Source organism: Cupriavidus sp. IDO, from assembly GCF_000812465.1.
Taxonomy (GTDB): Bacteria; Pseudomonadota; Gammaproteobacteria; order Burkholderiales; family Burkholderiaceae; genus Cupriavidus.
Genome location: NZ_JWMA01000006.1, coordinates 56,615 through 114,285, shown reverse-complemented (window position 1 = coordinate 114,285; position 57,671 = coordinate 56,615). Strand labels below are relative to the sequence as shown.

Annotated in this window: 53 protein-coding genes and 1 pseudogene (2 of these 54 running past the window's edge); 9 read left to right on the top strand and 45 right to left on the bottom strand. The window is 61.7% G+C overall.

The features are described from left to right. From RM96_RS02330 to RM96_RS39795, 3 genes are all read left to right on the top strand, one after another. A protein-coding gene (locus RM96_RS02330; protein WP_039007208.1) for a hypothetical protein crosses the window boundary here: on the top strand, positions 1–264 show its final stretch. 360 nt of this gene lie to the left of the window's left edge; 264 of the gene's 624 nt are visible here — the last part of the coding sequence; the start codon falls outside the window, past its left edge; its stop codon occupies positions 262–264. Then, positions 239–1,858, top strand: a complete 1,620-nt coding sequence (guaA, locus tag RM96_RS02325) for a glutamine-hydrolyzing GMP synthase (protein ID WP_039007206.1) — start codon at positions 239–241, stop codon at positions 1,856–1,858. Before RM96_RS02330 ends, guaA begins: the two co-directional genes overlap by 26 nt. Before the next feature lie 469 nt (positions 1,859–2,327). After that, entirely contained in the window at positions 2,328–2,486 is a 159-nt protein-coding gene (locus RM96_RS39795; protein WP_338011397.1) for a hypothetical protein, read from the top strand. A 157-nt stretch (positions 2,487–2,643) separates the two neighbouring features. On the opposite strand, the pseudogene RM96_RS39790 reads toward RM96_RS39795, so the two are convergent. Further along, a pseudogene (locus RM96_RS39790) lies at positions 2,644–2,763 on the bottom strand (integrase); the annotation flags it as partial. A gap of 443 nt (positions 2,764–3,206) precedes the next feature. On the opposite strand from RM96_RS39790, the gene RM96_RS02320 reads away from it, so the two are divergent. After that, positions 3,207–3,476: a type II toxin-antitoxin system ParD family antitoxin gene (locus RM96_RS02320; RefSeq protein WP_039007204.1), complete on the top strand. Its 270-nt coding sequence runs from the start codon at positions 3,207–3,209 to the stop codon at positions 3,474–3,476. Further along, entirely contained in the window at positions 3,473–3,778 is a 306-nt protein-coding gene (locus RM96_RS02315) for a type II toxin-antitoxin system RelE/ParE family toxin (protein ID WP_082016393.1), read from the top strand. The genes RM96_RS02320 and RM96_RS02315 overlap by 4 nt, the downstream gene beginning before the upstream one ends. A 549-nt stretch (positions 3,779–4,327) precedes the next feature. On the opposite strand, the gene RM96_RS36530 is transcribed toward RM96_RS02315, so the two are convergent. From RM96_RS36530 to RM96_RS02215, 23 genes are all read right to left on the bottom strand, one after another. Further along, a complete protein-coding gene (locus RM96_RS36530; protein WP_063925963.1) occupies positions 4,328–4,663 on the bottom strand; it encodes a S8 family serine peptidase in 336 nt (111 codons plus the stop codon). Between the two features lie 189 nt (positions 4,664–4,852). Beyond that, the gene (locus tag RM96_RS36215; RefSeq protein ID WP_193752376.1) at positions 4,853–6,661 is read right to left on the bottom strand and encodes an ATP-binding cassette domain-containing protein; all 1,809 of its coding nucleotides are present in this window, start codon (positions 6,659–6,661) and stop codon (positions 4,853–4,855) included. A gap of 28 nt (positions 6,662–6,689) precedes the next feature. Further along, positions 6,690–8,621, bottom strand: a complete 1,932-nt coding sequence (locus RM96_RS02300; RefSeq protein ID WP_039007202.1) for an asparagine synthase-related protein — start codon at positions 8,619–8,621, stop codon at positions 6,690–6,692. Beyond that, positions 8,618–9,082: a lasso peptide biosynthesis B2 protein gene (locus RM96_RS02295; RefSeq protein WP_082016391.1), complete on the bottom strand. Its 465-nt coding sequence runs from the start codon at positions 9,080–9,082 to the stop codon at positions 8,618–8,620. Before RM96_RS02295 ends, RM96_RS02300 begins: the two co-directional genes overlap by 4 nt. After that, entirely contained in the window at positions 9,072–9,371 is a 300-nt protein-coding gene (locus tag RM96_RS02290) for a hypothetical protein (RefSeq protein WP_039007199.1), read from the bottom strand. Before RM96_RS02290 ends, RM96_RS02295 begins: the two co-directional genes overlap by 11 nt. A gap of 88 nt (positions 9,372–9,459) precedes the next feature. Beyond that, positions 9,460–9,582 (bottom strand): lariocidin family lasso peptide, encoded by a 123-nt coding sequence (locus RM96_RS40490; RefSeq protein ID WP_274520135.1) that lies wholly within the window; start codon positions 9,580–9,582, stop codon positions 9,460–9,462. 1,997 nt (positions 9,583–11,579) lie between these two features. After that, positions 11,580–11,810, bottom strand: a complete 231-nt coding sequence (locus RM96_RS39785; RefSeq protein WP_039007197.1) for a hypothetical protein — start codon at positions 11,808–11,810, stop codon at positions 11,580–11,582. A 133-nt stretch (positions 11,811–11,943) separates the two neighbouring features. Continuing rightward, complete coding sequence (locus tag RM96_RS02280; RefSeq protein WP_238587044.1) at positions 11,944–13,731, bottom strand: ATP-binding cassette domain-containing protein; 1,788 nt, start codon at positions 13,729–13,731, stop codon at positions 11,944–11,946. Beyond that, positions 13,724–15,259: an asparagine synthase-related protein gene (locus RM96_RS02275; RefSeq protein ID WP_039007196.1), complete on the bottom strand. Its 1,536-nt coding sequence runs from the start codon at positions 15,257–15,259 to the stop codon at positions 13,724–13,726. The genes RM96_RS02280 and RM96_RS02275 overlap by 8 nt, the downstream gene beginning before the upstream one ends. Before the next feature lie 879 nt (positions 15,260–16,138). Next, positions 16,139–17,347, bottom strand: a complete 1,209-nt coding sequence (locus RM96_RS36675) for a JmjC domain-containing protein (protein WP_193752375.1) — start codon at positions 17,345–17,347, stop codon at positions 16,139–16,141. Between the two features lie 10 nt (positions 17,348–17,357). Continuing rightward, a complete protein-coding gene (locus RM96_RS39230; RefSeq protein WP_039007405.1) occupies positions 17,358–18,716 on the bottom strand; it encodes an ATP-binding cassette domain-containing protein in 1,359 nt (452 codons plus the stop codon). 37 nt (positions 18,717–18,753) lie between these two features. Next, complete coding sequence (locus RM96_RS02260; RefSeq protein WP_063925965.1) at positions 18,754–19,647, bottom strand: aKG-HExxH-type peptide beta-hydroxylase; 894 nt, start codon at positions 19,645–19,647, stop codon at positions 18,754–18,756. 65 nt (positions 19,648–19,712) lie between these two features. Next, positions 19,713–19,874 (bottom strand): hypothetical protein, encoded by a 162-nt coding sequence (locus RM96_RS39225; protein ID WP_193752374.1) that lies wholly within the window; start codon positions 19,872–19,874, stop codon positions 19,713–19,715. A 788-nt stretch (positions 19,875–20,662) separates the two neighbouring features. After that, positions 20,663–21,022 carry a hypothetical protein gene (locus RM96_RS39220; protein ID WP_193752373.1) on the bottom strand — a complete coding sequence of 120 codons (360 nt, stop codon included), beginning with the start codon at positions 21,020–21,022 and terminating at the stop codon, positions 20,663–20,665. Between the two features lie 240 nt (positions 21,023–21,262). Further along, positions 21,263–21,565 carry a response regulator gene (locus tag RM96_RS02255; protein ID WP_238587043.1) on the bottom strand — a complete coding sequence of 101 codons (303 nt, stop codon included), beginning with the start codon at positions 21,563–21,565 and terminating at the stop codon, positions 21,263–21,265. Between the two features lie 155 nt (positions 21,566–21,720). Continuing rightward, positions 21,721–22,449 carry a YoaK family protein gene (locus tag RM96_RS02250; RefSeq protein ID WP_052279272.1) on the bottom strand — a complete coding sequence of 243 codons (729 nt, stop codon included), beginning with the start codon at positions 22,447–22,449 and terminating at the stop codon, positions 21,721–21,723. Between the two features lie 32 nt (positions 22,450–22,481). Next, positions 22,482–23,627: a porin gene (locus RM96_RS02245; RefSeq protein ID WP_238587041.1), complete on the bottom strand. Its 1,146-nt coding sequence runs from the start codon at positions 23,625–23,627 to the stop codon at positions 22,482–22,484. Positions 23,628–23,631: 4 nt separating this feature from the next. Continuing rightward, positions 23,632–23,925 (bottom strand): XapX domain-containing protein, encoded by a 294-nt coding sequence (locus tag RM96_RS02240; protein ID WP_013951979.1) that lies wholly within the window; start codon positions 23,923–23,925, stop codon positions 23,632–23,634. 37 nt (positions 23,926–23,962) lie between these two features. After that, positions 23,963–25,576, bottom strand: a complete 1,614-nt coding sequence (locus tag RM96_RS02235) for an MFS transporter (RefSeq protein WP_039007191.1) — start codon at positions 25,574–25,576, stop codon at positions 23,963–23,965. Then, entirely contained in the window at positions 25,573–26,007 is a 435-nt protein-coding gene (locus tag RM96_RS02230) for a DoxX family protein (RefSeq protein ID WP_039007189.1), read from the bottom strand. Before RM96_RS02230 ends, RM96_RS02235 begins: the two co-directional genes overlap by 4 nt. Positions 26,008–26,035: 28 nt before the next feature. After that, positions 26,036–27,982, bottom strand: a complete 1,947-nt coding sequence (locus RM96_RS02225) for an amidohydrolase (protein WP_039007187.1) — start codon at positions 27,980–27,982, stop codon at positions 26,036–26,038. A 6-nt stretch (positions 27,983–27,988) separates the two neighbouring features. Next, positions 27,989–28,978, bottom strand: coding sequence for an alpha/beta fold hydrolase (locus tag RM96_RS02220; protein WP_052279271.1), 990 nt, complete (start codon positions 28,976–28,978; stop codon positions 27,989–27,991). A gap of 117 nt (positions 28,979–29,095) precedes the next feature. Beyond that, on the bottom strand, positions 29,096–29,782 hold the full coding sequence (locus RM96_RS02215; protein WP_013951984.1) for a hydrolase: 687 nt from the start codon (positions 29,780–29,782) through the stop codon (positions 29,096–29,098). A gap of 514 nt (positions 29,783–30,296) precedes the next feature. On the opposite strand from RM96_RS02215, the gene RM96_RS02210 reads away from it, so the two are divergent. Then, entirely contained in the window at positions 30,297–30,905 is a 609-nt protein-coding gene (locus tag RM96_RS02210; RefSeq protein ID WP_052279281.1) for a response regulator transcription factor, read from the top strand. A gap of 34 nt (positions 30,906–30,939) precedes the next feature. On the opposite strand, the gene RM96_RS02205 is transcribed toward RM96_RS02210, so the two are convergent. The 14 genes from RM96_RS02205 to RM96_RS02140 form a co-directional block, all read right to left on the bottom strand. Then, the gene (locus RM96_RS02205) at positions 30,940–36,447 is read right to left on the bottom strand and encodes a trifunctional serine/threonine-protein kinase/ATP-binding protein/sensor histidine kinase (protein ID WP_039007181.1); all 5,508 of its coding nucleotides are present in this window, start codon (positions 36,445–36,447) and stop codon (positions 30,940–30,942) included. Positions 36,448–36,801: 354 nt separating this feature from the next. Beyond that, a complete protein-coding gene (locus tag RM96_RS02200; protein ID WP_063925962.1) occupies positions 36,802–37,680 on the bottom strand; it encodes a hypothetical protein in 879 nt (292 codons plus the stop codon). 82 nt (positions 37,681–37,762) lie between these two features. Then, a complete protein-coding gene (locus RM96_RS02195; protein ID WP_052279269.1) occupies positions 37,763–39,280 on the bottom strand; it encodes an MFS transporter in 1,518 nt (505 codons plus the stop codon). Between the two features lie 126 nt (positions 39,281–39,406). Continuing rightward, positions 39,407–39,772, bottom strand: a complete 366-nt coding sequence (locus tag RM96_RS36670) for a hypothetical protein (RefSeq protein ID WP_082016389.1) — start codon at positions 39,770–39,772, stop codon at positions 39,407–39,409. A gap of 209 nt (positions 39,773–39,981) precedes the next feature. Beyond that, positions 39,982–40,878 carry an isochorismatase family protein gene (locus tag RM96_RS02185; protein ID WP_238587039.1) on the bottom strand — a complete coding sequence of 299 codons (897 nt, stop codon included), beginning with the start codon at positions 40,876–40,878 and terminating at the stop codon, positions 39,982–39,984. A gap of 34 nt (positions 40,879–40,912) precedes the next feature. Next, a complete protein-coding gene (locus RM96_RS02180; protein WP_039007177.1) occupies positions 40,913–41,950 on the bottom strand; it encodes a D-cysteine desulfhydrase in 1,038 nt (345 codons plus the stop codon). Positions 41,951–42,059: 109 nt separating this feature from the next. After that, the gene (locus RM96_RS02175; RefSeq protein ID WP_039007175.1) at positions 42,060–42,785 is read right to left on the bottom strand and encodes an amino acid ABC transporter ATP-binding protein; all 726 of its coding nucleotides are present in this window, start codon (positions 42,783–42,785) and stop codon (positions 42,060–42,062) included. A 52-nt stretch (positions 42,786–42,837) separates the two neighbouring features. After that, on the bottom strand, positions 42,838–43,497 hold the full coding sequence (locus tag RM96_RS02170; RefSeq protein WP_039007390.1) for an amino acid ABC transporter permease: 660 nt from the start codon (positions 43,495–43,497) through the stop codon (positions 42,838–42,840). 81 nt (positions 43,498–43,578) lie between these two features. Beyond that, complete coding sequence (locus tag RM96_RS02165) at positions 43,579–44,379, bottom strand: transporter substrate-binding domain-containing protein (RefSeq protein WP_039007173.1); 801 nt, start codon at positions 44,377–44,379, stop codon at positions 43,579–43,581. A gap of 45 nt (positions 44,380–44,424) precedes the next feature. Next, on the bottom strand, positions 44,425–45,603 hold the full coding sequence (metC, locus tag RM96_RS02160; protein ID WP_039007171.1) for a cystathionine beta-lyase: 1,179 nt from the start codon (positions 45,601–45,603) through the stop codon (positions 44,425–44,427). A gap of 5 nt (positions 45,604–45,608) precedes the next feature. Continuing rightward, positions 45,609–46,880, bottom strand: coding sequence for a pyridoxal phosphate-dependent aminotransferase (locus RM96_RS02155; RefSeq protein ID WP_039007170.1), 1,272 nt, complete (start codon positions 46,878–46,880; stop codon positions 45,609–45,611). A gap of 23 nt (positions 46,881–46,903) precedes the next feature. Next, positions 46,904–47,137 (bottom strand): DUF6356 family protein, encoded by a 234-nt coding sequence (locus tag RM96_RS02150; RefSeq protein ID WP_039007167.1) that lies wholly within the window; start codon positions 47,135–47,137, stop codon positions 46,904–46,906. A 124-nt stretch (positions 47,138–47,261) separates the two neighbouring features. Next, on the bottom strand, positions 47,262–48,269 hold the full coding sequence (gene trxB, locus RM96_RS02145) for a thioredoxin-disulfide reductase (RefSeq protein WP_152624022.1): 1,008 nt from the start codon (positions 48,267–48,269) through the stop codon (positions 47,262–47,264). 199 nt (positions 48,270–48,468) lie between these two features. Then, the gene (locus RM96_RS02140; RefSeq protein ID WP_039007388.1) at positions 48,469–48,816 is read right to left on the bottom strand and encodes a DUF3088 domain-containing protein; all 348 of its coding nucleotides are present in this window, start codon (positions 48,814–48,816) and stop codon (positions 48,469–48,471) included. Between the two features lie 243 nt (positions 48,817–49,059). Between RM96_RS02140 and ftrA the strand changes: the two genes are divergently transcribed. Then, entirely contained in the window at positions 49,060–50,070 is a 1,011-nt protein-coding gene (gene ftrA, locus RM96_RS02135) for a transcriptional regulator FtrA (protein ID WP_052279280.1), read from the top strand. A 330-nt stretch (positions 50,071–50,400) separates the two neighbouring features. Here the strand turns inward: ftrA and RM96_RS36665 are convergent, their stop codons facing one another. The 5 genes from RM96_RS36665 to RM96_RS02115 form a co-directional block, all read right to left on the bottom strand. Further along, entirely contained in the window at positions 50,401–50,547 is a 147-nt protein-coding gene (locus RM96_RS36665) for a DUF3096 domain-containing protein (protein ID WP_082016388.1), read from the bottom strand. A gap of 388 nt (positions 50,548–50,935) precedes the next feature. Continuing rightward, positions 50,936–51,670 carry a flavin reductase family protein gene (locus RM96_RS02130; protein ID WP_039007164.1) on the bottom strand — a complete coding sequence of 245 codons (735 nt, stop codon included), beginning with the start codon at positions 51,668–51,670 and terminating at the stop codon, positions 50,936–50,938. An 86-nt stretch (positions 51,671–51,756) separates the two neighbouring features. Next, complete coding sequence (locus RM96_RS02125; protein WP_039007162.1) at positions 51,757–52,185, bottom strand: nuclear transport factor 2 family protein; 429 nt, start codon at positions 52,183–52,185, stop codon at positions 51,757–51,759. 126 nt (positions 52,186–52,311) lie between these two features. Then, positions 52,312–52,782 (bottom strand): MarR family winged helix-turn-helix transcriptional regulator, encoded by a 471-nt coding sequence (locus RM96_RS02120; RefSeq protein WP_039007161.1) that lies wholly within the window; start codon positions 52,780–52,782, stop codon positions 52,312–52,314. Positions 52,783–52,866: 84 nt separating this feature from the next. After that, the gene (locus RM96_RS02115; protein WP_052279266.1) at positions 52,867–53,637 is read right to left on the bottom strand and encodes an alpha/beta fold hydrolase; all 771 of its coding nucleotides are present in this window, start codon (positions 53,635–53,637) and stop codon (positions 52,867–52,869) included. An 84-nt stretch (positions 53,638–53,721) separates the two neighbouring features. Between RM96_RS02115 and RM96_RS02110 the strand changes: the two genes are divergently transcribed. Continuing rightward, positions 53,722–54,636, top strand: a complete 915-nt coding sequence (locus RM96_RS02110) for an alpha/beta hydrolase (RefSeq protein WP_039007159.1) — start codon at positions 53,722–53,724, stop codon at positions 54,634–54,636. A 29-nt stretch (positions 54,637–54,665) separates the two neighbouring features. Beyond that, complete coding sequence (locus tag RM96_RS02105; protein WP_039007157.1) at positions 54,666–55,067, top strand: tautomerase family protein; 402 nt, start codon at positions 54,666–54,668, stop codon at positions 55,065–55,067. Between the two features lie 145 nt (positions 55,068–55,212). Here the strand turns inward: RM96_RS02105 and RM96_RS02100 are convergent, their stop codons facing one another. After that, the gene (locus tag RM96_RS02100; RefSeq protein WP_039007384.1) at positions 55,213–56,694 is read right to left on the bottom strand and encodes an efflux transporter outer membrane subunit; all 1,482 of its coding nucleotides are present in this window, start codon (positions 56,692–56,694) and stop codon (positions 55,213–55,215) included. Positions 56,695–56,705: 11 nt separating this feature from the next. Beyond that, a protein-coding gene (locus RM96_RS02095; protein WP_039007155.1) for an efflux RND transporter permease subunit crosses the window boundary here: on the bottom strand, positions 56,706–57,671 show its 3' end. The gene runs 2,226 nt beyond the window's last position; the window shows 966 of its 3,192 coding nt (coding positions 2,227–3,192); its start codon lies beyond the right edge, outside the window; the stop codon is at positions 56,706–56,708.

Below are 57,671 nucleotides of genomic sequence, written 5' to 3'. Positions count from 1 at the left end.
CAGATCCCGGCAGCAAAGCGCGTACGCAACCGCGAGCGGCAACTGAGAGCCGAACGCGAGCTGCAGGAACAGGAAAACAAGAAGGAAACCCGCAAGGAACCCGGCGTTGCCCCCGCGGCGCGCCAGACGCCATCCCCAGAATACCGGCGCGAGCCGGTCATCACGCCGCCGCCCGGCTACGGCCCCGGCACCGAAGTCATGACCGAGCCCGAACCGGACGAAACGCCATCCGCCCATCATGCACGACAAAATCCTCATTCTTGATTTCGGCTCGCAGGTCACGCAGCTGATTGCCCGCCGCGTTCGCGAGGCCCACGTCTACTGCGAAATCCACCCGAACGACGTTTCCGACGCGTTCGTGCGCGAGTTCGCGCCCAAGGCCATCATCCTGTCGGGCAGCCACGCCAGCACGTATGAAGACCACCAGCTGCGCGCGCCGCAGGCGGTGTGGGACCTGGGCGTGCCGGTGCTGGGCATCTGCTACGGCATGCAGACCATGGCCGTGCAACTGGGCGGCAAGGTGGAGTGGAGCGACCATCGCGAGTTCGGCTACGCCGAGGTGCGCGCCCACGGCCACACCGCGCTGCTCAAGGACATCGAAGATTTCAGCACGCCCGAAGGCCACGGCATGCTCAAGGTCTGGATGAGCCACGGCGACAAGGTCACCGGCCTGCCGGCGGGCTTCAAGCTGATGGCCTCCACGCCGAGCTGCCCGGTCGCCGGCATGGCCGACGAGGCGCGCCGCTACTACGCCGTGCAGTTCCACCCCGAGGTCACGCACACCTCCAAGGGCCGCCAGATGCTGGAGCGCTTCGTGCTGGAGATCGCCGGCGCCAAGCCCGACTGGGTCATGCACGACCATATCGCCGAAGCGGTTGCGAAGATCCGCGAGCAAGTGGGCGACGAAGAGGTGATCCTGGGCCTGTCCGGCGGCGTCGATTCGTCGGTGGCCGCAGCGCTGATCCATCGCGCCATCGGCGACCAGCTGACCTGCGTCTTCGTCGACCATGGCCTGCTGCGCCTGGACGAAGGCAAGATGGTGATGGACATGTTCGCCGGCCGACTGCACGCCAAGGTCGTGCATATCGACGCCTCCGGGCAGTTCCTTGGCCACCTCGCCGGCGTGACCGATCCCGAGCAGAAGCGCAAGATCATCGGCCGCGAGTTCGTCGAAGTCTTCCAGGCCGAAGCGAAGAAGCTGAGCAACGCCAAGTGGCTGGCGCAGGGCACGATCTACCCGGACGTGGTGGAATCGGGCGGCACCAAGACCAAGAAAGCGACCACCATCAAGAGCCACCACAACGTCGGCGGCCTGCCCGAAACGCTGGGCCTCAAGCTGCTGGAGCCGCTGCGCGACCTGTTCAAGGACGAAGTCCGCGAACTGGGCGTGGCCCTCGGCCTGCCGCCGGAAATGGTCTACCGCCACCCGTTCCCGGGCCCGGGCCTGGGCGTGCGTATCCTGGGCGAGGTGAAGCGCGATTACGCTGACCTGCTGCGCCGTGCCGATGCCATCTTCATCGAAGAACTGCGCAAGACCATTGCCACCGAACAGGACGCCGCCGCGGGCCTGTGCGAGCCGGCGCAAGTGGGCAAGAGCTGGTATGACCTAACCAGCCAGGCGTTCGCCGTGTTCCTGCCGGTCAAGTCCGTCGGCGTGATGGGCGATGGCCGCACCTACGACTACGTCGTGGCCCTGCGCGCCGTGCAGACCACCGACTTCATGACCGCGCACTGGGCACACCTGCCGTACTCGCTGCTGGGCCGCGCGTCCAACCGCATCATCAATGAGGTGCGGGGGCTGAACCGGGTGGTGTACGACGTTTCGGGCAAGCCGCCTGCGACGATTGAGTGGGAGTGAGGGGCAGGGATTTCCTCATATAAATCAACAGCTTGGAAAATCGCTCAAAGATAGTTAATTAGAAGGCGGTTCTTCTAAGTTGTTGATTTGGAAAGTGTTTGTATACGAATCTCGCCCTTCCCATGCCCCCTAGCGCCTAATTTGGCGGTAGAGCTGACGGTACGAACGAGCTCATCTGGCTAGGCCTGTCTCTTGCCGCCATGGCAATACCGGCCGTGACGGTAGTGATTGATCTCAAAAGCTAGGTTTCGTGCGGGTTCGCGCGGATCTGTAGGTCTCGTGATGGGTGACGGTAATCCGCCGCCTCGATCAGGAGACCCATTTCATGCTCACAGACCTCGCCCTTTGGACCCTCAAGCCTCGCGCGATTCTTTCCAAGGTCGCAGATCGCGATGGTATGTATGTGGCCATCTGACCGACCGGCCCAATTTCTTTCCGGTACGACTATCGCATTAATGGCCGGCGCGAGATGCTGACCATGGGCCGCTATGGTTTCGGCGGCATCTCGCTTGCCGTCGCGCGAAAAAGGCTGCGGGCTGCTAAGCAGCTGGTACGCGACGGTGTTTCACCGGTTCTGCAGAAGCCGCGGGAGAAGACTCGTAGGCCCGAGGGCGCAACTCGCTCCTAGTCTATCTGTCGCGCCCGGCGTTGGACATCTTGGTAGCGCTGCACGCTTGCGCAGCCGGCTCCAAGTTCGCCTTGCCGTCGCGCTACGACGCCGACCCTGCATGTCGAAGGCGACTTGAACCGGGTCACGCAGTTGTGGCCGAGCGTGCGAAGGCCGCATCGATCCAGGCATCGACCATGTCGGCCCACTCCTGCAGCGTGTGGCGCCGCCGGTCTGCGTACTCGGCCTTGTTGTAGACCGAGCGCGACGAACGTCCCTCGTCGTGCGCCAGGCACTGCCGCTGCCCGCCTGCGGGCGGTTCATAATCTTTGTAAAAAGAACACTTTGAGTGATCAATTTTTTAGTTTCGTAAACCAAGGGCGCTGGGGAGGTTTATGAAAGGTCTGTTTTGAGCATTATCGGCAAGGTTGGCGCGCCGCCGAGCACAGTGGCTCGCCGCCGCTGCGGCGTTGGCGTACACGGGAATTTGCGGACGGGAAGTCACCAACAAAAGGGTGCTCCTGTCGTCTGGCCGTTTGCGATACCACTTTTATTCCGGGCCTTCCGCGTTACGGAGTGTTCCTTTTTTGCGGGCCGCTCGCTAGCCCGACACGACTTGGGCAAGGCACCAGCCCCCATTTGGTGCCTTTCAGTGCATTTGCCCGCACGTTAGTCGGTCAGTTTGATAACTATTATCAAGGGGGGGTACACTCACGGCACCCGTCTGAAAAGGAGCGAACCATGATCAGTGCCGATCTTGGTCAACAACTCGAGCGCTACGTGACCGAGCTGGTCGCCTCGGGCCGCTATGGCTCCAAGAGCGAAGTGCTGCGCGAAGGCGTGCGCCTGATCCAGGACCGCGAAGCGCAGTTGATGGCGCTGGACGCAGCGCTCGCGCAAAGCCTGGCCGAGGCAGACGCGGGCCGCGGCACCGACGCGGCCACCGTGTTCGACCGCCTCGAAGCCAAGTACCGCGCCGCGGCAGGCGGCACACCCGAGCGCGGCGCATGATCGTCGTTCGCCTGACGCCGCTGGCCGAGGCCGAACTCGAAGCTATCGCCGACTACATTGCCCGCGACAACCCGCGCCGCGCGCTCTCCTTCGTACAGGAGTTGCGCGACCGGTGCCTGTCGCTCGCCGACATGCCGCTCGCCTTCCCGCTGGTGCCCCGCTACGAGGACTGCGGCATCCGGCACCGCGTACATGGAAATTACCAGATCTTCTACCGCGTGGTGGGCGATCCGCCCGCGCGCATCGACGTGCTGCACGTGCTGCACAGCGCCCGCAACTATGCCGCGCTGTTGTTCAATTGAGGCCGCCCGGCCAGCCGACGCCGTCCCCGCCATGCCATGGTCAACCACGCCCAGCGCCGGAACGCTTCCTGCGCACGATGCGCAACGTCTAGGCCCGCGCGGCGCGCCATTACGTACGAAGTGCGGGAACCTTGGTTGAAGCTTTCTTGCGGACGGCCGCGGCCGCGGCCGCGCGCGGCGGCCAGGCCGGTGCCCTCGAGACTTCAAGTGACTTGCGATGCAACTCCTCATTGCTCCCGATGTTGACCAGTCTGGGATCTTCAGCAGGAACGCCTCATTGGCTTCTAGGCGGTCGTTCGCGTCCTGGAGCGTGGTCACGACCGTGCAATGGGCCTCGACGTTCGCACGCAGGGGCGGCAGCAAATGGCCATGGCGTCGCTTGAAACTCAGCAGCTTGTCCGCCGGACCCACTGGGGTAGGCAGCAAATGCCGGAGGATGACTTCTCGCGACTTGTGTTGATGCAACGGTTGGCGTGCTGGCTGCAGGGGACGTGGGCGACGAAACGCCGCCACCACCCGTGCAGAATCCGCCCTGGGATTCCCTCCGTCCTACTCGGCAGGAACCGCGACGACATCGTAGGCAGCCTTCGCGCGGATGATCCCGGCACCCGAGTGCTGATCGAAGCCAACCAGGCCGATGCCCTTTGCGGTGGCTTTCAGGGCCGCTTTGGCCTCATCCTGCGTCAATGATGGCTTGGCCTTCTTCATCAACGCCACCACGCCCGCCGCGATCGGGGTTGCCGCCGAGGTACCGTCATCGCTTGTGGAGAAGCCGGTGAAATGCGTGATCGAGCAGAAGTCCGGCTTGTCCGGGTCGAGCGCGGCCCGGCCCTGGCTACTGTAGCCAACGAACTGCTCGTTCATGTTGGTGGCACCTACGGTCATAACGCGGATGACCGTTCGCGCCCCAACTCTAAATCAGGGCGGCTGGACGAGGATGGCGTCGAAGTCGTCAGGACTTCCTGCACAGCCAACTTCTTGATGCATGTCTCGCAGATTCGGCAGACAGGATCGCATCGAACGGACGGTACGGCCGCCTGAACACGCGTTTCCGAGACGAATTCAGTGGGGGCGTCATCGGTCCGATCTCTTCGACTTCCTCCCCATTAGCACATCAAACCGGCGTATTGCAATGGGTCCCTCCGGCACGCTCTCCTGATAGAACATGGCTTGACTATGAAACATCCGCGCATACTTCCCGTTTCGCGCGATGAGTTCCTCGTGAGACCCCTCCTCAATGAGACGGCCGTTGTCAAGTACGACGATGCGATCAACGAAACGAGTCAACGCGAGGCGGTGGCTGACGATGACGGTCGTCCGTTGCTCAGCGAGCTCGAGAATGAGCCGCATGATGTCCGCCTCGGATTCCGGATCGAGCGCTGAAGTGGGTTCGTCGAAAACGAGCAGGTCGGCCTCGCCGGCATGCGCCATTGCACGTGCGATTGCTAGCCTTTGCCACTGCCCTCCTGATAAGTCGAATCCGCCTGCCATCTCGGTGGTCAAAGGCGTACCCGGGTGGCGAATGAGGAACTCGAGGCCAACTGCCTTCAGGTACTCGTGGGCTTGCCGCATGTCGTGCTCGACGAGGTTCTCGCGCACGTCGAGTGGAAAGCGCGAAAAGTCCTGAAACACGCCGACCACACGCGGAGGATGCTGGGCCGCCGACCACGCCAGCTCGCCCGTCGTCGGCTCGTAGAGCCCGCTCAACAATTTGAGCAGGGTCGTCTTACCGGCACCGTTCTCGCCTACGATCGCAACGACCTCTCGATCGCGAATCTCCAGGTTGATCTGATCAAGCGCCGAGCGCTCGGCATCGCGGTACCGCAGACCCACGTTGCGCAACGTCACGCAGAGCGCGGCCACCGACGTTTCGCGCACTGGCGGCGTCGGGCGAGCAGGGGCGGCGGCCGGCTTCTGCTCCGCAGCGTGAAGGGCGATCAACTTGCGGAATGGGCGAATGGCATAGGAAACGCGTAACAGATCGCCGATGTTGTAAATGATCGCCGCCAACCCGTCCTTCAACTGAACGAGCGCTCCGAGCAGGAACGCGAGCTGAGCGATGCTGAACTTGCCGATCTGGAATCCGTCGATGACGACATAAAGCGGTAGACCGATGCAGACGCTCGCCGTCAGCGACGTCGCGGCGAGCTTGAGCGCGTTGCGCGTGCGGACTCGCTTGATGGTCTCGAGATAGTTGTCGTAGAGACCCTGCCACGTTTCCAGCAGGCGCTCCTGCATTCGATAGATGCGCAAGTCCTTGGCGAATTCGGGCTGCGTCAGAATCCGCTCAAGGATGCGCAGCTCGTTGAACGTCGCCGCATGATGCTCCTGGACATCCCAGCTTTCGCGCTCGGCCCGCGCGCGGAACAAGACGGTCGGCACCATACCGGCCAACATCAGGATGGGAATCCACCACGCCGTCTGCGCCGTTAGAAGCAGGATCGGAACGATCATCACGGTCCCGACGCACACTGCGTACAGATGCAGGACAAGGTCGCCAATCTGGTCGCTCGCGTCAGTCGCGAGGATCGCCGTTTCGCGCAGATCGGCGTCTTCGTGTATGCTGAGATTCGGAAACGTCGCGACGATCGAATTCACCTCCCGCTTCAGCAGAATGCGGGCCGAATCTCGAAGCGTGTCCACGATGAAGCTCGATATCGCATTCAAGCCATCGTGAAAGCCGCCAAGTATGAAGTAGGCGATGACGAGCGCCATGACAGCGGCTACGGCTGCGTTGGACGTCAGGCGCTCGATGAGCTGCGCGTTGATATAGAGCAGCACGCTCGGTATGACGCCGACGATGAGGTTCGACGCAATGGCGAGGCACAGTGTTCGTGGCGCCGCTCGCCACAGTAGTGACAGTGTATCGCCGAGATTGCGCAAGATCTCCCAAGCTTGCATTGTGACTCACTTAGCCCGCAAGGGAGCGGGCTGGACGGAATTTCAAATGCTTGACGACGGAAGGCCGCGCTCCGGAGAATTTGACGAGCCAAGCCTCAAGGTCGGTCACACCGCGAATGTAGTGATACTGAGTGCCAAGCTGGGTGTTGGGGTCTTCCGTCGCGACAATATAAGCCATCAGATGGCGGCGGAAGCGCACCTGATCGACGAGCCCCCAGTCATTCAGAATCATCGACCGATCGGCCAAGCGCAGCAGTGCACTCGCGCTATTGTGGAACATTCGCCGCGCCATCGGCGCATAGCTCGTCTTGCTCGTTTTCTCCGCCGCAAAAGCCGGCAGTGCATCGCGATAGGCGTTTCGCGCCAGCATTTTCGACGTCGCGTAGGGATTCGCGCGATTCAGGCGCCTGTAGTCGTGGTGAAGATGCGGTGGACACGCGAGTGCGAACGAGATCATCCGCGGGTCGAGAAACGGATGGGAGTGGGTGCAGTAGAGATTCAAAGTGTCGAAGTAGGTCGCCCGCGGATAGAGCATCGCCTTGATATAGTCGTGGCCCAAGTATCGCGTTTGCGAATGCCTTACGTGCCCGATTCCGGAGTGCGCATGGCGCTGCACCGCCTCGCGCAGGCGCTCTCCCAGGTAATCCGGCAGTTTCGCGTACCTTTCGGCCGATTCCTTCTCAAGCCACTCGTGCCTCCCAAAGTGGGGCGACAGCGAGGTCAGCACCTTACGAAAGTAAGCTCGCGAGAAGGCTCGAACGCCGAGGTTTTCTGTCACGTACTTGTGGAGCGCTTCGATCCCGTCATGTTCGCGAATCGAATCGAGAATCCAGGGATGCATCGATTCGCCAAGAATGGCATCTCCCCCTTCGCCCGTCATGACGAGCGAGACGTGGTGATCCTGGAACACACGTGCGCAGGCTTCCTTGGCGAGCGGATTGGCGGCTGCGTCGGGCCCATCGACATAGGCGCAGGCATCATCCAGCGTCGGCAGACGCAGGAAATCGTCGGCGTAGATGAACCGGTGAGGAACGCCGCAGTGCCGAACCAGCGCCTCGACGAGCTTGTCGTCCTGGCTCATCGCGAGATCGCCATCCCTGAAGCCCATGGTGGCGCAGAAGGGCGCGGGGCGTCTGCGTGTCGAGAGGCTCGCACCGAGGACAGTATTGGAGTCAACGCCGCCGCTCAACAAGATTCCGCTCGCGCCGGCCTCGATGCGGTCGAGCACACAGGCATCCAGACGAGCACGAAACGCCTGCTCGAAGTCTTCACGGCGGGAGATCGTGCCGTCGAGCCGGAAAGCGGCTTCCTCGCGCGCCGGCGTCAGCCCGAACGCTCGTCCCGTTCTGTCGATGCTCAGTACGCTGTCCACCGGCATCTTCAGCACCCCTGAGAAGAATGTCGCTCCGCCAGCCAATTCGTTTTCCCCCACCATGACGGATTGCGTCAGGTGCTCCATGCACGAGTCGCGCCTGATTTCTAGCGGCACAAGGCGGCACAGCAAGAGCAGCCTCAGATCGTTGCTCGCCACCCATTGCCCACTCTTGCCGCGCCAGTAGTAAATCGGGTGCGTCGCATAGTGGTCGGTCATCAAGATCACGCGATCCGGCCGGACCGACGCATAGCTGAACTCTCCGAGCACGGCGCATTTCGACGGATCAAGTGGAAGCGCGTCTTGGCGGAATGCCGAATAGAGCGCACCGCTGCCCAGGTCGCGCAACCAACCGCTATAGGCAGTGTCGCTGTCCGATGTCTCGACCCATCGGGGGAACCGGCGTTCGGCTTCGCACAGGCGGACATCCATCTCGATCAATGTCGCCCAGCAGTGAGTCATCCTCTTCGCACTATCGACCTGAACATCGGCCAACGCATCGAGTAGATCGTCGATGTAGGCGTCGACGTCCGCAGTCGCGCCGTTCACCACTACCGTCCAGAGTTTCATATCGAGGCAACCCATCCCGTGACGGCCGTTTCAGGATTCATGCGCGTCAGTGCACGATATTCGTTCAAATCCGTGCATCCTGGATTGACGATCTCCGGCCTCGATCCCTCGCGACACAATTCGACCCACGCATGTCCGACGATCTTCTCATCCTGCCTTTTAACGCCGATCACCATGTCGCTCGGAATGCCATGCAAAAATGCCAGGGCTTGAACGACGATGCTGGCCGAATAGCACGACGCGCCGCCAATTTCGAGCAGGTCGGCTCGGTAGATGAAATCGCAGACTTCCTGAAGATAAGACCGGTCGATATGGCCGACTGCGCTCGCGAACTCGCCCCTGACCGCACCGGGGAAAATCGATTTGAAAATGCCAAGATAGGCGTCGCTGATCGGCTGGCTGAGCAGCATGGCTCGCACGAGGCTATGGGCAAGAAAGACGTACGCGCCGTCATTTTTCATAAAGGGCACTCAGATCGATTAATGTGGCGACGCCGTCCAAGATCAATTGCCTATCGTCGTCCCCCAGTGACCGGCCACCCGCAATCTCATCGATGAGGTCGTCCGAGCGTATTCCTGCGCGAAATCTTCGAGAAATCGTCAAGATCTCGGCCGCTATCCCGGACACACCAAAATACCCTTTCTTTGTCTCGCTATAGAAGATCGTCTCGCCATCAAGCGAGACGCATTCGAGGGACTCGTTCGGATGCAACCATTTCGAGTCTTGTTTTGTCGAGTGCTTGTACGACATGCATGCCAACCATGAGAGCGTTTGCGAGGCGCGCGCCCGACGACGCCTAAGCGCGCGCCGCACATCGTTGGTGATTTAAAGCGCTGCTTTACATGCCTTTCACGCCGCGACCAAAGATTCCATCACCGGGAGACGATTTCTTGGATAGAATGACGGCCAGAAACGAGCCATAGGCGACGACTTTGGTGGGTTGAATCGATACAGGGTTCATTTTACTTTCCTAGTAAAAAATATTTGCAAAAACAACTACTTTTGAGGCTGGCACTTCAGATGTGGAAACTGAAATGCATTCACAACATCGTGGAATGTCGTGAAATTTCTTCAATCTTTGCCTGCGTCAAGGACCTTTTCTTGCGTAGGGCAGCGGCTATACGCGGGAGTGCCGTTTAACGCTTTTGAGAGCATCCTAGTAAGACCCCTTGGTATTGACGGGTGCTGGTCGAGCGAGTTCGATATATATTTATTCATATCTACTTGAATGCTTTTAATATCAATCTGGCGTTTTCATGTGATGAAGACTCACGGATCAAGCGTTCTAGGGTCTGTCGAGTTAAGGGGCGTGGAAAAACACAGCGTCGCAGCATAGGGCGCCCGATCACGCAGACCAGACGCATGCGATCATCGATGATCGCTTCGATTTGGAACTCCGAAGGTGGAGTGCAGTACATGTTGGCGCGTCCATGCGCGGTGCCCCCCACCTGTGCCTCCACCGCAACCCAGATATCCTCATGCACCTCGCGTGACGGAATGGAATGGTCCAGCACCTTGCCGGCCCCTTGCCGGCAGTGTGTGCGGCCGCCAGATGGCCGCGTAGCCAACTTCCGCCACCCAATGGGTGACGGCAGAGTAAGTGGAACGACGGTGGGCGTCCGTCACACCAGAGGCCGAAGCTGTCTGGGGCGACACGAAGCAGACTGCCAAAGATGCAGCCGCCACGTTCCTGCTGCGTGACATGCCTGATTTCATACTCTGCTGTCTATTTGGAGGAAGGAAGCGTAAGTCCTGCAAGCCGGGGTCATCGCTCTGTTTGGATACCCTCGGCCTTGAGTCCTACGATTTGGACGGAATGATCCCCGCGAGCGTTCCATGGATATTCATTCCTGTTATGTCTTAATAATTCGAATTTCGATCCGGATCTTTTACGTGATAAAGATTTGCGAATCAAATCGTCTGAGTAACCCAAAAACGGTGGTATGCGCAGCAGGAACTAGCGCAAGGCTGGTACCTCAATACGCTTAGCGCAGATCGACAACCGCTTGATAGACCGGGCGGCGCAGGCACCAAAGAACTGTTGCCCAGTTGCCGTCGCCGCAGTTTCATTTGGCGCGGGCCACGCTCGAGGATCCTGACGTCTTCGATTTTTTGAGCCTGCGTGCCGACGCGCCGAGCGGGACTTAGAGGCAGCGCTGGTCGAACACATAACTCGTTTCCCCAATCGGCGTAGCCCAGTAGCAGGTGCTTACGGTACTCTCGGTCGAGCCGCAGGAGAGCCTGCCGAGCGTCGAAACGCTGACGCAAGAGCTTGGGCTGGTTTTCCGGCTAGAGGAGGTGACTCAGAATGAGGCCGGCCAGCCTTGCGGCGGGAGAGCGTGGCCACCGGAATCGAGACGCTAGTAGGGTCGGCGTGAGTAAACATATTGGCTGGCGGAACGCGGACAGGGCGCTGGACTTTCTGTATTCTTTGAGTTGATTGACAATGGTGTCGCCAGAGTCGTCGCCCCGCAAATCGCTCCATCTCCCGCGCCAACAAATGCTCTGCGCGGTTGACGGTGAAAGTGACGGTAAGGCCCGAAGTCGATCTCAGGCAATCTCTTTAACCACGCGGGTTTTGGCGGCCTGTTGATGATGGAGTGGGAGTGAGGGGAAGGGGTTTCCTCATATAAATCAATAGGTTAGAAAAACGCTCGAAGATAGTTAATTGGAAAGCGATTCTTCTAAGTCGTTGATTCCAAATGGCTTTGTATATGAGGTCTTACTCTTTCGTTGTCCTCGAGTGACGAATTTGACGGTATAGCTGACGCTACGAACGAGTTCTTCCGGCTAGGCCTAGCTCTTGGCGCTATGGCAATACTGGCCGTGACGGTAGCTATCGATCTCAGAAGCTGGGTTTCATGCGGGTTCGCGGGAATATGTAGGTCTCGTGATGGGTGACGGCAATCGGCCGTCTCGATCAGGAGACCAGTACGCGTGCCGGTGCCGGCGGGCTGTTCAGAGGATCGGGATCTGGCCGGTGACCTGCGCACCGACATCGACCTGCCTGGACGCCTGAAGCGTGCCTGTCGCGAGCACGGCGCTTTCGATGTCGCCGCGCTCGACCTTTGCGGTTAGATACTGCGCCTGCTTGTCCGGCGCGAGCCAGTACCACGCGAGTGTGGCGGGCATGACGACGGCGACGAGGCCGGCAGTCGCGTAGCGCCAGGGGCGAGAGGCTTTCTTCATGGGGTGGCGTGCGTCGGGCGTGTGCGAGCGAACGCTTGTCGCCGGACAGCGAAATCAAAGCGGGTGCAGACAAGGGCTATGACTCGCGACCTTATTCGGGCTCGTGCGCCTGCGCTGCAGTGAAATCGGCGAGTCAGGAATCTGCTGGCTCACGAAGGTCAGGCTTCTCGGAGTACTCATGAACGCGGCCGTCCTCGATCCGGTATGCACGATCCGCCCATTGGAGCAATACATGACGGTGTGTAATCACGATCAGCGTTGGCACACGTTCCCGGACACGCGCGAATATCCGCGCCTCGCGCCCAACGTCAAGCGATGAGGTCGGCTCGTCGAGAATGACGACGGACGGACGGCGCGCGAGCGCGCGACCGAGCGCGACACGCTGGCGTTCCCCACCCGACAGTGCGCGTCCCTGGATTCCCACTTCCCGATCGAGCACGTTTCCGTGTCCCTCACTGGCGAGTTCCTCCAGCTCCAGCAACGCAACGAGATCGAGCAGATATGCGTCGGTCGGCGGGCTGTCGCAGCCGTAGACCAGATTCGCTCTGAGCGTTCCAGTTAGGATCATGGGCGCTTGCGGAGCGACGGCGATCTCGCGTGCGATGTGGCTGACGGACATATCGCCGACGTCCGCACCGTAGAGGGACACCGTTCCCGATGTGGGGCGCGCAAGTCCGAGCATCAGGTTTGCAAGGCTCGATTTCCCCGCGCCTGAGGGGCCGGTGAGCACGACAAGCTCATCGCGTTTAATCGTCATGTTCACATCACGCAGGATCTGCCTTCCACCGTGCGTCATCTCCACATGCTCGAGGCGATAGACCTCGGACGCCGAGAGGTCGAAGTGGCTTGTGGATTCGTGCCGTTCAGCCGGCAGGTCCAGGATGCCGAAGCCCTCGCGCAGCGCGAGATGGTTGCGGCGCAAGTCGGACAGCGAGCCCGCCAGGGCGGTGAATGGCATCGCCAGTGCGACGACATAACCGACAATCATGACGAAATCGCCTACCTGCAATTCCGATCGCGTCACGCCCTGAGCCGTTGTTACTGTAAACAGGGTGAGCAACAGGCCGGTGCAGACCGCCTGTGCGGCGAGCAGGAGTGCGAGGCGCGCATTGCCGCGCGACAGCTTGCTGACGTAGACGTCGAGAATCCGGCGCAGCGCGGCATCTTCTCTCAGGTATGCATTGTTGAGCTTGATGTCGAACAGGAAGCCGAGCTTCTCGACAAGATGGCTAGATAGCATGTCGGCACCACCGAAGATTTCCTGGTGGGCGGTCTTGCTCTTGCTCGCAAGAAACCAGGTCGCGGCAAAGAGCGCGAGCATCGAAACGACGAAGCCCAGCGCGAACGCGCCATCGGTCAGTCGCCACAATACGGCGCTCGAGAGAAGGAGCTGGAGCACGGTGGGCACGATGACCCAGAAGATCGTGAACGTTATTGCGCTGAAGGCTGCCCGGCTTCGTGCAACGACCGAAACGAGCTTGCCGGGATCTTCATCCGTTAGGCGCGCATAGTCTACGCGGATGAGACTGGCAAACATGACGTGATGGAATGCCGCGTCGCATCTAGCGAGCACGGCCGCGGAAAGCATACTCTTTACCCATTCGAATGCGCTGGCCGCGGTCCAGGCAAGCCCGTAAGCGCCGGCAAGCAGGACCGCATAACCTTCGGGCCGATGCGCGCCATCCATCGAAAGCGCATTGGTTGCCTCTCTCAAGAGGTACGGAACAAGCGTGGAAAGTCCTGCTGCAAACGCGACGGACAGGGTGGCACCAATGAAATGGACTGGCAGGGCGCGATATCTGCCGACCGTGATCTTGTAGGCGAATATCCAGTCTTTGAACAGTGCGGCAGCGAATCGCATCGTTTTTCCCAGAGCTAATGTCTTCAGGCGGCAGTCATGCGGAGCCATTTCGTCATGCATTGCCGCCAAGGCCGAGCACAAACATCTCCGCGGCATATATTCGGGTGATCTCCATCAAGCCCGTCGGATATCCCAGTGCCGTCCGCTTGATGATCTTGCTCATGCCGTCGACATCGATGAACCCTGCGGACGCACACCAGCCGTCGAGACAGGTTTCCCGCACGTGCGCATGGTTCGCCTTGATGCCCTGCAAGGCAGCATGCATGATGTCGCCCTTGTCCGTTCGCCAGAGATTCCGCAATCCCGATGCACGATAGACGGCTTGCCGCACGTTCAGTCGATTGTAGTCGGCAGAGAACGTCTCTTCGAGTCTCGTTCGCAGCGCATGTTCCACGATGGGCTGGGAAAGGAATGGCATGACGGGCCGGCTGTGCGACGGGTAGGGTTGCACGAGTGCGTCATCGAGGATCGCCGCCAGCGCCGCTATCTGATAGCGCCTGCTCGGCTTCAGCCGCAATGAGATGTCCAGCAGCACGTCGTCGTACAAGCCCGCGGCCGGTCGCTCGCTTTGTTTCCCCTGAACCACTGCCTGTGCCTTTTGGCTGAACGCGCTGCGCAGATGCTCGGTCGCCCCGTTCCCCGCAAGCCTTAGCACGCTCCAGATCGGCAGACGGTACTGGATTGACAGCGCTCTCAGTGCGGACGCGGCGCGCGCCATGCGAAGGCTGGAGACTGCGTCGACGAGTATGGAGAACGGTGGCGGCGCGAGGTACAGCGAATCGCCGCCGTGGCCGTTCAGCATCACACCGTCATTGCCGGGAAAGCCCCGTCGTGCCATGTCGTCTTCACGCGCGAGGAAGCACAGCTTCGTGGTGGGGCGTGCAACGGCCCGCAAGCAGTCGACGGAAGAGAACGGCAACCGCGCGAGCAGCGGATACGTCCTGTGCTCGATATCGCAGGATTCTGCGACACTCCTGGCGATCGATACCTCGTTAGAAGACGCCCGCATCGGATCGAAGTGCGTGATCGCCGTCGTTCGCCGGTGCAGTTCCGCCCGCCGCAATGCAACCGCCAGCGAGGTGGAATCCACGCCGCCGGAAAGCTCGAGAACGATAGCATCCCGGTCACGCAACATCGACCGATGCACCATTGTCAGCAAGTCCACGAACTCCCTGCTATTGGCCTGCGTCCCCCAACGCCAGGGTGACCACGCGCGGAACAGTTCCGGTGCGTCAACGCGCGTCCAGCACAATGCCTGCCCGGGTGGCAGCAGGGAAATGCCGCTCCACCCGGTTCTCGTTGCGTCACCACATCCATGGACGAGAAACTGGTGGAGAAAACGGGCATCCGGCTCGCGCGCCGCGCCACCGATCACTGCAAAATCGGCAATCTGGTTGCCGACGTGCAGGGTGCCATCGGCGGCGAGACGATAGAACACCGGATGCTGGCCGCAAGGGTCGGCGAGGATCAGGAACCGGTTCCGGAGCTTGTCGTAGACGACGACAAAGTAGGGGCCCCAGAACCGCCGGCTCACGTCCTCCGGTGCGCGCAGGACAACTTCCACAACATCGGCAGCGGATGCGGGCATTCCGCTGTCGCCGGAGAATATCCGTCCCACGAGGGCCCACGATGCTTCGGAGCTCTCCCCGAAGATCGGCGGATCGGCATGTGCCGGCGAGCAGAAATCGGCAATGCGCCCATGGGCGGTAGACCAAGCGTGTCGTCCCCGATCCGCCCGCGCGCATCGATGTGTTGCACGTGCTGCACAGCGCCCGCAACTATGCCGCGCTGTTGTTCAACTGAGGCCGCCCGGCCGGCCGACGCCGTCCCCGCCATGCCATGGTCAACCACTCCCAGCGCCGGAACGCTTCTTGCGCGCGATGCGCAATGGTCATCATGCGGGTGACCGTTCGCGCCCCAACTCTAAATCAGGGCGGCTGGACGAGGATGGCGTCGAAGTCGTCAGGACTTCCTGCACAGCCAACTTCTTGATGCAAGTCTCGCAGATTCGGCAGACCGGATCGCATCGAACGGACGTACGGCCGCCTGAACACGCGTTTTCTGGAGCATCTGCAGGCGCACTGAGCCGACTTTTCGAAACGGTCTCTTAGATTAGGTCCGCACTGGTCTAAACAACGGGCCCTGTTACTTCAGCTGAGAGGCCCGATACTCGCGGATGACCGGCGAAGCGGTCCGCTGGATTAGTTGCTCGTAGCCGATCCCTAGCAACGCAAGGCGGACATCATCTGGTGGTCACGCGAGAATACCTCTTGCCAATTCGTACCTGGCTCGCAGGGAAATTTCCGGCGCCGGGGGCCTTATGGGTCCTGGGATGCGAAAGCCTGACGACCGCGCAGCTCGAAGCATTCATGCACGGCATTTGCGACCACTGCGAGATCATTCTTCGCTTCAAACGTCGCCTCGTCATTTTACTCGCACGGCTCACTGGGCGGGGGCTGCAATCCAGTCAGTCGACTAAAGCTGCAACTCGTCGCTGCCCCTTTGTGACTAGCGCTTTGTCCAGTAATTTCTCCAGTGCACCTTGGATAGATTCGAATGAGAAATCATAGCTTTCGCTGTGCGTGGCGGCGATCTCCGCTACCGAAAGCGGGGACTTGTGCGACAAGGTGGTCAGTATCCAATACTCTCTCTCAGTCAAAATGTGCTCTCGGCCCAGGGCGCGGATGATAATGTGGCCCAAGGCAGCTTCGTTTATTCCAATTTGCAAAAAGCTAAAAGGCACTCGAAAGAAGGTATCGTCAGGCTCGATCCGATTCAATGATGGGAGAGATGGGCCAATCCTCCTGGCGGCATGTCGCGCGTAGTAGGTCTTGAGGAATGCCACCATCGATTCCTCATTGACTATCTGGCTGAAAAAGGCCGTGCAATCCGAGGCGACTAAGGCGAGGTCGTCCTCCGCCATTCGAATATCACGGTACGGTAATCGATACCGGTTCTGGTCAAGAAGCCACTGCGAAAAGTCCAAGATGGTAGGATATACGATGCTGATCGTCAGGTGAAGGCTTGGTTCTCCTATGGAGATCACATCGTGCCAGGTTCCCTTTGGAATAAACAGAACATCTCCAGGTGCCAGAATGATAGTCTCGCCAACATCTTTTTTAGTTGGAGTGTCCAGCTCATAGACCGTGGCCTTGTTTAGACCATTTGACGTGGTGAAAAAATTCCAAGTCTTGCGACCGTCTAGTTGAACCACAATCACGTCGTGGTCGTCATTATGAACGCCAAAACCAGAAGTGGAACCAAAAGAGAAGTATGCATTTGCCGTGGAGCGAGCATCAAACCTGCTGGATATTTGCTGTGTAAGTGCCTCGATCGCCGAGGCCAATTCATTCGTGGCTTCCAACACGCCTGTGGCACCGGCCCGAAGAAGACGATGTAGGTCACTCAATGACAGGAAGTCCGTTGGCCGACCAAAGGCATCCCGTACTGAGCGAAAGGCCTGTTTGTTCGGCGTGACGTGATCATTCTCAAGTGAAAGTCGCAGTCGGTCGTTGGTTAGGCGATGAGTGGATAGGAGGTGGTTCAACGTGTCCCAGGAGAACAGCTTCGTCAGCTGAGTGGGATCAACTCTGCCTTTCCAGAAGGCTTTCATTTTGTAGCATTCTAGAAATCCATCAGTATTAAGTATTTGCTTGGCTAGGTTGAAATCTGTCATAGTGAACTCCCTAGTGTCTGATCTCGACCACCACCCTACTTTGGCTAAGTAGGTCGAGCATTTCGCTGATGGCGCACTTGTTGTCGCTGTCCAGATTGGCGTCCCATTCATCAAGTAGCAAGTATTTGACGTCGGTGTGATTGGAGATCTCTTGCAACTGTGCCAGCGTCTTCTGTCCCGTGGAGAGGGTCTTTGACTCATGTTGCCATTCAAGCCTGCCATGCTGAGCTGGAAGTAGAACTGCATCATCTGCCAGCGCCTTCTTCAGTACGTGCAACAGCGTTGATTTTCCCGCTCCATTGGCGCCACGCACAGTAAAACGTCCCTGGTTACTTGAGCGCACCGACATCGTCACCGAGATATAGTCATGGACCGGATTTCCATTAAGGAAAATCTCTCCACAGGGGGAGTTCGGAAGATTCGAAGGCTCAGAGAACATCCGTTCGGTTTCAAACATCACGCGTAGACGCGAGTTCATTGCAGAGAAATCAAGTAGCTGGTATACCAAAGCGCTCAATGAACCAAGGATATGGAACACTCTAGTGAGATTCACGATGATGGCCGCGACCAATGTCGGTTCCGTCATTGCGCTGCGGACCGCCTCCGATATGAGATAAATCGTCGGAAGAAGCGCAGCCACGGCCAAAGCGAGATTTCCGCTCTGCTTCAATAGCTGAAGCTTATTGGATTGCCGGTAATATTGTGAAGCGTGTCGATCTCGACTTGACTGCCAGAGCTGGTAATTATAGTGGTTGCCAAGCGTGGAATTTTCCCAGATGCGCGACAGGGATTCGCTGTAGGCGATGAACTCATTCTCTGTTCTCGTAGACTGCCGTCCGACAGTTCCCCTAAGAAGTAGAATCAGCACAACCGAGAGTGCAAGGCTGATGACATATCCGGAGAAGAGGTGGCCGGGTAGCAGTGCAGATAGCACCAACATACTTAGCGCACTGTTCAAGGAGAAACCGACGAATCCGTGTATGAAAGTCAGATAATCCTTGATCGCCATGAAGGAATTACGTGCTGCCACGGATTCCACAGTTTCGCGTAGATCGCTGTCGCGATGCATCTCTGTCCGGCCGTACGCGGCGTTGGAAAAACGGGTCGTGAACCGGCGATGTGCATCGTTAATCCAAAGCTGCAGCGTAAACAGCGAGGTGCACCCCGGAAGATATGGCACTAGCATCGCCGTGAGGTAGAAAATCAGATAAGTGCCATATTCGCCCTGATGTTGAAATGCCTCGATCAGTCGCGTCAGGTAGAAGGATGACGCGGCGACGATGCTCTGATGAACCAAAATAAGGATCAGTGTCCAGCCAGCCGAAGGGAGCAGGAACACATTGAGCCACTGGCGACGCTTAAGCTGCATCCAATTCCCCCTCTCAACATGCGCCGTCATATGATTATCAATGGATGCTGGCGGGCCGGTGGTTCCTCCTCAGTATGAGGGCCTGCCGCTTGACATTTTCGAGTACCTTCCACGCTCGAGCCGAGAAGACTGCGCGATGGTCGGACAACTTGTTCAGTATTTCCTCCATGGACGACAGAGCGTCCAAGAGTTGGCAGATCATGACCTGCGTCGGGGGATGGACAGCAGGACGTATTGGATGACCGAGACACTGTTCGCGCAACAGCAGGATCTCGGTCGCTACCACGACGCTGTGTAAAACTTTGTCGAGTGGCCGAGGAACATTGAGAATCGCCGACCGAGCCCACGTGCTCGTGTCGACGATCGAGCCATAGTCATAGTGCGAATAACGAATCTCGTCGATGAACATGGCGTGGTGCGTGAGTTCGTGTACCAATAGTTCAATGACATCGTGCAACGTATAGTCAATGCGCGGATTGGCCCATATCACACCGATAGCCTGTGAGGTTGAGCCGGCTCTAGCTACTTTCGAAGGGAGGATAAGGATATCCGTAATGACCGTATCAAAGAGTACACGGTGATCTCTTGAGTACAGGCTTAGTTCTGCCAGTGCGCGCGTGATCAGCTGTTGCTTGACGGCTATATCAGGCTCTCTGCCTTCTGCGATTACTTCCGCTTGTGCTTTGTCGTCGATGAGAGAATCATTCACAAATAGCGACCGCAGGCGCTTTGCCGTTTCGAAGTCCGTCACGAAACCCACGACGCCTGGCTTCCCGCTTGGAACGCGCCTCTGCAAGTGTTCAATAAATGCCCGATATTCAGACTGTACTTGACTGATCGTGGCAAGAGAGCGCGCCTCCGCGAGGTTCCGGGAACCGATCAGCGTGACAAGATTATCAATCTGCGCATGAACTCCAAATTGCAGGATCATGTCCGTCATCCTTCTTTGGTGATGAGTCCCACCGCCCCGCAAAGAAGGGGGCGGTATGCATCAGCTTAGGCCTGATCCTCGTAAGCGATCATGTTCAGAGGTTGATTCATGTTCCAAGCGCGGCCATCCAACTGGCGATCAACCTCCGTTGCAGCGACATGCACGTCCTTCTCTGTGAGATCGGATGCGGAGGACATAACAATAAGATCGAAATCATTCGGTTGCATACATGCTCCTTTGAAGTGAAGCCACCACGATTCGTGGATCCTACGATTTTGACGGAATGCTCCCCGCGAGCGTTCCATGGATATTCATTCCTGTTATGTCTTAATAGTTCGAATTTAGATCTGAATTTACGTGATGAAGATTTGCGAATAAAATCGTCTTGAGTAACCCAAAAACGGTGTTATACGCAGCAGGAACTAGTGCAAGGCTGGTACCTCAATACGCTTGGTGCAGATCGGCAACCGCTTGATAGACCGGGCGGCGCAGGCACCAAACAACTGCTGCCCAGTTGCCGTCGCCGCAGTTTCATTTGGCGCGGGCCACACTCGAGGATCCTGATGTCTTCGATTTTTTGAGCCTGTGTACCGACACGTCGAGCGGGACTTAGAGGCAGCCCGGTCGAAACACATAACTCGTTTCTCCAATCGGCGTAGCCCAGTAGCAGGTGCTTGCGGTACTCTCGGTCGAGCCGCAGGAGAGCCTGCCGAGCGTTGAAACGCTGACGCAAGAGCCTGGGCTGGATCTCCGGCTAGTGGAGGGGACTCAGAATGAGGCCGGCCAGCCTTGCGGCGGGAGAGCGTGGCCACCGGAATCGAGACGCTAGTAGGATCGGCGTGAGTAAGCATCTTGGCTGGCGGAACGCGGGCAGGGCGCTTGACTTTCTGTATTCTTTGAGTTGATTGACAATGGTGTCGCCAGAGTCGTCGCCCCGCAGATCGCTCCATCTCCCGCGCCAACAAATGCTCTGCGCGGTTGACGGTGAAAGCGACGGTAAGGCCCGAAGTCGATGTCAGGCAATCTCTTTAACCACGCGGCTTAGGGCGGCCCGTTGATGATGGAATGGGAGTGAGCCGTATTTTGGTGCATTTTCTGGCACCACCTGGCAGTGACAGGCAGTGAGTGATCGAAGCCCGCAATTCTGCGGGCTTTTTTTCGCCTGCAGGAAGGCGGGCGCTTTTCGAGCTGCCAGCGCCAATGGCATTTTCGGTAGCGCAAGGTCGCCCGGTCGTGTCTGGCTTGGCGCGACGATCATGACTACCTGGCCATGCGACTCGCCACCGATGCCGTCACGGAGTGATGGCGCATGCCACATCCGTTTGACAAACAAGGAGATTGCCGCCGCCACGTGCATCAGCGTGGTGACTGTCAAAGTTCATCGATGCCACGCAATGCCAAAAAATGACGGCTCGGAGTTTCGCCGATCTGGTGCTTCTTGCGCAAACTCTCGGTCTCGTGCGGCTTCCCTCTGAGTCCGAAGCTGATGAGCAGCCTGCCATCCGGCTGCAGCCTCGAAAGCTTAGAACCGCAACCAGAGCGTAGGGCCGACATCGGGCAGCGTGCAGGACGAACGTCATGTCAGGACGTCTCATCGATCCACTGCACGACACACTCACGATGGAGGAGAGTCGGTCTTGCGAGGACGTAACGCTTTTTCAATGCATTGGATCATGTCTGTGTCCTGGAAGGGCTTGTAAAGGACGCACGTCGCACCCAATGCCATGGCACGCTGATCGAATCCCTCATGCGCAAATGCAGTCATGAAAATGACAGGCATATCGAGATTGCGTGCGCGCAGGGCCTCTATCAAAGCCAAGCCGTCCATGCCGGGCATTTGCGCGTCTGTGATCACGCACGACAGGCAAGGCAGCGAAGCGCACCACAGCAGCTCTTGACCGCCTCCGAACAATTGCACGCCAAGATCGAGCGAACGCAGCAGCCCCCCATGGCATTTCGGACGGCGACATCGTCGTCAACTATTGCGATCGTGGGGCGAGCTATCACACTGACTCCTTGTATACGCGTTGAGCGCTGGTAATGCTCTGCTGGAGGAGCAACGCCGCTGCCAATTCACTTCTGCAGGCTGTTCGCGCCGTTGCGCCAAGTCAGGAAACTGAGCGCCGTCAGCAATATGGCTGGCAGTACTACACACCAGATCGAAAGCATCGAATAGCCAAGTGCACCGAGAGCGGCGCCCGATGCGAAACCCGCGAGAGCCGGTACCATTTTCTTGAGCCGAGCGCGTATGGCTTTGCGTTCCACCTCAGATGCGGATGGCAGGTCCACCAGGTCAATGATAATTTGCGTGGTATTTCCCGTCATGATCGTAGTGGGGCCGAGGTCTGACAAGGACGTCCGGGACAGTGAGTTCTGAATACCCATGGCCACTACGGCAAGCATGCCGGCGCCGACGGCTGCAGGCGTACTTGGATCGGAAATGGGGGAGGCGTGGACCCCGGCAATTATGAAGAGAACCAGCGCCGCGGCCTCGGCAAATAGCAACAGCGAGGGTGCCGATTGTTTGTCCCGTACGATGCGTGACTCGGTCAGTCTGGCGGCCGCAACCGCCAAGGCAAAAGTCGGCAGCGCAAGCAGTTTGGCGAGCAGGCCTGTCGAATCACTGGTGATGTCGACGCCGATCATCACGAAGTTTCCTGTCACGTGTGCCGTAAATAGGCCGAATAGTGAAATGAACCCGACCACGTCTATATAGCCTGCGACGAAGGCCAGGATGCAGCCGAACGCCGGTCCCGAAAGATCAGCGCGGCGGCCCGTGTCAGGAAGCTGTGCGGGTGTCAATGCGGTCTCCACGAAGATTGGTCGGCTGACGGTCAGAAGCTGTGCCGCATCGCAATGGCGAACGTCTGCGGGTCGGCGCCAGCCTTGATGCCGATGTTGTTGATGGCGAAGTCATAGCTCGCGTTGCTGCGGTTGTTGATGCAGCTGTAGTAAGCGTATAGCGCGGTTCGTTTGGAAAGGGGATAGTCATAGCCGACCGTTACCTGAAATGCGCCGGTTTCCGAACCACTGCGGACGGATCCAATCGTTTCCGTAGCCGTGCCGGTGCCATTGCCGACAAAGGCGAAGCCGGCGCGTATGCTACCGGTGCCAAGCTGCTGTATCAGCGAGACATAGTAGCCATTGCGCGTAAGGTCTCCAGTGGCGGTACGATAGTGCAGACGTTCATACAGGGCACCGATGCGCGTCGATGGGAACTGGTAGGAAACTCCAGCCTTCATTGCGTCGTCGTTGCGTCCGCTGGTCTGATAGTGCTGGTGGATTTCATAGGCAAGCGTCAGGTTCAGGTTGCCATAGTCATAGGCGGTGGCAAAGGAATACAGCGCGGGATTGCGCGGCACCGTTGTCTTTTCTTCCGGCAATCCCCAGGCAATGGCGCCGCTCAAGCCGTGCCACGTCGACTGGTAGTGCAACGAGTTCTTCTGCCGTCGATCAAATGAGCTGGTGTTCTGGACATTGTCGCTGGTAGACGCAGCGCCATTGCCTATCAGCGCCATGTAACCCGCGGTGGTGGGGTAATACGGGTCGTAGCTCTTGGTTGCACTTGTGTATGGCGTGTCCCAGTTGCCCATGAAGAGGGTGCCGTACGGGCTCTGAAGGCCGAGCCGGGTATCTCGCGCGGCGATTTGCCCCGTGCCGTTGTCAATCGACAGGGCGCTTTCGATTTGCCAGATCGCCTTGATTCCATTGGCTAACGGCTCCTCGCCCCGCATGCCGAACACGGAGCGGTTATTCGTGAGGCGCGCCGTATTGCCTGATCTGGTGCCGTCGGTTGCGGTGGTCACGGTCACAAACTCGATTGCTGTGTTCAGCCGGCCATAGATCGCTACGTTGTTGTCCGCCACGGCAGGTGCCGCGGCAGCGGACAAAGACGCTGCCAGGGCGATGTGAATGCGCCGGGGCGCGATTGCGTTAGTACAGCTGGTAGGTGCTTCGGGCTGCTTTCGGGAACGACTCATGCTGCTATTGGTTCCCTTCTTTGCTACGCGCGGGGAGGGATGCCGACGGTTCTACGGCCGTGTCCGCATTGGGCGGGGTACCCGTAATCTTCGGGACGCATTCGCCGCGGAACCATGCAATGGTGACGGGCTCGCCCGCCAGCATGCGTTTGACCGGCGGCACAACCTGCTCGCCAATCAGCATGCCCAGCAGCCCGATCAAAGCAATTGCGGGCGGCGCAGGCGAGCGGACCTGCATCAGTGCATAGATGATGCCGACCAGGATGCCGGCGCCAAGGGAGATGAGATAGAGCTTCATATGACACAAGGTTGGAGAGGGGGAAATCGGTGCGAGGTTACGCCGGCGGCAGGCCAAGGCCGAGCAGGTGTCGCACGTGGGGCGGCTCGGCGCCCACGTGGTAGCTGGCCACGTCGCGCTGCACATCGGCATCGGCGTGCGGCACGCGCTGATGCTGGCGCAGGTGCTCGGCCCACGACTCGACCAGGAACCACTCGGTCAGTAGTTCGGGGTTGGCCGGGTCTTCCATCACGCCCCAGCTGAACGCGCCGTCACGCAAACGCTCTTCCGACAGCTTGTGCACCGCATGCAGGAACGCATCGCGGTTGGCGGGCGGGATGCAATATTCGATCAGGATCATCACCGGACCACGGTCGTGCGCGATCTCGCCGGCCGTCTCGGGTTCGGGCCAGTGACGTGCGGGACCGAGGTCTTCTTCGCCGCGCGGCAGCCGCATACGGTGCAGGATCAGCGCGGTAGCGACCAGTCCCGCCGCGGCAATCAGCAACGCGTGCGGCGTGCCCAATGCCTGCGCCACGAAGCCCCAGACCAGGCTGCCACCGGCCAGCGCGCCGTTGAACACCATCTGGTAGACCGCCAGTGCGCGGCCGCGCACCCAGTTCGGCAGGATCGCCTGCGCCGCGCCGCCGAGCGTGGTCAGCGCCATGATCCATGCCGCGCCAAGCAGCAATAGCAGCGGCAATGCCAGCCATATGGGTGGTGCGCTCGACAGCGCCGCCATGACGACGGCCGTGACGATCGCGGACAACAGCACCATGCCGTCTGCATCGAGCCGCTGCTGCAGCCTGGACATCGTCAGCGCGCCAAGGATCGCGCCAGCGCCCACTGCGCCCAGCAACACACCATAGAGGCTGGCACCGCCATGCAACAGCTGACGGGCTACCAGCGGCAACAACGCCCATACGCCGCTGCCGAAGGCAAAATGCACGGCGGCGCGCGCCAATACTACGTGCAGCTTGCTGTGCGCGCGCGTGAAGCGTAAGCCGGCTCGGAAAGCGCTGAAGAAGTGCTCGCGCAGCGGATCGCTTGGTTGTTCGGGACGCTTCCACCAGATCAACGCAGCGATGACGAACACATAGCTGAGCAGGTCTGCGCTATACGTGGCAGCCGCGCCGAATGCCGCGAGCAGCAGACCCCCGGTAGCCGGTCCAATCGCACGGGCGACGTTCACGCCCAGCGAGTTCAGTGCCACGGCCTGTCGCAGCGTGCTCGGCGGCACGAGCTCGGGCACGATCGACTGCCACGTCGGCCCCATCATCGCCGCACCTACACCGCCGACGAACGCCAGTGCAATCAGGATTTCGATCGTCAGCGCCTGGCGCCACGCCAGCAGCATCAGCGTGCCGCTGACCATGGCCAGTCCGATCTGGATCACAATCAGGAAGCGGCGCCGGTCGAGGATGTCGGAGAGCACACCCGCCGGAATCGCAAGCAGGAAGACGGGCAGCGTGGCAGCCGCCTGGATCGTGGCGACCGCTGCCGGTGAAGTGGAAAGATCGGTTGCCAGCCATGCGCTGGCCACATCCCGCATGAAGCTGCCGATGTTACCGAGGATCGTGGCCACCCACAGTACCGCAAACGTGGGTTGGGCCAGCGGGGCAAACGTGCCTCCCGATGCAGGCTTGGCCGCCGAGATGCCAGATTGCGTCATGGTTGTCTCCGCGTGCGAAGGTCATCCCACGCCACGAGCAGGAACCCACCCACCAGGCCCAGATGTTCGAAGAACGCGTTAGCCATCATGAACTGCGCCTCGGGCGGTGCGCTCCAAAACCGGTTGGCCAGGAACGTGGCCATCAGCGTGAACGCCGCCAGCGCCAGTGCGCCTAGCCAGCGCCAGAAGCCGGTCAGGATCATTGCCGACGCACCAAGCTCCAGCGCAATCGTCGCCGCAGCCAGCGGCACGGCGGGCGACAGGCCGAAGTGCTGCATCTCCGTCACTGCGCTGGAGAAGTCGAACAGCTTGACCAATCCGCCCTGCAGGTAGGCAGCGCACAGCAACAGCAGGGCGATCCAGCGCAGCCAGCCAGGCAGCCGGTGCGTGTTGTTGCCGGCCGTGGCTAGTGGGGGCGTCGAGATGGTCATGGCCGCTCTCCGATGTGGTCAACGTGGATCAGAATGCCCAGCACGAGCAGCCCAGCGCGCCCCAGAACGTGCTTTCGTCCGACGTCGGCACGCTCGAGGTCCACGCCTTGGCATGCGCATGGCCATGCACGCCGCACGAACTGGCGCAGCCGCACGCGGTGTTCAGCGCCAGTGTGCGCGCCTGGGCCTGCGGGCGCGGCTGGTACTGGCTGCCGTGGCGGGCCGGTGACCAGTCGGGCATCGCGGGCGGGATGTCGGGCGAATGCTTGCCGAATTCGCTGTCGCCATAGACCACCTTGCCGCCGAGCACGGTCAGCACCGATGTGATGTCCTGGATGTCGTCGCCCGGCACCGAGTAGTAGTCGGCCGACAACACGGCCAGGTCGGCCAGCTGGCCCACCTTGATCTGGCCCTTCTTGCCCTCTTCGGACGAGAACCAGGTGTTGGCTTCGGTCCACAGGCGCAGCGCCGTTTCGCGATCGAGCAGGTTGGCCTGTGGATACATCGACATGCCGCCGACGGTCTTGCCCGTGGTCAGCCAGTACAGCGAGACCCACGGGTTGTACGAGGCGACGCGTGTGGCGTCGGTGCCGGCGCCGACCTTCACGCCTCTTTCCAACATCTTCTTGACCGGCGGCGTGGCCTCGGCAGCGCGTGCGCCATAGCGCTCGACAAAGTACTCGCCCTGGTAGGCCATGCGGTGCTGCACCGCGATGCCGCCACCGAGCGCGGCGATGCGGTCGATATTGCGGTCGGAAATCGTCTCGGCGTGGTCGAAGAACCAGTTCAGGCCGTTGAACGGGATGTCCTTGGCGACCTTCTCGTAGACGTCGAGCGCGCGCGTGATGGTCTGGTCATAGGTCGCATGCAGGCGCCACGGCCAGCGCTTTTCGGCCAGCAGGCGGATAACCGGCTCCAGATCGGCTTCCATCGACGGTGCCATGTCGGGGCGCTCGACACGGAAGTCCTCGAAGTCGGCCGCCGTGTAGACCAGCATTTCGCCGGCGCCATTGTGGCGATAGAGGTCATCGCCCTGGCCTGGTTTCACGGTCGACGTCCAGGTCTTGAAGTCGCTCAGCTCTTCCTTGGGCTTCTGCGTGAACAGGTTGTAGGCCAGGCGCACCGTGAGGTGGCCTTCCTTGTGCAGCTCCTCGATGATGTTGTAGTCCTCGGGGTAGTTCTGGTAGCCGCCGCCGGCGTCGATCACGCCGGTCACGCCCAGGCGGTTCACCTCGCGCATGAAGTGGCGCGTCGAGTTCTTCTGGTATTCGGGCGGCAGCTTCGGCCCCTTGGCGAGCGTCGCATAGAGAATCGTCGCGTTCGGCTTGGCCAGCAGCAGGCCGGTGGGATTGCCAGCCTTGTCGTGCACGATCTCGCCGCCCGGCGGATTTGGCGCGTCCTTGGTATAGCCCACCGCGCGCAGCGCCGCGCCGTTCAGGATCGCGCGGTCATACAGGTGCAGGATGAACACCGGGGTATCGGGCGCTACCGCGTTCAGTTCCTCGATGGTCGGCAGGCGCTTTTCGGCGAACTGGTGCTCGGTAAAGCCGCCCACCACGCGTACCCATTGCGGGGCGGGCGTGCGGGCGACCTGGTCCCTGAGCATGCGCATGGCGTCCGCCAGCGAGCGCACGCCGTCCCAGCGCAGCTCCATGTTGTAGTTCAGGCCGCCGCGGATGATGTGCATGTGGCTGTCGATCAGCCCGGGAATGGCCCGCCGGCCATTCAGGTCGATCACCCTGGTCTGCGTTCCCGCCAGCTTCATGATGTCCTGGCGCGTACCCACCCCGACGAAGCGGCCGTCCTGGATGGCCACGGCGTCGGCCTGCGGATTGGCACGGTCGAGCGTGGCGAACTTGCCGTTGACGAGAATGAGGTCGGGAGTCGGGTTCGGTGACATGGCGAATAGTTCCGAAGAGGCTGCCGCATCGAGGGCGGCAGCCGAGGCGATGAAGTGCCGGCGGGTAATGGACATCTCGGCTTATGCGTTCAGGAAGGCCAGCAGGTCGGCATTGACCTGGTCGGCGTTGATCACGCACATGCCGTGCGACGCACCCGGATATACCTTGAGCGTGGCGTTCTTGACGATCTTGGCCGACAGGCGGGCCGAATTGTCGATGGGCACGATCTGGTCGTCGTCACCATGCAGGATCAGCGTTGGCACGGTGATTTTCTTCAGATCCCCGGTGTAATCCACTTCCGAGAACTCCTTGATGCAGGCGTACTGGCCCAGGAGGCCACCGGTCATGCCCTGTGCCCAGAACGCATCGATGGTGCCTTGCGAAACCTTGGCGCCGGGCCGGTTGAAGCCGAAGAACGGCGTGGTCAGGTCCTTGTAGAATTGCGATCGGTTTTCCGCCACGCCCTTGCGGATGCCGTCGAACACTTCCATCGGCAGGCCGTTCGGATTGGCCGCGGTCTTGAGCATGATAGGCGGCACCGCGCCAATCAGCACCGCCTTGGCCACGCGCTTCGTGCCATGACGGCCGATGTAGTGCGCCACTTCGCCGCCGCCGGTGGAGTGGCCGACCAGCGTCGCGCCCTTGAGGTCGAGGGCGTCCAGCAGCGCGGCCAGGTCGTCGGCGTAGGTGTCCATGTTGTTGCCCTGCGCGGGCTGGTCCGAACGGCCATGGCCGCGCCGGTCATGGGCGATCACGCGAAAGCCCTTCTGCACCAGGTACAGCATCTGGGCGTCCCAGGCGTCGGCATTGAGCGGCCAGCCGTGCGAGAACACCACCGGGCTGCCCGTGCCCCAGTCCTTGTAGAAGATGCGCGTGCCGTCTTTGGTCGTGACATAGTGGCCCTGCTTCGCGGCGCGGCTGCTGGCGGGCGCGGCTTCCGCGGCCGTGGACGTCAGTGCGGCAAGCGACGCCACCGATACGGCCGCGGCGCCAACAGTGCTACCTACCAGCAGTTGCCGGCGCGATGCATCGATGTTGTGGCCTTGTTCCCGGGTGTGTTCTATTTGCATGATTAGGGCTGGCTGAAAGTTGGCTCGGAATCCTGGATGAATGAGATCGCTGGTTGCATCGGCCTATGCGCGGAAATCGTGCGTAGGCCGATGACTAGCTTCTTCTTGATCAGCCGTTTAGCGTGCGGGCACCGGGGCGATGGATTCGTGCCCCGTAGCCGTGCGCTGGGCGGCCTTGTGGACCATCGTGTAGGCGTAGTCGACACCCATGCCATAGGCGCCCGAGTGTTCCTTCACCAGCTTCATTACGGCGTCATAGGTGTCGCGGTGGGCCCAGTCGCGTTGCCATTCGAGCAGCACCTGCTGCCAGGTCACCGGCACCGCGCCGGCCTGGACCATGCGTTGCATGGCGTAGTCGTGGGCTTCCTTGCTGGTGCCGCCCGAAGCGTCGGCGACCATGTAGATCTCGTAGTTGCCTTCGAGCATGGCGCACAGCGCGAAAGTGGTGTTGCAGACCTCGGTCCACAGGCCGGCCACGATCACCTTGTTGCGGCCGTTGGCCTTGAGCGCATCGCGCACCTTCTGGTCGTCCCACGAGTTCATCGAGGTGCGCTCCAGCGTCTTCTGGTCCGGGAACACGTCGAGCAGTTCCGGATAGGTGAAGCCCGAGAACGACTCGCTCTCGACGGTGGTGATCGTCGTCGGAATATTGAAGATCTTTGCCGCCTTGGCCAGGCCGACGACGTTGTTCTTCATCGCCTGGCGGTCCATCGACTGGACGCCGAAAGCCATCTGCGGCTGATGGTCGATGAAAATCAGCTGGCTGTTCTGCGGGGTGAGGACTTCAAGCTTGGGGTTTGACATTGCGTTGCTCCTGTTTGGGGGGGGGGAGAGTGAGGCGGCCGTGGCATCACCGCCGGGGCAGAGCCGCGTCGGGGCGGCTTGGCATAAGGGCCGCGACCGGCGTTGTGTCCGGAACGCAACCGGAGGGAAGAATAGTCGGCGCTGTCGGCCGTCGCTATTGTCGATTCGTATTATCCGTCCGCGGCCTTGGTTTCATCGCGACGCCGCCAGGCTGTGCTACAGGAAAAAGGGAGTGGCTTCCCCAACCCTTAGGAAGGCATTGGGGCTGCGTGCGAGTTCGATGTGCGTTAGCCTGCAAATTGGCCGGCTGGGCCAGCCGCCAACTGTCACGCTGAACTAATCCCATGGTATAAGTAGTCGATGATCCCGGTCTTGTGATGTAATGAATAGTTTTGCGGGGTGATGGCGGCGGGAGTGGGCCTGCCCAAACCTCGCGCACCGATGGGTGCGCTGGAGATAGACTGTGACAATCAACAGCTTCGTAACCGCGGACACCAGTGCGAGTGATGAAGCGATGGTGCTAATCGTTGATGACGACGCGATGCTTCGCGGCGCGTTGGAGAACCTCTTCCGATCAGTCGGGATGCGCGTCGCACTGTTCGCATCCGCTGCCGAACTGCTAGCATTCGCGTTCCCGGACGCGCCCACTTGCCTTCTGCTCGATGTCAGGCTCCGCGGGCAGAGTGGCCTGGACCTGCAGACTCGGCTGTCCCAAATGGGCATTCAGGTCCCAATCATTTTTATGACTGGTTACGGCGACATCCCCATGACCGTTGCCGCTATGAAGGCTGGTGCTGAGGATTTTCTGGCGAAGCCATTCCGCGAGCAGGACCTGCTCGATGCCGTGGCGGCCGCCTTGCAAAAGGATCGGCATCGCCGCCATGGCATGCGTAAGCTGGATGAACTGAGAGCCAACTACCAGAGCCTGACGCCGCGTGAGGCCGAGGTCATGCGCATGGTGGTGGTCGGTCTGCTGAACAAGCAGATCGCCAGCGAGCTAAGTATCAGCGAGGTCACCGTGAAAATTCATCGCGGCCAGGCCATGCGCAAGATGAAGGCGCGCACTTTTGCCGAGCTTGTATTGATGGCGCAGCAACTCGGCATTTGCGAGTCGCCGCTTTGAGTCCTTGCAGCCTTGGGCCGTCGGCGAGAGGCATCTAGTCCCGAGGTGGCAGAGTGAACTGAAACACAGCCCCGCAAGGCACATTGGGACTCGCCCACAGCCGCCCTCCATGTGCCTCGATGATCAACCGGCAGATCGCCAGGCCCATGCCCAGACCCTCCGCCTTGGTAGTGAAGAAAGTCTGGAAAACCCGCTCCAGATCTTGCGGCTGCAGCCCGATGCCAGCATCCTGAACGGCAACCAGCACAGCCCCAGATGCGTCGAGGCGCGACCGAATCAGCAGTTCCCGCGGCCGCTCTGCCACCTCTTTCATTGCCTCGATGCTATTCATCATCAGGTTCAGGAGCACCTGCTGCAAGTGCACCCGGTCACCCACAACGGGCGGCAGGTCAGGCGCCAACGCCATCCGGAGCAGGACTTGATGGCGGCCTACCTCTCCCCGGATGAGGGCAATCGTGTCTTCGATAAGGGTGTTCATGTCGAGGCGCCCCGTGACGGCGGTCGTCTTCTTAAGCAGCGCACGCATGCCTCCAATCACTGCGCCAGCCCGATGACCATCCTGAACGATGCGCCCCAACGTCTCGCGCACCTCGGTGAGATCGGGCGGCTGGCGAGCGAGCCAGCGCAGGGCCGCATTGGCGTTGGTGATGATGGCGGCCAACGGCTGGTTGACCTCGTGAGCGATCGAGGCGGTCAGCGCGTTCAACGTCGTCACGCGGGTCACGTGTGCCAGTTCGGCCTGTGCCTGGTGCAGCGCCTCCTCGGCGCGCTTGCGCTCGGTTAGATCAAGTATGTAGGAGACACCTTGGTCCCCACCCTCTTCGAATGTCGCGCACCCTAGCAGGACGAGCACGCGGCTTCCATCCTTGCGGAAGAACTCTTTTTCGAACGGCGGCAAGGTCCCGCTGATCCGAAGGTCCTGGAGCAACCGTGCGTCACGCTCGCGCCAGTCCGGGGGCGTCAGGTCCGTCCAGCGCAAGGGGGTCGAGGCGAGGTCCTCGCGGTCGTAGCCCAGCATGCGGAGGAACGCGTCATTGGCCTCGAGGATTCGGCCGTCCAGGTGCCAGATGCAGATCCCGATGATGTTGGCCTCAACCAGGCGCTGGATCTTCGCTTCGCGTTGTGCGAGATCCCGATACAAACAAGTAATCTCCAGGGCGATCGCGGCCTGCGAGGCGAGCATCTTCAACACGGCGGTTCGGCTCGGCGCGAAGACGCGTGGCGAGAGGTTGTTCTCGAGGTAGAGCACCCCGATGAGCTTGGCCTGTGTGAGCAATGGCAGGCAGAGAATCGATCGGGCATGATGCTGCAGAATGTACGGATCGGCGGAAAACGGGTTCTGCGTCGCGGCATTGTCGAGAATGATGTTCTCGCGGGTGCGCAAGACATAGTGGAGCATCGATACCGGCAGCGCAGTCGCCGTCACGCTCTCGTCGCGGAGCTGCACCGTGACAGTATTGCCACCGGTCGTAGCCTCTGCTGCAATGCGCTGCTCGGCCCCTCGGGGCAGGATCAGCAGTCCCCGTTCCGCGCCGGCCTGTTCAATCGCGGTGCGCATGAGTGTGTCGAGTAACTTGTCCAGGACGATCTCGCCGGACACAGCTTGCGACACGGCAATCACGGTGGCGAGGTCCAGGTGTTCGACCGGCGCCCCGATCGTCGTCGTGGGTGCGGGTGCTCGCTCTTCCCCCCAGAGGTGCGGATACAGCGCATCGAGTTGCCGCACCTTGGCATCGGCGCCCCAGCGGAGATAGCTGTGGCGAGCGTCCTGCAAATACACGCGTGCAACCTTCTCGAAGCCACGGCCGGCATAGAACCGCGCGGCCAACTCGTTGGCGAGCGCCTGGTTATGGATGAAATCATTGTCCTGTGCCGAGCGGATGGCCTGCTCGTAGAGGCCCATTGCATCAACTTCGCGCCCATCCAGGCGGGCGATTTCCGCGCCAACCAATGCGGCTCTGTTCTCGAAATTCGCCGGACAATGCTCGGACCAGACAAGGAGCTGGCGATGATGGGCGGCCAATGCCTCCAGGTGCTGGGCCCGTTCTGGCGCGGCAGCCGTGCCGCAGCATGCGGCCCGCGCCAGCGCGGCGTAGAAGTGGTATTCCGCCTGCTCGAAGAACGATGGAGATGTCCAGAGGAGACGTTCTGCCCTGTCCGCCGCCGTAATGGCGGCTGCGTGGTCGTCGGCGAGGAAGCGCGCCTGGAGTTTTCTGATCCAGTACCAGCAGGTGGCGAGGGCGGGGCCCGGAGCCTCGTCCAGATACCGCTCAAACTGTTCCTCGTTGAAATCATCATCATCGAAGACGCCGAAGACCGGGGTCAGGCCGCGCAGAGTTCGCGCTAGCTGGAGCTGGGGGGTAACCCGGTCGACGGCGAGACCGAACCTCGCCCGGCGCGCGAAGCCGATCGTGGCCTCGGCTTCGTTCTGCACCTCGGCAAGCGGATCGCCGCAGGCGAGCAACTGCGTAATGAGGTTGTTGCGCGCGAAGGACGCGTAGGTAAGGTCACCAAGCTTGCCGGCCACGTCGAAAGCGCGCCGCACCAGGCTGCGCGCGGCACGGATGGGTTGCGTCCATTGCATCACGTGGCCGCCGAAAGCCTGGTAGACGCGGGCCCTGAAGCGGTCCAGCCCGCGCTGCTCGACCAGGTTCAGGCCGAGCTGGCCGAAGCGGAATGCCGCCTTGTAGTCGCCGGACCGAGGCCCCAGGAGCATGCCGAGCCAGGTATAGGCGAGGCACGACGCGTCGCTGTTGCCATGCTCGAGGCTGAGGTTTGCCATCCGTCCGATGATGAGGGAGCCCAGGTTCACGTCGGTGTACCAGGCCGGCAGCATTAGCGCGGTCAGGACATCCATTGTCTCGCACGCGACCGCATTGGTCATCATCGGCAGGTCGAGCAGCGCCTCGATCGGGCGGTCGCCAAGTTGCCGCCACATCCGATCGTATTCCTGCAGAACTTCCTCATCTGTCGGGTGTGCCGAACACTGGACGCCGGCCCGGTACAGGTAGTCGAGGCCCACCTCGACGGCGCGCTCGCGCTGGCCGAGGGCCAGAAACAGCTCCAGCCACAGCTGGGTGACGGAGGCCAGATCGGGGAGGCTGGCGGCACGGCACGCAAGCCCGGCCAGGCGCGCTTCCGCCGCGGCCGACGCGCCGGTCAGAAATTCGCATTCGGCGAGGTGGAACTCGAGCGCGAAAGCAAACTTTGGCCGGCGCTTCCAGGTGTCCCCCTGCGCGAGCGCTGCACCGGCGGTGAGATAGGTCAGCGCCGAGGCGTAGGCCGTGGACGCCTTGGCGCGCTGGCCGGCGAGCAGATTCAGCTCAGCCACTTGCTCCCGCTCCTCGGCCGCGGTGATAAGGTCGGCGCCACGGTTGAGCTGGCCGACGATCTCGAAGACACGCTCAGCTATTGCCTCAGGCGGCGTGCCCGCAGCGAGCCGTCTGCCAATAGCGAGGTGCGCTGCCGGCCGCGCGCCTTCAGGAATCAGGGCGTAGGCCGCCTCCTGGATACGATCGTGCAGGAATCGGTAGGTATTTCCCAAACGCAACACAAGTCCGGCGCGTACCGCCGGCCACAGCGCCGCGTCCAGCTCCGCCTCGCTGGCATCCTGGACCATGGCCAGGATAGCGATCGCCGCGTCATTACCGAGACACGCCAACTGCTTCAGGGCGTTACGGGTCGCCGCGGGAAGGCGCCTCAGCTTGGCGAGCATGAGATCGACCACATTGTCGGTGAAGCCCTTGGCCCGAATCTGCTCAAGGTCCCAGGACCAGCGCGCGCCACGATGATCGAAAACGAGCAGTCCCTCTTCGGTCAGGGCGGTAAGGAACTGGATGGCGAAAAATGGGTTACCGCCAGTCTTCTCCTGCACCAGGCGGGCCAGAGGTGCGGCGTCCCCAGGTGCGCAATGCAAGGAATCGACGATGAGTCTGCTTACATCGTCGAACGCAAGGGGGGAAAGTGCGATGTCATTTACCCGCCCCCCGGCCTGGCGGATTGCCGGCAATCGCAGTAGCAACGGATGCCCGGGCCCGACGTCGTCATTCCGATAGGCTCCGATAAGCAGCACGTGGCGTACCTCCGGCTGGGTCGCCAGATACTCGAGCAGATCAAGTGTTGCCGCGTCCAGCCACTGCAGGTCGTCGAGAAAGAGTGCCAGCGGATGCGCGGGTTGGGCAAAGACGGCAAGCAGGCGCCGGAAAACCATCTGGAATCGGTGCTGTTCGTCGCGCGGCGGCAGCTCCGGAACCGGCGCCTGCGGCCCCAGAATCAGCCCGAGTTCGGGTATGAGCGGCACCATGAGGCCGCCATTCGGGCCCAGCGCCTCCGCCAGTGCGGCGCGCCAGGGCGCCAAGTCGGCCTCGCTCTTGCCCAGTAGTGGGCGGACCAGATTCTGGAAAGCCTGTGCCAATGTCGCATACGGGATGTCTCGCTTGTACTGATCGAACTTGCCCGAGGCAAAGAGGCCATTCCTGAGAGCCAGTGCGCTGCGCAACGCAAGCACGGCCGAGGTCTTCCCGATACCGGCGTAGCCGGAGACCAGCACAATCTCTGGCGTGCCCTGGGTCACCACCCTGTCGAAGGCAGCGAGCAAGGTCTCAATCTCGCGCTTCCGTCCATAGAGCCGCTCCGGAATCAACGGGCGACCAGGCAGGTCGTGCTCGCCGAGCGGGAAGGTGTCAATGCTTCCCCGGCTTTCCCATGCGGCCAAACTGCGCCGTAGATCGGCCTCCAGCCCCGCTGCGGTCTGGTAGCGCTCCTCCGCCGTCTTGGAAAGCAGCTTCATCACCATGGCGGAAAGCAATGGCGGGATCGACGGTACCCGTTCCGCCGGCGGGGCTGGCTGTCGGGCGAGATGGCTGTGCAACAGGTCCATCGGGTCGTCGGTGGCGAACGGTAGCACGCCCGTGAGCATTTGGTAGAGCGTGACGCCGAGCGAATAGAGGTCGCTCCGCGCGTCGATTGGCCGGTTCATGCGTCCGGTCTGCTCGGGGGCCATGTAGGCCAGCGTGCCGGCGATCTCTTCCGGTGGCGCCAGTGCCTGGCGCTCGCGCGACTGGCGCGAGGCAATGCCGAAGCCCGTGAGCCGCGCCTCGATAGCGGCATCGTTCACCAGTATATGGGCCGGCTTGATATCCTTGTGTATAAGACCCCGCTGGTGGAACTGGTCCAGGGCCGCGGTGATGCTGATGGCCAGGCGCAAGAAACGGCCTACCTCCATGGGGGCGCCCAGTAGCCCGGCAAGCGGCTCGCCGCCGGGGTCCTCAAGCAGCAAAACAGTCCGACCATGTTCCCGCACAAGCTCTAGCGGCCGCACCGCCCAACTGCCGTCCAGCTCGCCCTTCAAGCCGTATTCGTGTGCGAGGCGAGCGAGGCTAGAGGGCAGCGGGTGCTCGGCTGCGGGCCACACAGCCAGCACAGCCTTCGGCTCGCCATCTGGGCCGAGTCGCGAGCCTCGACCGACAACGCGATCGCCGTCCTCCCATGCGACGTGGAAGCCGACGGCCGTCTCAGTGCCGAACGAAAACAATGAGTTCATCTGCTGTGTTCCGCTCTCAAGTCGGTAACCGCCTTTGGTGTTTCTGCACTGGATGCGTCGGACAAATGTCTGCGCAATTGTCGTACCGGCGAGCGGGTCACGGGGGCCGAGCGGAGCAATTTTGCCACGTTCAGGCCTTAACGGTTCGCGTGTCTGCCTTGCGCCTTATATCTTCCATCCGGCACGCTATGGAGCCGGAGTCACAATAGCCAAAGGGGATCGGGATGGCCAGCCTGCGCATCTCCCGCAGCCTCACCGCAATGCTCCACGCGATTGGCAAGCGTCAGCGCAACGTGTAGGCGAGCGAAGCTCGTCCAAAAGCTCGCCACCTGTCATTGGCGCGTTTCCATGCCCCTATTCGGGTGCGCTAAGCACCTCTTTGGCGCCATGCAATGGCGTGATTTCGGTTGTGTCAATGCGTTGGGTTTTACCGTTTTCGACGACGTCGGTGCGCAGCACGAAACCCTCGCTCGGGCAATACCAGTCGGTGACCTGCATGATATGTGGATCGGTGTTCAAGGTCTCGTCCAGGATCTGCAGGGGTCCGGTCCAGGTGCGCCGCTCATAAGTAATCGGCACGCATTCCTTGCGCCCCATCGCGGTCTCAATAGTCTGGCGCCGGCCCACGTGGCGGCCGCTGACCGACAGGGTCGCGTGCGGCGCGTAGAACGTTCCGATCTCTTCGCCGGAATCGCGCGCGTAGAGCGTGAATGACAGACTGGACTCGACGTATTCGCTAGCAAGCGTCACCCCTTCGCGTAAATCCTGGTCGGCGTAGTTGAACACGCCCTCGCCGAGGCTTGTGGTCGTGCCATAGAGCCGCGCATAGGGTCCCCTCGCGTTAACGACTGCGTGGCCTTCGATCCGGGCAGGCGATGTCGGGCTGGGCGGCGTGATCGTGATCTGATCGTCCTGCTCGGTAATGATGGGTGGCCCCATCAAGGCGGCTAGCGCGCTCTTCGAGTGGATCTGGACGGTGGTGTGGCAGCTCCTGGCGCTCTCGGTCGGCGGCGATTGGATCCCCGTCCGGGACATCGGCATGGCCCCGTCGGACTCCATCTGCACCCGGGCGCCGGCAGGAAACCAGACGCCGGCACATGGCCCACCGCCCGGCGGCGTCGCCGTCGCGGCGGAAGGAGGGGATGGTGTCGGCTGCGCAGACACGTGGCTGGCGACGGCGAGCAAACTGATCGCGACACCATGGGCAAGTGAGGAAGAACGAAGCGTTGTCACGGCGACTTACCATGTAGCCATTCCAATCTCATTGTTCGCCAAAAAGCGGTCTTATGCCTCGCCAGAGGTAAAACGAATGCGGTTAGCGCAAGGCCCGCTGCAAGATTGCGATCGACGCGATGGCGATGCAGAAGAACGACAGCAAGGCAAACAGGTTGCTGGTGGAGAGGAGCGTCGCCTGCTGATCGATGACACGCGATAGCTGCAGCAGTTCCGCCTGCGCAATCCCTTGCGGGAAATCGAACGGCGTCACCCTGGCAATCAGTTGCGTGCGCGCCAGAACCTCCCCATATTGCAACCACAGGCTCGCCAGTCCCGTCCCTCCAGCAGTGGCAATCTGACGCACGATGTTTTTGAACTGGTAGCCATGCGCAAAATCCTCTACGGTGAATTCGGCCCACGTCAAACCTGCCACCAGCATCAAACTGAAGGGCATTGCCAGGCTCTGCAGGGCGAGAGCCGGGAGCAGCACATTGATAGACGCGCCCAGCATCATTCGTTGGGAGAGCAGCCACGCGGAAGCCGCGAACAGCAGGTAGCCGAATGCGATGTAACGACGGGTGCCGACCAGCAGAGATCGCCCATAGGTGAACGCCATGGCGCCGGCGAACCCAATGAGCCCCGTCGTGGTGAGCACCGTTCCAGTGGTCTGAAACGTGAAGCCCAAGCCGCCTTGCAACATGTTGGCGACAACGTAGGTCCAGAGGCCTCCCAAGAAGTAATAGATGGCATAGAAAGCCAGTCCGACCAGGAAGCGACGGCCCAGAAGGAGCCGCGGATTGAGCCATGGGTCCGGGTGTCGGTGCAGATACGCAAAGGCGGCGACAAAGAAGGCCACGCCGATCATGGGTGTCGCGGCCACCGAGGGTGAACTGGTTAGTTCATAGAAGCGCAGGTCTCCGAGGCCATGCAACAGTATCAACGCGCCGGCGCCAATTAACAGCACCGTCATCCAGTCCATGACGTGGACGTCGACATCCCATGGGGCGCGTGTCGCGGTCAGCCGTTTCGGATAGGTCGCGATCACAAAGAGCAGGGTCAGGAAGGCGATCCCGGCCTGCACGACAAATACCAGTTGCCACTCCGCACTCTCGACGAGTTGCGCTGTGATCCACGGGGCCAGGGCGACCAGCCCCATGGAGCCGATGTTGAAACCGATGAACAGTGGACGACGCTCATCCGGTGCTGCACCAATCTGAATGATGATGCGGGACGCGGCGAATAGTCCGCCTGCTCCGAATCCCTGGACGGCGCGCGCTAGGCTCAATTCCAGCGGGTTACGGGACAGCGCGCAAAGCAACGCGCCAACGCTGGCGATCGCCAGGCCTGCCAGGGTAAATCCACGGTAGCTGATATCCTGGGCCAGCCGCCGCAGCATGAGGTTCGCGACGACGGCCGCGGCTGCATAGGAGGTCAAGCTCCAGAGAAAGTCCTCTGGTGAGGCATGCACCCCGCCCCGAATGTGGGTGCCCGCGACGCCCATCATGGCCGAGGCCCAGAAATCGACGCCTGTGGCGCAGCCCAGTGCCAGTCCGATCAGGTAGACGCGCGCCGGAGACAGCTCCGGATGCATGCTCAGCAGGGGCTTGCCGCTCGCCATGGCCACCCTCGGGGGAATTGCATTCTCCTGGCAGGTTCCGGACCAGTAAGGCCGCCCCCGAAGTACGAGGGCGACTTGCTCAGATGTTCAACACGTTTCGCTAGCGACTAGAAGGGGGTAACTGGATCAATTTCCCTGGAAGAACGGGTTACGGCGGTCCTGCACGTGGCTGGAAGTGTCGAACGGAAAATCGCGATTGATAGTGCGAGCGCCCTCGGTATACGGATCGCGCGCCCCGGTATTTGCGCCCTGCGTATAGGGATCGCGCGGTGCGTTGGTACTCGGCGCCAATTCCTGTTTCGTGGACTGAGCCGCGCCCTCCGTGTATGGGTCGAATTTGCCGGCGCGAGACCCCTGTGAATACGGATCCCGGGTGCCAGTGTCTGCGCCTTGCGAATACGGGTCGCGCGGAGAAGTCACGCCCTGCGCGTAAGCGATCCCGAAAGCGCCCAGCGTGGCGCAAGTCAGCGGAATGACCAAACTCTTTAACATAGTGGTCCCCCAGTGTCGGTGGATGCATCGGTCCAGCGCGCAGTCTCGTGCTAGGCCGGCTCGGTATGTCTGTGCTTGGCAGCCAACATACCTATTACATAGTAGGGCTGCGAGGCACATATTCAACCAATGGAAGGGCACTTCTGCCGGCCTTCAAGGATCGCAACGAGCCGGGCATGGCGATCCTGGAAGATCGCGCCCATGATTGGTTACTTGACCATGCCGAAGGGATCTGGCACGACATGCTGATTTGCGTTGTTCCAGAAGTTCTGCAGCACGAAGCCGTACTCGGGCAGGTTCTGAATAAACGGCGCCAACATGTCATTCGCGGTCTCGCGCTTCCAATCGGCCTGTAGTTCGCATGCGAGGGCGAAGGTCGATACCAGTGAAGCGCCAGCATTGGCCATACGGGACATCGCAGTTTGTGCCTCGTAAGCGTTCCACGCGCCGCAGGCGTCAACGACTGGGAAAACGCTGTAGCCGTCTTGCAGCATCGAGAGCGTCGGGAAGGTGCAGCAGGTTCCGATCGTGACGCCCGAGATGATGATGTGCCGCCGCCCCGTCTTCGCCACAAGGTCTTCAAATGCCTGGCGGAAAGTAGGGTCTTCATAGCAGTTGATAATGCCGGTCCGGCGATAGATCGGCGCCTCCGAGAAGATCTCCTTGAGTTCGGGCAAGGTATCGCCGTTCTGCCATTGCGCGTTTGACGACGAGATCAGGACAGGCAGCTTCATCGCCTTCGCAACCAGCGCAAGGCCAAGCACATTGCTCTTGATGGCGGACAGCGACGGGAAATCACGCAGCCCGGCCATCAGGCCGATCTGGTGGTCGATGAACAGGATCATCGCGTTGTCCGCCGTCGGCTTGTCATACGGCACGCGGCCCGCGCGTCTTGCCTCGTCGGCGGAAACTTTTGGCGGGATGATCTGGTTGGATATGGGGCTCACCACATCTGCGGGACGCTCTGACATGTTGGTCTCCCTGGCGTAGGTAACTGCATCGACGGGATGCGGGCGCCAGCGAATTGCTTCCTGCACAAGAACCGGCGCGCGCCCTTTGGATGCTAGTGCTGCCGGGCAGGAATTCAAGCTGATGGGGCCTGCCAAAGCGCCGACACCCAGTGATAGCCGCAAGCTGGCGTCAGGAAGGGGTCATCGTAGCCGCTGCCCCTGTTTCCAGGTTGATTGCATTGCGATACGCAAACAACGCCGGCGCACCACCGGTATGCAGGAACAACACCGGGCCATCCGAAGCAAAGCGCCCCCGCGCGACGCCATCGAGCAAACCAGCCATCGCCTTCCCCGTATAGACGGGATCGAGCAACACACCTTCGGTACCTGCCAGGATGCGGATGGCCTCCAGCCCCGCCTGGTTGGGTTCACCATAGCGTGGTGCGAAGTACTCGTCCCACAGCTCGGCCTTCAGCCCTGCCGGCACCTCGACATCGAGCAGCGCAGCAGTCCCTTCGATCAGCCCGGCCACCTTGGGCGTTTGCGCCGCGACGCTGCGCGACACGGTAATGCCGACGACCGGTGTATCCGGCATCGCGTGTGCGAGCGCCAACGCCAGCCCGGCATGGGTGCCGGCACTGCCGGACGCCAGCACGACCGCCGAGAATGCAAGCCCTATCGCTTCGGCTTGCTGCGCCAGTTCCAGGCCGGCACGTACATACCCCAATGCCCCCAGCGGATTGGACCCGCCGATCGGGATGACATAGGGCTTGTGCCCCTCGCCACGCAGCCGTTCCGCAAGGGCTTGCAACTGTGCGTCGGCGTTGTCGAGACTCGTAACCGGCTCGACCTGCGCGTCGAACAGATCGAGCAGCAGGCGGTTGCCGCCGTGCAGGTAGTCGCCGTCTGCCGTGCCGGTCGGGTTTTCCAGCAACGCGCTGCAGCGTAGTCCAAGACGGGCCGCCAGCGCGGCCGTCTGGCGGACATGATTCGACTGTATGGCTCCGGCCGTTACCAGCGTATCGGCGCCCTGGCGCAAGGCGTCAGCCGCCAGGAACTCAAGCTTGCGCAGTTTGTTTCCGCCAAACGCAAGTGGCGTGGTGTCATCCCGCTTGATGTAGATATCGCGCCCGAGCATCCCGGACAGGCGATCCAGCTTTTGCAGGGGCGTGGCCGCGCCGACAAGATCGAGGCGGGAGAAAGAGGCAAGGCGATCCGAGATCTTCATGATTTCGACTTTTGGGAGAGGTGGACCAGGACGGTGCGGCGGGGGGGCGTTGTCGGCGGGGACCCTGATCGCCCTCGGCTTCCCCCTCCTTCATGCAAGCTGGTGTGAGTCAGTGCAGGATCTTTGCGAGGAATTCCTTCGCGCGGGCCGACTTGGGATCGCCGAAGAAGGCGTCCTTGCCAGCATCCTCGACGATGGCGCCGCCATCCATGAAAATCACGCGGCTGGCGACCTTCTTCGCGAACCCCATTTCATGGGTGACGCAGATCATCGTCATGCCCTCGCGTGCCAGTTCGACCATGACGTCCAGCACCTCATTGATCATTTCGGGATCAAGCGCCGACGTCGGTTCGTCGAACAGCATGGCGATCGGATCCATCGACAGCGCGCGCGCAATCGCAACGCGCTGTTGTTGTCCGCCCGAAAGCTGCCCGGGGTATTTCCGCGCATGCGCTTTCAGGCCGACGCGCTCGAGCAGCCGCATGCCGTTCTCCTGTGCCTCCTCTTTGCGCCGCTTCAACACTTTGACCTGCGCGAGAGACAGGTTGTCGAGAATGGACAGATGCGGGAACAGCTCAAAATGCTGAAACACCATGCCAACCCGCGCACGCAACTGGGCGAGCTTGATCTTCGGATCGCCGACCATCACCCCGTCCACACTGATCCGGCCCTGCTGAAACGGCTCGAGGCCGTTGACCGTTTTGATCAGCGTGGATTTTCCTGATCCGGAAGGGCCGCAGATGACCACGACCTCACCTTTTTCTACCTGGGTGCTGCACGCATCAAGCACCTTGAACTGACCGTACCACTTCGATACGCCTTCGAGCGCGATCATTGTTTTGTCTCCTACTGGCAGATTGCTTTGTTCGGATTTCCCACCCGTCAGATCAACGCGTCACAGGCAGTGTCAGACGCGCCTCGAGGCGACGCTGTGCCCATGACAATCCGGTGCTGAACAGCCAGTAGATCGCTGCTACCGACAGATACAAGGGAAGCGGCTGGAACGTTGATGCGATGATTTCCTGGGACGACCTGAGCAACTCGGTCACGGTGATGACTGACACCAGCGACGTATCCTTGATCAGGCTGATGAGCGTGTTGCCGAGGCTTGGCACGGCAAGCCGCAAGGCCTGCGGGCAGACGATGTAATGCAGCGTCTGCAGATGGCTCAGTCCGAGGCTGTGCGCTGCGCTCCATTGCCCTCTGCCGATACCGAGAATCGCGCCGCGCATGCTTTCCGACAGGTACGCGCCGGCATTGGCCGTGAGGGTAAGGATGCCGGCGCTGGTGGGATCCAGGGAAATGCCGAGGTCTGGCAGGCCATAGTAGACGACGAACATCTGCACCAGCAGCGGCGTGCCGCGCATGACGCTGACATAGGCGCGGGCAATGCCGCCGAGGACTGGGCTGGTGCTGATACCCATGATGGCGACCACGATCCCGACCAGCAGGCCGAACACCATCGACGCCAGGGCAAATTTTACGGTGATCGCCGCTCCGTGCAGGAGTACCGGCGATGCATGAATAACTAGATCAAGAGATTCCATGATTCGATCCGTAGCAGTGGCCGCGTGGCCGGCCAGGTCCATGCCTGCAGCGATGGAACGAGCCGGCCGGCGTGGCAGCGATTACTGGGCGATGGGCCTGCTGGCGTCGGTACCCAACCACTGGATGGACAGCTTGCGCAATGTGCCATCCTGCTGCAACGCGTTCAGTGCCTCGTCAATGGCTTTGGCAAACTTGGGATTGCCCTTGCGGAACGGGATGCCCATCTCAAGCTTCGTGCCAGCGAGCAGCGCGCCCGTGCGTAGCGGCATCCTGGAGTTCTTGATCAGGTACGGCAGCATCAGGCGGTCATTGAGGGCGGCATCGATGCGCCCGGCCGCCAGGTCACGCAGGTTTTCCGACGTACCCGGATAGGTCTGCACCAGGATACCCGGCACCGATTTCGCCAGTTCGGCATAGTTGCTTCCCAGTGTGACGCCGACGGATTTTCCCTTCAGTTCGTCAAGCGAATTGAACTCGCGCTTGTCATTGTTGCGCTGAAGTACCTGGACCGCGGAATAGACGTATGGCTGGGTAAAATCCAGAGCCTGGCGGCGCGCCGGTGTGATGCCCACCTGGTTGACGATGACGTCGAACTTGCCGGCTTGCAGGCCGGCAATGATGCCGCTCCACTCGGTGGTGATGAACTGGACCTTGAGCCCCATCTTGTCGGCCACGGCTTTGGCGACGGCCACGTCAAAGCCGTCGAGCTGACCGTCGGCATTGCGATAGCCAAAGGGTGGGTAAGTGCCCTCCATGCCGACTTTCAGGACACCGCTGACTTTGACCGAATCCAGCAGGTCTTCAGCGTGCACGGCGGGCGCCGTGAGATTCAGGAGGGTCGCGACGCACGCGCTTTGCAACAGCAACTTCAGGGATTTCATGCCTTGTCTCCAATGTAGGAATAGGTATTTTTTTGAAGGGCAACGCTACTGCCCGGCAAGTCTGCGGAACGCGGCTTCCAGATCGGCGATCAAATCCTCCTTGGCCTCAAGGCCCACGTGCAATCGAAATGCCTGGCCGGCATACGGCCAGGCGGCTGCGGGGCGCTCCTCCCTGGGATCGAAGGGCATCACCAGACTCTCGAATCCGCCCCAGGAAAAGCCCAGGCGGAACAGCTTCAGGTCGTCGATGAAGGCGCGGAACGCCTCACGCCCATATCCGGGCTTGAGTACGACGCTGAACAATCCTGAAGCCCCCGTGAAATCCCGGCGCCAGAGTGCGTGGCCCGGCGCACCTGGGAGCCCGGGGTGCAACACCTGGGCCACCTCCGGGCGGCCCGCCAGCCAATCGGCAATGGTCAGTCCGCTACGCTGATGCCGCTCAAGGCGCACGGCCATCGTCCGCAAGCCCCGCTGCGCGAGATAAACGTCGTCCGGGCCCGCGTGCTGGCCAGTGGCGAAGACATATTCGCGCACGGTGTTCCATGACTCACGGTTGGTCGTGATCACACCCATCATGGCGTCCGAATGCCCAACGATGTATTTCGTCCCCGCATGCACGGAGACATCCACGCCGTGCTCGAATGGCTTGAAGAACAAGGGCGTGGCCCATGTGTTGTCGATGACGACGACCGCGCCATGCCGGTGTGCGGCCTTCGCAATGGCAGGAATGTCCTGCATCTCGAACGTCTGCGAACCCGGTGACTCGGCGAACACGAGCGTCGTGGTCGGACGGAACAGGGCCGCGATGTCGGACCCAAGCGTTGGGTCGTAGAACGTCGCTGACACGTTGCAGCGGGCCAGTACCGTTTCGACGTAGTGGCGCGTCGGGCCATAGACACTGTCGCTCACCAGGATGTGGTCGCCGGCTTTGACGAACGCCATGATGGCGCTCGTACACGCCGCCAGGCCGGACGACACCAACAGCGAACGGTGCCCGCCTTCGAGCTGCGCCAGGGCGTTCTGCAACGCGAATGTGGTCGGCGTGCCTTTTCGGCCGTACCACATGACATCTGTGTCGGCGCCCGAGATGGCGCGCCCGCGCGCTTCCATGTCGTCGAGATTGCGAAACGTCACGGTCGACGCATGGAAAACCGGCGGATTGACGACGCCGCCGAAATCGTCCGGGTCGATTACGCCGTGCGAGAGGTAGGTATCGGGGGACATCCGGATTACCCTCGCCTGGCGCTGTTGATCATGTCGCCCAGGCGCTCCAGTCCCATGCGGAGATTGGGCTCGGGCGGGCCGAACGAGAAGCGCACCCAGCTTGCGTCGATGTATTCGGTCGTGCGCTGGTTGCCCGGATTGACGTCGAAGAACCTGCCGGGCACGGTCATGACCTTGCGCTTGAGACCCTCCGTAAAGAAGGTGTCCGCGGTGTTCAGCGGCGCGGGCAGCCGATGCACCCGGCCCCAGAGATAGAACGTGCCGTTGCCAGGGCATGGGATCTCGACACCCATGTCGGTCAGCGCGTCCAGCATGATGCGGCGCTTCCTGGCGAACATCTGCCGCAATGCGGACGTTTCCTGATCCGCGCGGTCGCGTTGCAGCGCCTGCACGGCAAGCCGTTGCACGATCGTCGGCGGGCCGCCGTCGATGGCGCTTGCCGCACGGCTGATCATGTCTATCACCTCGGTCGGCCCCACCACCCAGCCTACGCGCAGGCCAGGGTAACGATGATTCTTGGTCAAGCCGTCGACGATGACGACCGGGTCCGTTTCCACGTCCTCGACGAACTCGGCGGCAGACACCGGCTGGTCCGCGGGGGCGTGGCCATCTTCGAACACGAAGTGCGAGTAGAACTCGTCGAGCAGCATCCAGCAGCCCGTGTTGCGCGCCGCCGCCACATACTGCGCCAGCGCTTCACCACGTACCACGGCGCCAGTGGGGTTGTTGGGATTGCTCCACAGCAGCGCGTCCAGTTCTTCTCTGGCGATCAGTCCCTCGAGCGCCTGCGCCGGGATGGCAAAGCCGTCTTTGGGCCCCACCGGCAGCGTGACCGGCGTGAAGCGATGGCGGTGGTAAGCGATCAGATCTTCGTAGGCGGTGTAGTCGGGCACGACGTGGCCCAGGCGAATTTCGCCCAGGGTGGCGAGCAGGCGCGACAGCGCAAGCCGCCCCCCGGACGCAATCGCGACATTGTCCTTCGTGTACTGCGATGCCTTGCCGCGACGATAGCGACGGTTGTAATCGTCCGCGACCGCCTGACGCAGCGCATCGATGCCGCCGACCGGCCCGTAGGCGCAATCGGCCACGTCGAACTGCAGTGAAGCCAGCCGTTCCGGCGCGCCTGCCATGGGCCCGATTTCAGGCTGCCCCTGGCCGAGGTTGCACCAGTCGGGATGACCGTTGCGGAAGCCAAGCTTGACGGCTTCGTGAACGACGTGGATCACGCCCATATAGGGAACCGGGCGTAGCAGGGAAGACGCTAGTGAGCTTGTCATGTTGTTGTCGGAGGGGGGCTTGTTTATCGGTGACGCGACGCCATGCGGTCGCGATGGGTGACCATGCGCTCATGCAGCCGGGAGATCGTGTTGCTGCCTGTGGCGACGAAGAGAAAAGGCAGCATGCCGTGCACGAGCGCCGCCATCGATGCGAACAGCATCGACGCGCCGAATGAAAACGACGACGACATATGCTGCAGATAGCTCTCGCCAACCGATGCCGGGTGCTCTTGGAAGAGCCGGAATATTGTTCTCATGGTGGGGGCGTAATCCGGTATAGCGCATCGTCCGAGCCTGGATTGGAAAGCTGGCTTCGCGCTGTTTGTGAGAGAAATCATAGTGTTCGATTCACGCAAAAGGCTTCCAAAAACACCCACCATCTCACTCATGATTAGAATAATTTTCTACCTGGATGGTGCAATGTAGAAATGCAGGCCCCGGCGTACTTTCCAGATATCGCTGCGCATCGAGCGCGGCCATGCAGCCCGTGCCGGCGCTGGTGATCGCCTGCCGATAGATGTGGTCCTGCACGTCGCCTGCCGCGAACACGCCCGGCACACTCGTGCCCGTGGCGTTGCCTGAGAGGCCGCCGTTGGTGACGATGTAGCCGTTCGTCATCTCGAGCTGGCCCTTGAAGAGATCGGTGTTCGGCTTGTGGCCGATGGCGATAAAGACGCCTTGCAGCGCGAGTTCGGTGGCCTCGCCGGTTTGCGCGTGCCTGATGCGCAGGCCGGTCACGCCGGCCTCGTCGCCATTCACTTCGTCGAGCACGTGGTTCCATTTGATCTCGACAACACCTTGCTTCGCCTTCTCGAGCAGACGGTCTACCAGGATCGGCTCGGCGCGGAACCTGTCGCGGCGGTGGATCACCGTGACCTTTTTCGCGATGCCAGCCAGATACAGCGCTTCCTCGACCGCCGTATTGCCGCCGCCAACCACGGCTACGTGCTGCTGCTGGTAGAAGAAGCCGTCGCAGGTCGCGCAGGCGGACACGCCGCGGCCCATGAAGGATGCCTCGGACGGCAGGCCCAGATACTGTGCGGATGCGCCTGTCGCGATGATCAGCGCGTCGCAGGTGTACTCGCCGGATTCGCCGATCAGGCGAATCGGCTTCCCGTCGAGCTTTGCAGTGTGGATGTGGTCGAACACGATCTCGGTGTTGAAGCGCTCCGCGTGATCGAGAAAGCGCTGCATCAGCTCTGGGCCCTGCACCCCCGTTGCATCCGCCGGCCAGTTCTCGACTTCGGTGGTGGTCATCAGCTGGCCGCCTTGCGCCAGGCCCGTGACGAGCACCGGCGACAAGTTGGCGCGCGCTGCATAGACGGCGGCGGTATAGCCGGCAGGGCCGGAACCGAGAATCAGGACCTTGGCGTGCTTGGGCGAAGACATTGGAGAATCCATAGCTTATTCAAGAGACTTCAGGCGATTGCCTGAAGCGATTGCTGAGCCCGTTCGAAGTCGAGGCCCGCCACGCATGGGCACCGCCAATGTTGCGGTAGACGATGCCGCCGATCGCAAGGGTTGCGATCGGCGCGCCGGGGCTGCATGGAAGGCCTCTTCACGCATGAGCCGGGTTGGCCTGTAGTAGTCAGGAGGCGGGATGCGCCACACCGTACTGCGACGACAGGTATCGACGGATATGGTCGGGTGAATCGATAAAACGCGTCTGGCCGCTTACGTGAATCTGCACGCCGTCATCGACCGGCGCGCGCCCGGCGCCGAGCACCAGGACGGGGGCGGACTGGTTCGCCTCGCCGATCAGTTCGACAATTGCCGTGCGAGGGCGGGGCGCATCGATGTATTCGACATCAATTTCATTGCGCAACTGCGGGAAGAAGCCGAGCAGGCCTTCAACGGCAACGGAATCTCCACAATAGAACGGACCTTCCGAGCCTGAAAAAAAGCCGGGGCGAAGCATGAATAGTTTGTCTTTCACTTTCACTCTCTCTGCGGGTTGAAATTGCTGGCGGACGCGCGTCGCTTGCCGTATCGCGAACCACCGAGCACAGAATAAGCAGTGCGAATTGAACCCACCAGTGGCACGAACGACAATTTACGTAAGGATCGTGCCAACTTGACGGAGTGGCGGCGATCAGGATCGCAGCACGTGCAACAGACACGGGGGAGGGTCTTGCTAGACGTAGGGCAGATGGGGCAAAATCAATCGCTGGTGGCATCAATGCCAGCTTTCGTCCGTATCGTGCCAAAGACCAAATCACAATCGTCTGTCAATGCAGGACTGGTTGCCGTCGTCGTGTATGACGGCCTGAGCCTCTTTGAATATGGCTGCGCCGTTGAAGTGTTCGGTCTGCCAAGGCCTGAAATGGGCGACAGCTGGTATCGCTTCACGACCTGTTCCGCCGAATCGGGGAGGTTGCGCGGCTCGGGTGGTATCCAGGTACAGGCTGACGGTGGCCTCGAACTCCTGGCCAAAGCGAAGACCATCATCATCCCGGGGTGGCGCGGTATCGACGCAGACGTCCCGCCGGACCTTTGCCGTGCGTTGAGGAAGGCGAACAAACGCGGGGCGCGCGTCATGTCAATCTGCACGGGCGCCTTTGTCCTGGCGGCAGCGGGGTTGCTCGACGGAAAGCGTGCGACGACGCACTGGCGCCACGCCGCAGCGCTAGCGGCGCGATATCCGGACGTCCACGTGGAAGCAGACGTGCTCTACGTCGATGCCGGCGATGTCCTCACGTCCGCCGGCAGTGCGGCGGGCATCGACTTGTGCCTCCACCTGATTCGCCGGGACCTTGGCCCGCGCGCAGCCAATCAAGTCGCACGCCGACTGGTCATGCCACCCCACCGCGAAGGCGGGCAGGCCCAGTATATCGACGAGCCGGTCTCAAAGCGCAGCAGCTCCTCGCTGGCACCCTTGGTGGACGCGGTGCGCGCAACATTGGACGAGGGCTGGTCGATTGTCAGGATGGCAAAGCAAACGGCGATGAGTGCCCGTACCTTTCAGCGGCATTTTGTCAGTACGATGGGGATGCCGCCAGGGGAGTGGCTGCTTACCGAGCGCCTGGGCCGGGCCAGGACGTTGCTCGAAGAGACCGATTTATCCGTGGATGAAATCGCAGTGCAAGTCGGCTTCGGCGCTGCAGCCACGTTGCGCAATCATTTCCGGACTCGGCTTGGAACCAGCCCGGGTTACTACAGGCGGCGGTTCAGCGCATCCGAGGCACACTGATTACCTGGCTAATGGTGGTCAGCAGCCTTCTGTCCCGGCTTCCACTTCTCCGATGCGGGCGCCGTTGACGTCAAGCCGGACAGGGGCCTAGAAAAGCTGGGTCTGATTGGAGGTGGTGTAAGCGACGCATCGCGTGGTAGAACCCTGAGGCCGGATTAAGGCCCTCGCGCCGAGGCCCGGCATGAGGCGGGGCGCGCGCGGAGCTGGAGGCCGCGGAGGACCAATTCGAGTGGCCGCATACGGAGACGAGGGCGCCGCGGGTCGCAACGTGCTGGATTGCGGAAACGTCGCTTGAAGGGCGTCCGGAACGAAGTCGGACACCGCGTCCGTTCAGCGCAGATGTCCGCCAAACAGTCCGAGCAGGCCGATGACGATCAGGTAGATGGCGACGATGTAGTTAAGCAGCCGCGGCACGACAAGAATCAGGATTCCGGCAATCAGCGAGATGAGGGGGCCAGCGCTGGTGATGATGGTCACAATGACTCCATGGGATTGGCGTGTTCGGGCGGCAATCCTGCCGATGATTACCGGCTAGTCAGCCCGCTTGTCTGGAAGCAATTCAGCGTACGCCAAAGCATGTGGGATTGCAATGCGACTGCGTACGGAGGAAGTGCCAGACCCCGTACACTGGTGACAGACTACGCCATCAAGTTCGGCGGAGCGGCGGAGCTGAGCGTGCAGCGCGACTGCGGCGCCGTGGTCATCGGCGTGCTTGATCGGGGCTCCGGCATTCCGGAAGACAAGCTCGAATCCGTGCGGGGGGCTTTAGCACTCGAGCAATCGCGACGGCGGCGGTTTGGAGGCGCAACTCAGCGTGAGCTGAGTTGCCGTTCGGCCGGGCGTGCCGGCGCGACGGCATCCGCGCTTATGTTGATCGCGCAGGCAGCCCGACGGTGGCGTTACCTGCTGCCGACCAGCCTTTCTCATCCAGCGGCGACCAGCCTGTCGCCTTGCCGTCCAGGCGTTGCATCCGCTGGTCCGACGCGGCTGTGAGGAAGTCATCGGGGATGGGGCAACTGAAGACGCTGTTGCTCAGCGTGTATTCGGCGGCCAGGCGGCCGATGGGCTGCAATGCAGCCGTATCCACGCGCCCCCGCTCCAGCCAGAGCGCATCGTGGATATGGAACCGGGTGACGCGGCCGATGACGAGGTGATCGCCGGCCTCGCCCAGGGCCAGGATCCGGTCGACCTTGCACTCCATCGACACCGGTGCATCGGCAACGCGTGGCGGGCGCACGGTGACGCACGGTGCCTTGGCCAGCCCGGCGACGTCGAATTCATCGGTCTCCGGATCATGCTCGACCGATGACAGGTGCATCTGGTTCACCTGGGGCAGCGAGACGATATTGATGACGAACTCGCCGGTTTCGCGTGCGTTGACCAGCGTGTCCTTCAGCCGCACGCGGTCCGAGCGAGGCTGGATGGTCAGGCTGACCATGGGCGGATTGCGGGATACGACCGTGAAGAATGAGAACGGGGCGAGGTTGGCCACGCCGGCCGTCGAGAGTGTCGAGGCCCAGCCGATCGGGCGCGGTACCACGCTGCCGATCAGGATCTTGTACAAGGCATCGGTATCCAGGGTCGTCGGATCGATTTCCATCAGGTGTCTCCAGTTGGCGCCGGGCCCGCCGGGCTGCGTGCGCCGGCGTCCGCGGTATCGGAAGCATGCCGTCGGTGCGGCGCGGATCAGGAAAGCTGGAGCTTGGGATAGCGCTTCGGTTCGCGCCCTTCGAGCACATCGCGTCCGCGCGCGGTATCGGCATAGATGCGTCCGTAGACGATCTTTCCGTCCCTGACACGGAACAGGAACAGGTGCTCGTTCTCCATGGAAATGCCGCGCTTGGTCTTCGCCCGCGCGATCACGGGAACGATGACATAGTCTTCGGCCTCCAGGACGGCGCGTGCGTCATAGTGGAAATATTCGTACTCCTGATATACGTGCTTCCAGAACGCTTGGAACTCGGCCTTGCCGTTGTAGGTGCCGCCGTATGGCAGGGAATCCGAGAATTCGAACACGATATCGTCGGCGAGCAGGTTGAGCAGGTCGGTCTTGTCGTTCTTCTCAAAGCCGGTCAGCGCCTTTCGGCAGGCTTCGATGATCTGGGGGTGCGTCATGTCTGTCTCCTGTCTGGACATTGGATGGTGAAGATATAAGAGCATATGCTCGTATATGGGTTAAAAAAAACGGGCGGCCTCGTCACGCGGGAACCGCGCTACGGGCACGCCTGGATCGCGCGGCCATCAGGCCATGCCGGCCTCCGCCCAGGGCTCGAACCCCGTCGTGAGCACCGCACGCATGCCCTCGCGCAGACTGGCGGCCTTGCGTTCCCCATAGGCGGTTTCGAATTCGCTCTGGACCGCCGACCACAGCGGGAATGCCTGGCGATAGCGCGCCATGCCCGCCCTGGTGACCGAGGCATTCTTGGCGCGCCGGTCGACACCAGGCGCCATGCTCACCAGGCCGTCGCGTTCGAGTGGCTTCAGGTTCGTTGCAAGCGTGGTGCGATCCATCGCCATCTCGGCAGCCAGCTCGCTGATGGTGAGCGGACCGTGATTCGCGAGCTTGTGAAGTATGGAGAACTGCGTGGCGCGCAAGTTCACCGGCTGTAGTGCCTTGTCATACACCGCGGTGAGGTAGCGTGCGGCCTGCCGTGCCGCCAGGCAGTTACACCGGCCATCAAATTCATCCATTGCCTTGCTGGAGCCTGTCATGAATCTATCCTGCATCGAGTCGATGGATTTCATAGTACGAGAATATGCTCGTATATACAAGGCGGGCCGGCGTGTGCGCAGGCTTCAGGCCTCCACTGGCAGGCCGAGGAAGGAAGCAATCACGCTGGCGGTTTGCTCAGGCTGCTCCATTTGCGGCCAGTGGCCGGCGCCTTCGATCAGCGCGAAGGCGGCGCCGGATAATCGCGCCGCGCGCGCGTGCTCCACCATGGCGACCGGGATCACGGGATCCTCGTCCGCGGCGATCACCAGCACCGGACCGCCAAAGGCGCAGGGCGCATTGCCGCTGGGGTGGCCGCCGGTGAAGGCGTCGTAATAGGCCTGCACCGCGGCCTTTCCCATCATGTTTGCAGGATCGGTCAGACGCGCCAGCTGATGTGCTGGCAGCTGGCGCGAGAACATCTCCCGGATTGCCCGCTGGGCTTGCGCATCGCCGCCGCAGTCCCGCAACAGGGCGCGGACTTCGTCCGGCAGCGTATTGCCGGCCAGCGGTGTCGGGGTGACCAGTACCAGGGCTGCAGCGCGATCCGGCAGGCGCGCGGCCACGAGTTCAGCGATCTGCGCGCCCATGCTATGGCCAACCAGCGCCACGGCGTAAAGATCCTGCTCCAGGATCAGCTGGACGACGTCTGCGACCGCTTGCTCAAGGGAGTAGGGGCCGGCAGCGTCGCGTAGTGAGCCAGCGCCGCGCAGATCCGGCGCGACGATGTCGGCCGCCTGCGCCTGCCATTGCGCGATCAGCGGATCCCACCCGACGTGGCTGTCGAGGAAGCCGTGAATCATCACCAGGGAATCCGGCACTCGTTCACGAGGGGCTGCGGGCTGCGACGCGGGCATGGTGAGTCTCCTGAAGGAACTGCTTGTATGAAGCGTTGTGCTGCCATATTATGAGTATATGCTCGTATTGTAAAGGAGGTTCCGATGGTGACCAGGAGCGAGGTCGAATTCCAGGCCGAGGATGGCATCACGTTGCGCGGCTGGCTGTTTACGCCCGGCGCGGCGGGGAAGTGCCCGGCGATTTCGATGTGTCATGGTTTTGCTGCGGTCAAGGAGCACGGGCTGGAGCCTTTTGCGCGAGCTTTCGCGCAGGCCGGCTTCGTTGTGCTCGTGCATGACCACCGCAACTTTGGCGCGAGTGATGGAACGCCCAGGCACGATATTGACCCGATGGCGCAGATTGCCGACTGGCGCGTTGCGCTGGGCTACCTTGCCTCTCGCCCGGAGGTCGATCCCGATCAGCTTGGCATCTGGGGGAGCAGCTACAGCGGTGGCCATGCCCTGATCCTGGCTGCGACAGACCGGCGGGTGAAATGTGTGGTGTCGCAGGTGCCAACCATCAGCGGCTCCGAACAAGGCAGGCGCCGGGTGCCTCCCGGGGCATTGCCCGCGTTGCTCGAGATGTTCGCTGCCGACCAGCGCGCACAGGAAGGTGGCGCACCCCCCCGGATGCAGGCCGTGGCCAGCGCCGATGCCGCCACACCGGCGGCGTACCGCTCCGCCGACTCCATCGCCTTCTATACGCAGGACCTCGGCGGTGCTGCCTGGATCAACGCCGTCACGCTGCGCTCGACCCGCGTCGCGCGCTCCTATGAGCCTGGCGCATGGATCAGCCAGATCGCTCCGACGCCGTTGCTGATGATCGTTGCCAGCGACGACGACCTCACGATGACTGACCTGGAGGTCGATGCCTTTGCGCGCGCTGCCCAGCCAAAGCGGCTGGTGATGATCCCGGGTGGCCACTTCGCTCCATACAGCGCGCAATTCACGGTAGCCAGCGTTGCCGCTACCAACTGGTTCCGGCAGCACCTCAGCGGCGTGCTGAGCCTGCAGGCCTGACCAAATCCTTCAACAACCGGAGAAATCCAATGCCCGTATTCCATGCACATATCCCCAAAGGACGTTTCTCGCGCGAGCAGAAGATCGCGATCGGCAACGCACTGAACCGCTCGCTGGTGGTCGGGCTGAGCATCCCGCCGGGCGATCGCTTTATCGCGCTGAGCGAGCACGGTGACGATGAGCTGTTTATCGATCCCGCCTTCATGGACATGGAACGCTCAGCCGGCGCGATGATCGTGACAGTTCTTCTCGGCGCGCACCGGCCGGCCAGCGACAAGCAGGCGCTGATGGCAGAAATCTGCCGTCAGCTCGAGGACGCGGCCGGAATCCGCCCAGACGACATCTTCATCGCGATGATCCCTGTCCCCAACGAGAACTTCTCCTTCGGCCGCGGCGTCGCCCAGCTGGCCGATAAGCCACCGCAGTGGTGAAGGCCAGCGATACCTGCAGAAACCAACAAGACAGGAGACAATCGTGCAAGCCCGGAGCCGTGTGAAGTCAGCACCTCAATGAGGGAGGGCCCCCTCTCCCATTGGCACGAGAGAGAGGGGGCCGCCAACGGAATGTGAAGCGTCGTCAGTGCTTCGCCACCGCCTCCGGTAACGGACCCCAGCCACCACCGAGACTGCGCACCAGCGACACGGTTGCGGCCGCCCGCAGCCCTGCGACCTGATTGGCATCGCGCTGCGATTGCAGGACGGTGCGGTCGGCGTCGATCACGGTCAGGTAGTCGACCGCGCCGGCGTCGTAGCGACTACGCGAGATGCGTTGCGCACGCCTGGCGCCGGCCAGCGCGCTGTCCAGCGCCGCACCTTGCTGGCTCAGCCAGCGTACGTCGGCCAGGCTGTCTTCGACCTCGCGGAAGGCCACCAGCACGGTCTGCCGGTAGTGCGCGGCGCTTTCCTCGTGTGCGGCGCGCGCGCCGGCCAGGTTGGCGCTGTTGCGGCCGCCGTCGAACACAGTCTGGGCGATCGTCGTGCCGACCAGCGGCCCGAGCAGCCATGTGCGCGACGACCACTTGAACAGGTTCGACAAATCCGACGACTCGAAGCCGAACAGCCCGGTCAGGGAAATGCGCGGAAAGAACGCGGCCCTGGCCACGCCAATCCGCGCATTAGCCGCCGCCATCTGGCGCTCCGCCGCGGCGATGTCCGGACGACGCTCGAGCAGCTCCGACGGCAGGCCCGGCGGAATGGCCACGGGCGCCGTATCGAACGGGTGTGCGGCAAGGGCGAACTGCGCGGGGGGCACGCCGGTCAGCACGGCCAGCGCATGCTCCTGGTTGGCGCGCCGGCGTTCGATGGTCGCCAGGTCGGCGCGTGCGGTGCCGAGTTCGGCTTCGGCACGCGCCGGATCCAGGTCGGTGGTCTCGCCGGCGTCGTAGCGCTTCTTCAGCAGTGACAGCGCATCTTCGCGCAGCCTGATCGTCGCGTTGAGCAGTTCACGTTCGCTATCGAGCGTGCGCAGCGCGAAGTAGGCCTGCGCGGTGTCGGCCTGCAACGCCAGTTGCACGGAGCGATACAGGTCCCCGGCAGCATCGCCTTCGGCGCGCGCCGCATTGACGCTGCTGGCCACCCGGCCGAACAGGTCTAGCTCATAACCGGCAAATGCACGTGCCTTGAGCACGGTCCGGGCGGGTATGCGTGTGCCATCGGGCAGGCCCAGCGATGCAGCCGAGGGCTGCGTGCGCGTTGGATCGAGGCCGATGCTCAGTTGTGGATACAGATCCGCTTCGGTTGCGCCGGTGAAAGCCCGGGCCTGCTTGAGCCGGGCCGCAGAGGCAGCCAGGTCCTGGTTATAGGTGTTGGCCGCTTCGATTAAACGGTCGAGGTCGGCGTCGCCAAAGACCTTCCACCAGTCTCCACGCTGCTGGCCTTCGGCCGGCGTGCCGGTCTTCCATTGCGCGCCTTCGGCCGCTGCAGCCTCGGCTTCCTTGAACGCCGGCGCCGTGGCCGTCTCGGGCACCTTGTAGGTCGGAGCCAGCGAGCAGCCTGCCAGCACCAGCGCGACGGTCAGGGTTGCAAGCGTTGGCAAGTATGGCTTCATCACATTGTTCATGCCGTTCACCCTTATTCCGCCGAGGCCGCGGCTTGCGCGGCCGAGGTGTCCTGCGCGATTGCCTGGCGACGCTGGCCGCGTGTGGCCAGCAGCCGCAGCGCCACATAGAACACCGGCGTGAGGAACAGCCCGAAGAACGTCACCCCCAACATGCCGGCGAACACCGCCACACCCATCGCATGACGCATTTCGGCGCCGGCGCCGGTCGATACCACCAGCGGCACCACACCCATGATGAAGGCGAACGAAGTCATCAGGATCGGGCGCAGGCGCAGCCGGCTGGCCTCGATCGCGGCCTGTACGATGCTGCGGCCGTGGTGCTCCAGCTCACGCGCGAACTCGACGATCAGGATCGCGTTCTTCGCCGACAGGCCCACCAGCACGATGAAACCGATCTGCGTGAAGATATTGTTGTCGCCACGCGTCAGCCACACACCGGTCATGGCGGCCAGCAGGCTCATCGGCACGATCAGGATCACCGCCAGCGGCAGCGTCAAGCTTTCGTACTGGGCAGCCAGCACCAGGAACACCAGCAGCACGCACAGCGGGAAAATCCACACCCCCGCATTGCCGGCCAGGATGTCCTGGTAGGTCAGGTCGGTCCATTCGAAGCCGATGCCCTTGGGCAGGGTCTCGGCAGCGATCCGCTCGGCGGCGGCCTGCGCCTGCCCCGACGAGAAGCCGGGCGCGGGCCCGCCGTTGATGTCGGCTGCCGTGAAGGCGTTGTAGCGGATCACGCTGTCCGGGCCAAAGCTCTGCTTCACCCTGACCAGCGACGACAGCGGGACCATGTCGCCTGCGGCGTTGCGCGTCTTCAACTGCAGGATGTCCTCGGCGTGCTGGCGGAACTGGGCGTCGGCCTGCACCCGGACCTGGTAGGTGCGGCCAAAGCGGTTGAAATCGTTGACGTAGGCCGAGCCCAGGTAGGTCTGCAGCGTGTCGAACACGTCGGTCACGGGCACGCCGAGCTGCTTGGC

What these genes read in the sequence shown, in the direction of transcription:
- guaA (WP_039007206.1), top strand. Translation starts at nt 239, where the DNA reads ATGCACGACAAAATCCTCATTCTTGATTTCGGCTCGCAGGTCACGCAG.
- RM96_RS39795 (WP_338011397.1), top strand. Translation starts at nt 2,328, where the DNA reads ATGCTGACCATGGGCCGCTATGGTTTCGGCGGCATCTCGCTTGCCGTC.
- RM96_RS02320 (WP_039007204.1), top strand. Translation starts at nt 3,207, where the DNA reads ATGATCAGTGCCGATCTTGGTCAACAACTCGAGCGCTACGTGACCGAG.
- RM96_RS02315 (WP_082016393.1), top strand. Translation starts at nt 3,473, where the DNA reads ATGATCGTCGTTCGCCTGACGCCGCTGGCCGAGGCCGAACTCGAAGCT.
- RM96_RS36530 (WP_063925963.1), bottom strand. Translation starts at nt 4,663, where the DNA reads ATGACCGTAGGTGCCACCAACATGAACGAGCAGTTCGTTGGCTACAGT.
- RM96_RS02300 (WP_039007202.1), bottom strand. Translation starts at nt 8,621, where the DNA reads ATGAAACTCTGGACGGTAGTGGTGAACGGCGCGACTGCGGACGTCGAC.
- RM96_RS02295 (WP_082016391.1), bottom strand. Translation starts at nt 9,082, where the DNA reads ATGAAAAATGACGGCGCGTACGTCTTTCTTGCCCATAGCCTCGTGCGA.
- RM96_RS02290 (WP_039007199.1), bottom strand. Translation starts at nt 9,371, where the DNA reads ATGTCGTACAAGCACTCGACAAAACAAGACTCGAAATGGTTGCATCCG.
- RM96_RS40490 (WP_274520135.1), bottom strand. Translation starts at nt 9,582, where the DNA reads ATGAACCCTGTATCGATTCAACCCACCAAAGTCGTCGCCTATGGCTCG.
- RM96_RS39785 (WP_039007197.1), bottom strand. Translation starts at nt 11,810, where the DNA reads ATGAAGAAAGCCTCTCGCCCCTGGCGCTACGCGACTGCCGGCCTCGTC.
- RM96_RS02280 (WP_238587044.1), bottom strand. Translation starts at nt 13,731, where the DNA reads ATGCATGACGAAATGGCTCCGCATGACTGCCGCCTGAAGACATTAGCT.
- RM96_RS02275 (WP_039007196.1), bottom strand. Translation starts at nt 15,259, where the DNA reads ATGCCCGCATCCGCTGCCGATGTTGTGGAAGTTGTCCTGCGCGCACCG.
- RM96_RS36675 (WP_193752375.1), bottom strand. Translation starts at nt 17,347, where the DNA reads ATGACAGATTTCAACCTAGCCAAGCAAATACTTAATACTGATGGATTT.
- RM96_RS39230 (WP_039007405.1), bottom strand. Translation starts at nt 18,716, where the DNA reads ATGCAGCTTAAGCGTCGCCAGTGGCTCAATGTGTTCCTGCTCCCTTCG.
- RM96_RS02260 (WP_063925965.1), bottom strand. Translation starts at nt 19,647, where the DNA reads ATGATCCTGCAATTTGGAGTTCATGCGCAGATTGATAATCTTGTCACG.
- RM96_RS39225 (WP_193752374.1), bottom strand. Translation starts at nt 19,874, where the DNA reads ATGCAACCGAATGATTTCGATCTTATTGTTATGTCCTCCGCATCCGAT.
- RM96_RS02245 (WP_238587041.1), bottom strand. Translation starts at nt 23,627, where the DNA reads ATGAGTCGTTCCCGAAAGCAGCCCGAAGCACCTACCAGCTGTACTAAC.
- RM96_RS02240 (WP_013951979.1), bottom strand. Translation starts at nt 23,925, where the DNA reads ATGAAGCTCTATCTCATCTCCCTTGGCGCCGGCATCCTGGTCGGCATC.
- RM96_RS02235 (WP_039007191.1), bottom strand. Translation starts at nt 25,576, where the DNA reads ATGACGCAATCTGGCATCTCGGCGGCCAAGCCTGCATCGGGAGGCACG.
- RM96_RS02230 (WP_039007189.1), bottom strand. Translation starts at nt 26,007, where the DNA reads ATGACCATCTCGACGCCCCCACTAGCCACGGCCGGCAACAACACGCAC.
- RM96_RS02225 (WP_039007187.1), bottom strand. Translation starts at nt 27,982, where the DNA reads ATGTCCATTACCCGCCGGCACTTCATCGCCTCGGCTGCCGCCCTCGAT.
- RM96_RS02220 (WP_052279271.1), bottom strand. Translation starts at nt 28,978, where the DNA reads ATGCAAATAGAACACACCCGGGAACAAGGCCACAACATCGATGCATCG.
- RM96_RS02215 (WP_013951984.1), bottom strand. Translation starts at nt 29,782, where the DNA reads ATGTCAAACCCCAAGCTTGAAGTCCTCACCCCGCAGAACAGCCAGCTG.
- RM96_RS02210 (WP_052279281.1), top strand. Translation starts at nt 30,297, where the DNA reads ATGGTGCTAATCGTTGATGACGACGCGATGCTTCGCGGCGCGTTGGAG.
- RM96_RS02205 (WP_039007181.1), bottom strand. Translation starts at nt 36,447, where the DNA reads ATGAACTCATTGTTTTCGTTCGGCACTGAGACGGCCGTCGGCTTCCAC.
- RM96_RS02195 (WP_052279269.1), bottom strand. Translation starts at nt 39,280, where the DNA reads ATGGCGAGCGGCAAGCCCCTGCTGAGCATGCATCCGGAGCTGTCTCCG.
- RM96_RS36670 (WP_082016389.1), bottom strand. Translation starts at nt 39,772, where the DNA reads ATGTTAAAGAGTTTGGTCATTCCGCTGACTTGCGCCACGCTGGGCGCT.
- RM96_RS02180 (WP_039007177.1), bottom strand. Translation starts at nt 41,950, where the DNA reads ATGAAGATCTCGGATCGCCTTGCCTCTTTCTCCCGCCTCGATCTTGTC.
- RM96_RS02175 (WP_039007175.1), bottom strand. Translation starts at nt 42,785, where the DNA reads ATGATCGCGCTCGAAGGCGTATCGAAGTGGTACGGTCAGTTCAAGGTG.
- RM96_RS02170 (WP_039007390.1), bottom strand. Translation starts at nt 43,497, where the DNA reads ATGGAATCTCTTGATCTAGTTATTCATGCATCGCCGGTACTCCTGCAC.
- RM96_RS02165 (WP_039007173.1), bottom strand. Translation starts at nt 44,379, where the DNA reads ATGAAATCCCTGAAGTTGCTGTTGCAAAGCGCGTGCGTCGCGACCCTC.
- metC (WP_039007171.1), bottom strand. Translation starts at nt 45,603, where the DNA reads ATGTCCCCCGATACCTACCTCTCGCACGGCGTAATCGACCCGGACGAT.
- RM96_RS02155 (WP_039007170.1), bottom strand. Translation starts at nt 46,880, where the DNA reads ATGACAAGCTCACTAGCGTCTTCCCTGCTACGCCCGGTTCCCTATATG.
- RM96_RS02150 (WP_039007167.1), bottom strand. Translation starts at nt 47,137, where the DNA reads ATGAGAACAATATTCCGGCTCTTCCAAGAGCACCCGGCATCGGTTGGC.
- trxB (WP_152624022.1), bottom strand. Translation starts at nt 48,269, where the DNA reads ATGTCTTCGCCCAAGCACGCCAAGGTCCTGATTCTCGGTTCCGGCCCT.
- ftrA (WP_052279280.1), top strand. Translation starts at nt 49,060, where the DNA reads ATGCCAGCTTTCGTCCGTATCGTGCCAAAGACCAAATCACAATCGTCT.
- RM96_RS02130 (WP_039007164.1), bottom strand. Translation starts at nt 51,670, where the DNA reads ATGGAAATCGATCCGACGACCCTGGATACCGATGCCTTGTACAAGATC.
- RM96_RS02125 (WP_039007162.1), bottom strand. Translation starts at nt 52,185, where the DNA reads ATGACGCACCCCCAGATCATCGAAGCCTGCCGAAAGGCGCTGACCGGC.
- RM96_RS02120 (WP_039007161.1), bottom strand. Translation starts at nt 52,782, where the DNA reads ATGACAGGCTCCAGCAAGGCAATGGATGAATTTGATGGCCGGTGTAAC.
- RM96_RS02115 (WP_052279266.1), bottom strand. Translation starts at nt 53,637, where the DNA reads ATGCCCGCGTCGCAGCCCGCAGCCCCTCGTGAACGAGTGCCGGATTCC.
- RM96_RS02110 (WP_039007159.1), top strand. Translation starts at nt 53,722, where the DNA reads ATGGTGACCAGGAGCGAGGTCGAATTCCAGGCCGAGGATGGCATCACG.
- RM96_RS02105 (WP_039007157.1), top strand. Translation starts at nt 54,666, where the DNA reads ATGCCCGTATTCCATGCACATATCCCCAAAGGACGTTTCTCGCGCGAG.
- RM96_RS02100 (WP_039007384.1), bottom strand. Translation starts at nt 56,694, where the DNA reads ATGAACAATGTGATGAAGCCATACTTGCCAACGCTTGCAACCCTGACC.